This window comes from Metabacillus sp. YM-086, assembly GCF_048059995.1.
GTDB classification, from domain to species: Bacteria; Bacillota; Bacilli; order Bacillales; family Bacillaceae; genus Metabacillus; species Metabacillus litoralis_B.
Genome location: NZ_JBLUOI010000032.1, coordinates 1 through 55,674, shown reverse-complemented (window position 1 = coordinate 55,674; position 55,674 = coordinate 1). Strand labels below are relative to the sequence as shown.

Sequence of the window (55,674 nt, the reverse complement as noted above, 5' to 3'; positions counted from 1 at the left end):
CAAAAAATTTACAACGCTATGTTAGACCTTTCTGATAAGGGAGAGCCGGTTGACCTTGTAACAATCACTGCAGCGCTAGCAGATGTGAATTTACTAGAAGAAGTAGGAGGAGTTTCTTATCTTAGTGATTTAGCAAACTCAGTTCCAACCGCTGCAAACATTGAATATTACGCTAAGATCGTAGAAGAAAAATCAATCCTTAGAAGATTAATTCGTACAGCTACAACCATCGCACAAGATGGATATAGTAGAGAAGATGAGGTTGAGGTTCTCCTAGGTGAGGCAGAGAAAACAATTATGGAAGTTGCACAGCGGAAAAATGCTGGTGCCTTCCAAAATATAAAAGATGTTCTTGTACAAACATATGATAATATCGAAACCTTACACGATCGTAAAGGTGATGTAACAGGAATTCCAACTGGATTTATTGAGTTAGATAAAATGACAGCTGGGTTTCAACGAAACGATTTAATTATCGTTGCGGCCCGTCCATCTGTAGGTAAAACAGCATTTGCCTTAAACATTGCACAAAACGTTGCAACCAAAACAGAAGAAAATGTTGCGATTTTTAGTCTTGAGATGGGTGCGGATCAGCTGGTCATGAGGATGCTCTGTGCTGAGGGAAACATTGATGCACAAAGGCTAAGAACTGGTTCTTTAACACCAGAAGACTGGGGTAAGCTAACTATGGCAATGGGTAGCTTGTCAGACTCCGGAATCTATATTGATGACACTCCTGGTATTCGTGTCGGTGACATCCGCGCTAAGTGCCGTCGCCTAAAGCAAGAAAGTGGGCTAGGCATGGTTCTTATTGACTATCTTCAATTAATTCAAGGTAATGGTCGAACAGATAACCGTCAACAAGAGGTATCTGAAATCTCTCGTACACTTAAGGAACTAGCTCGTGAATTGAAGGTTCCTGTTATTGCACTTTCTCAGCTATCTCGTGGTGTTGAGCAGAGACAAGATAAACGACCGATGATGTCTGATATTCGTGAATCAGGAAGTATCGAGCAGGATGCCGATATCGTTGCCTTCTTATATCGTGATGATTACTATGATAAGGAATCTGAAAACAAAAACATCATCGAAATTATTATTGCAAAGCAACGTAACGGTCCGGTTGGGACAGTTTCATTAGCTTTCGTAAAAGAATATAATAAGTTCGTCAATCTTGAGCGGCGTTTTGATGACGGTGCAGCATAGTGAGGAAGATCGTAGAAAATACGGTCTTCTTTTTTTATGTAAGAAAAAATGCTGGCCAGCAAAGTTTTTCTAGTAACATTATTCCTATTTAATTGGAAACACTAAAAATAAAACGATGACTAAACGAAATCTAGCTTTTCTTTTATAAAATGTGATTTAATTACGAACGAATATGACATATGTTTTATAAATGTTCGTATTTACATTGACTTTGTAAAATTCGACTGTTAAAATAAACATGGTTTGAATAGTGCGAAATTAGTGGAGGTGCACGGAATGTCTTCAGTAGTAGTTGTTGGAACTCAATGGGGAGATGAGGGGAAAGGTAAGATTACAGATTTCCTTTCTGAAAATGCAGAGGTGATTGCTCGTTATCAAGGTGGTAATAATGCTGGTCACACAATTAAATTTGGTGGAGAAACGTATAAGCTACACCTAATTCCATCGGGGATTTTTTATAAAGATAAAATTTGTGTAATTGGAAACGGAATGGTTGTCGATCCAAAAGCACTTGTACAAGAACTTGCTTACTTACATGAGCGTGGAATTACAACAGATAACTTACGTATTAGCAACCGTGCACATGTTATTCTTCCATATCACTTGAAACTAGATGAGGTAGAGGAAGAGCGTAAAGGTGCTAATAAAATTGGTACAACGAAAAAAGGTATCGGACCTGCTTACATGGATAAAGCTGCACGTGTAGGAATTCGTATATCTGATCTACTTGAGCGTGATACGTTCGAAGAAAAATTATCTCGTGCGTTACAAGAAAAAAATCGTCTATTAGAAAAATTCTATGAAGTAGAAGGCTTCACAGTAGAAGAAATTCTTGATGAGTACTATGAGTACGGACAACAAATTAAACAATATGTTGTTGATACTTCTGTTGTTTTAAATGATGCTCTAGATGAAGGACGCCGTGTACTATTCGAAGGTGCACAAGGTGTTATGCTTGATATTGACCAAGGTACATACCCATTCGTAACATCTTCTAACCCAGTAGCGGGTGGTGTTACAATTGGTTCTGGTGTAGGTCCAACAAAAATTAACCATGTTGTTGGTGTATCAAAAGCATATACAACTCGTGTAGGCGATGGCCCGTTTCCAACGGAATTACATGACGAAATTGGTAACCAAATTCGTGAGGTTGGTCGTGAATATGGAACAACAACTGGACGTCCACGTCGTGTAGGTTGGTTTGATAGTGTTGTTGTTCGTCATGCAAGAAGAGTAAGTGGATTAACAGATCTTTCTTTAAACTCAATTGACGTATTAACAGGCATCGAAACATTAAAAATCTGTGTTGCTTATAAGTACAAAGGGGAAACGATTAATGAATACCCAGCAAGCTTAAAAGTACTTGCAGAGTGTGAGCCAGTTTATGAAGAACTACCAGGTTGGACGGAAGATATCACTGGTGTACGTAATCTAAGTGAACTGCCAGCAAATGCAAGACACTACATTGAGCGCATTTCACAGCTAACAGGTATTCCATTATCCATTTTCTCAGTAGGACCAGATCGTTCACAAACAAACGTTATCCGTAGCGTATATAGCTAATGACTAAGGGAAAGAGGAGGAATTCACAGCAGTTCCTTCTCTTTTTTTATCGTCTATTTTTGAGCTGTAAAAAATAAAAATATTTTTTTAAAAAATATATTGCTATATTATAAAAGTATGTGTTAAGATAGATCCTGTCCTGTTAGAACAAATTGTTTTTTAGAGAGATAACTTCTCATCATCATAAGATGAGCCATTAGCTCAGTTGGTAGAGCATCTGACTTTTAATCAGAGGGTCGAAGGTTCGAGTCCTTCATGGCTCACCATTGTTATTATGACAATGGCCCATTGGTCAAGCGGTTAAGACACCGCCCTTTCACGGCGGTAACACGGGTTCGAATCCCGTATGGGTCACTTTATCTTTTAATCTATTATATACTTGTATGGTCCGGTAGTTCAGTTGGTTAGAATGCCTGCCTGTCACGCAGGAGGTCGCGGGTTCGAGTCCCGTCCGGACCGCCATACATATACAATAATGAAAGTAGAAATACTTTCTTTTTATATATACATATTAAAAGTGTAAGGCCCATTAGCAATGCATCAAAATTATAGGGCTCGGTAGCTCAGTTGGTAGAGCAATGGACTGAAAATCCATGTGTCGGCGGTTCGATTCCGTCCCGAGCCACTTAAAAAAGCATGAATCATATTTGATTCATGCTTTTTGTTTTTTCTAAGAAAGTTAGACAGTTACTAATCTGAAAATATGGTGAATGCAAGAATAATTGATGAAGTTACAAAATAACATCTATAGTTGTAAGATAAATTGAATAAGCTGCAAAAATAAAATATAACTTACAAATAAACTGAAAGCAGCTGCAAAAATCTGTTATTTCTCTGAACTATTTATACTTAGCTCTTACTCCTTTAGTATCTCATCCAGTAGAAAAGGAGCAGTCATTATAAAATGGACCAGGGCTTATAAAAACAATCTTAATTAACGCCAAAAAACCTATGTATAAAACGTATATTATAAGGTGACGAGCATTCTATAGTAAATTTTACTCTATATTACGACTATATAACTAAATGATACAGTAGTATTACAATTTCATGACTGAATCAAAAGTCATATTTTTTTGTGTTAGAGTAATAGAGTGTATTATTACGTGAAATTTGCCGACATGTTTTTGTCTGCCAGTTTCATTTGTAAGAGGCTTCCTGAGTTTCTTAGAAAAGATTTAGGAGGAAATTCCATTGTTTAAGCGCTTTAATAGTTTAGGAGAAAAACAATTACATAACCATGTTTCTTTTAGCAAGAAGATGACAATGGGAATTGCATTAGCTGCAACAATTACTTTTGGAACGCATAGTGTAAGTGCACAAGCTGAAAACTCATTATCTACCGTATATCATGTTTACCTTGATGGTCAGTATATGGGGACAGTAGATAACCAAAATGTAATTGAACAAGTTGCTACAATAAAAATCAGTAATGTAAAAGAAATATATAAAGATCTTAATTTAACAATTGAAGAATTAGAGATTATACCAGAAAAAATGTTCAGACCGGTTTATGATAACAATGAAACAGTTCGTTCTTTAGAAGAAGACCTAGATGTTGTAGTGGAATCTACTGCACTAAAGGTGAATGAAAAAGAAGTTGCTTACTTTAAAAGTAAAGCGGAGGCTGAGGCAGTTCTAAAGCAATATAAGCTTCAATATGTTTCTGAAGATGTATTAAAGGAAATAGAGAAGAAAATTGCTACTAATCAAGTACCAGCTACTCTTAGAGAGGGACAATCTAGAATAGTGGATGTAACCTTCTCAGAAGATGTTTTGCTGGAAACGAAAAAAGTATCTCCAGATAAAATCATTAGCTCTGAGCAAGGGTTAAACCTATTAGAAAAGGGATCTCCTGAAGATAAACAGTATGTGGTACAGGAAAATGATGTACTTGGAAATATTGCGGAGGCTCATGACTTAACTCTTGATGAATTATTAAGTTTAAACCCCGATCTTAAGGAAGACTCTGTTATTCAATCTGGTGATTTGCTTAACGTAACCGTATTAAAGCCATATGTTACAGTAAATATAAAAGAAGAATCATTCATAAAAGAGACTATTGCATTTGAAACTGAAATAAGTGAAGATGCAAATTTACCTAAAGGGGAAGAGGAAGTATCTCAAAAGGGTCAGAATGGTGAAAAATTAGTAAACTATGTAACTTATAAAGAAAATGGCACCGAAGTAAAACGTGAAACGGTAAAGGAAGAAGTAGTAAAGGAACCTGTTAAAGAAATCATTATCAAAGGTACGAAGGTAATTCCATCAAGAGGTACTGGTGATCTGGCTTGGCCGGCGGTTGGAGGCTATATCTCTAGTGGTCTAGGACAGCGCTGGGGTAAACTACATAAAGGAATTGATATAGCAAGACCTAGTGATCGTACAATAAAGGCTGCAGATAATGGTAAAGTCATTTCTGCTGGATCTGATGGTGGGTATGGAAATAAGGTTGTTATTGACCATAACAACGGTATAACAACACTTTATGCTCATTTAGATTCAATTTCTGTCTCAGTTGGTCAGGTTGTCTCTCAGGGTCAAAAAATCGGTGTAATGGGGACAACAGGGAATTCTACAGGAGTTCATCTGCATTTTGAAGTGTATGAAAATGGCAGCTTGAAAAATCCTGTTGATTTTTTAAAATAATGAAAGAAGGGTCTGACACATTTTAGGGAGTCAGTCCTTTTTTTCGTTCTACTACTCTTTACCACTAGAAGTGATGATCTAAACACTTTTATGTATACTATCACAAAGTATAAAATTTTAAGGATGATAGTATAAGAAAAGCTAAGGCTTTCGCCATTAGAGCTTGGCGATAAGCCAAGTTTTTCTAATGAAAATGTTCATGAAGACCCTGAAAAAGATGAATCTCTTCTTTGAAAGTGGTACATTAAACATAAGCATGAACTTGTCATACTAGAACGACGCTAAAGTTTTTTTGATGTGATGATAGTGTAGTTTGGAAAGAAAGAAAACACGAAAATGACTTCACAAAAACAAGTTAGCAGAGCCAAAATTAAAGGGGCGAGAATATGGAAAAAAAGATATTAGTTGTTGATGATGAAAAACCAATTGCAGATATATTACAGTTTAATTTGAAAAAAGAAGGATACACAGTCTACTGTGCCTATGATGGTAACCAGGCCTTAGAAATGGTAGAGGAAATTAATCCGGACCTTCTTTTGCTAGACATTATGCTTCCTAACAAAGATGGAATGGAAGTGTGCCGAGAAGTTAGAAAGAAATATGAAATGCCGATTATTATGTTAACAGCAAAGGACTCAGAAATAGATAAAGTACTTGGGCTTGAATTGGGTGCTGATGACTACGTAACAAAGCCATTTAGTACAAGAGAATTACTAGCACGTGTAAAAGCTAACCTTCGACGACAACAGGCGAATGATACAGCTGAAACAAAAGGATCTAACAATGAAATTTCAATCGGGTCACTAGTTATTCATCCTGACGCTTACGTGGTTTCAAAACGTGGAGAAACAATTGAGCTTACACATCGTGAATTTGAGCTTCTTCACTATCTAGCTCAACATATTGGTCAAGTGATGACTAGGGAACACTTGTTACAAACAGTTTGGGGCTATGATTATTTTGGTGATGTCAGAACAGTTGATGTAACAGTTCGACGTTTACGTGAAAAAATTGAAGATAACCCAAGTCACCCTACATGGATTGTAACTAGACGTGGAGTAGGCTACTATCTAAAACAATCAGAACAGGAATAATCATATGAAAAGGGTTAGGTTCTTTCAATCCATCCATTTTAAGTTTGTTACGGTATATGTGCTGCTTATTATGATGGCAATGCAGATTATTGGAATTTATTTTGTTAAGGAATTGGAATCCTCACTAAAAGCAAACTTTGAGGCTTCCTTAACAAATCGCTTAAGCTTACTAGTTTATAATATTGAACAAGAAATGTCCCGAGATCCTAAGGAATATTCTGATGGAAAGACCTTAACGAGCGAAATTACTAAGATTCTAGAGGACTTTCTCACAGACGAAATTATTGAAGTACGTGTTATTGATATGAGTAAAACAGTCATTGCAACATCTGATATTAATAAGGACGTAGTTGGGAAGAAATCAATTGAGGAAACTGTTCACCGTGCCTTATTAGGTTTGGATTATAGTGGTGTATTTATTTATGAAACAGAACGTGTGCGTGTTATGACCGTTCCTGTTAATCAAAATAACCAAACAATCGGTGCTGTGTATGTAATGGCATCAATGGAAGAAGTTTTTTCTCAGATGAGAATTATCAATAAAATCTTAGCTACTGGAACCATTCTTTCATTGGCAATTACTGCTGCTTTAGGGATATTCCTAGCAAGAACAATCACTAGACCAATGACAGATATGAGAAAGCAAGCCATTGAGCTAGCAAATGGTAACTTCTCACGAAAGGTTCGAGTGTATGGTGAAGATGAAATTGGTCAGTTGGCTATCACCTTCAATTATTTAACGGAAAAACTGGAAGATGCACAGGCTATGACAGAGGGAGAACGTAAGAAGCTTGCGTCTGTTATTGCCCATATGACTGATGGGGTTATTGCAACAAATCGCGAAGGAAAAGTCATTCTTATTAACAATCCAGCAATAGATATGCTGAATGTTTCACGTGGAACGGTGAATAACACAAATATCACAGAGCTTTTAGGAATAAGTGAAGAATATACATTTGAAAGTTTATTAGAAGAACAAGAATCACTTATTCTTGAATCTGGTACGAATGAAAATCCTTTTATCCTTCGTGTTAGTTTTTCAGTGATTCAGAAGGAACGAGGAAAGAATGAGGGACTTATTGCTGTTCTTTATGACATTACAGAGCAGGAAAAAATAGAGCAAGAACGAAGAGAGTTTGTTGCTAATGTATCACATGAGTTACGGACACCATTGACAACGATGAGGAGCTATTTAGAAGCATTAGCAGATGGTGCTTGGAAGGATGATGAACTTGCACCGCAATTCCTGAATGTCACACAAACAGAGACAGAACGAATGATACGGTTAGTGAATGATTTGCTACAATTATCAAAGCTTGATCGTACTGATTATAAGTTAAACAAAGATTGGATTAATTTTACTGACTTCTTTCAAAAGATCATTGATCGTTTTGAAATGACGAAGTCGCAGCATGTAGCATTTTTTAGAAATATACCAAACGATCCCCTTTATGTTGATATTGACACAGATAAAATTACACAGGTGCTAGATAACATTATTTCTAATGCACTTAAATATTCACCAGAGGGTGGAAAGGTCATTTTTACAGTAGATGTATTACCTGCTGAGTTGCAAATTCGGATAAAAGATGAAGGGGTAGGAATACCTCAAGAAAGTGTAAATAAAATCTTTGATCGCTTTTATCGAGTGGATAAGGCCCGAACTCGTAAATTAGGTGGAACAGGTTTAGGACTAGCCATTGCGAAGGAAATGGTCCAAGCACATGGAGGAGATATTTGGGCTCAAAGTAGGGAAGGAGCGGGAACAACTGTATTCTTTACCTTACCATATGACCCGGAACAAGAGGATGAGTGGGAATGAATAAAGAGTCAATAAAAAGTGCCACTTTAACCGTACTGGTGATCATTAGTCTGTTTTTTACATGGAATATGTGGAATCTTCAGCCTTCATATGAAGAGTTTCAAAATAATTCATTCTTTGAAAGTGTTCCAATTGGTCCTGAGAGGAGAACTCCTTATCAAGTAATTAGGCCAAGACAATTATATATTCATACGCCTGAGGCTCACTTTAGTACATTGGATGATCAGTATTTAGATGGACTTTGGACTGAAATGCAGGACTGGAATTATAGTTTAGGAAACAACAAGAACATTGCTCAAACATATACAGAGGAAAATTTTAATAATTGGATTCATAGTAAAGCAGAGGCTAAAATAGAACTTAGGTTCCTCGACGGAATACCTTTGGAAACAATGAAATCGATGTTTGAATGGGATACAGAAACAAATGACTCAATTCATTTTGATCGTATTTATTTAAATGTACCTAATGAAAAAGAAGCTCAAAAGGTATACTTTGTGTCAACGGAAAATCTTAAAATTGTTGAAACCTCTGTTAATTTACCAGATGCAAATCAGTTTGTTTCAACTATTTATAATAAAAAAAGTGAGTTTTCCTCTTACTTTGCTTTTGAGACAGATATAGGAAATGAAATTATGCTTCCTGACAATATAATAGAACTGGATAGCTATCAATATTTAACAGATGAAATAAATGATGAAAGGTTTAAGGATGCTTTATTCAGCAATCCTCGGCTTGTTAAGCAGGATGTGAATTTTTCTAGTAATCGGTACACTGATAGTAAAAGAGAACTAAATATTTTTCCAAATGAGCATTTGGTTAGATTTGTGAATCCGACACTAACGGAATCAAGTGTATTGGAGGAGGATCTTCTTTTAGAGCAGAGTATTAATTATTTAAATGATCATGGTGGCTGGACAGATGATTATCTTTTATTTAATATAGACAAGCCTAACCAGCAGGTCCGATATGTTATGTCGATTGGATCTATTCCTATCTTAACATCCACAGAGGAGTATTTTGGACCTACCATGATTTCGCAGCGTTGGGGACAAAATGAAATCGCTATTTATGAACGTCCTTCGTATCAGTTAATGACACAGATATCGAGCAGCAATCCTATTAGTCTTATTTCAGGAAAAGAAGTAGCTGAGATTCTGAAGGCTGATCAGTCAATCGATAAATCAAAGATTGAAAATATCTATATTGCGTATGAATTAGGTGGCTCTACAGATCAAAAATATGTAAAACTAACACCTTCATGGTGCATTGAGATGAAAGATGGCACACTGATGAAATTAAAGGCGAATCAAGGGAGGGATAAAGGTGGATTGGAGTAAAACAAAAACCATTTTTATCCTTGCATTTCTAATCTTAGATATCTACTTAGCGATTGAGTTCTTTGAACTAAGAGATAAATCGGATTATGCGGTTATGCAAGAAGCAACCTTGGAGGAAAAGCTAGCAGCTGAGGATATTAAGTATGGTGATTTACCTGAAGATATCGGAAAGGGCTTCTATATAACGGCAAAAAGTAAGGATTTCAACCTTGAGGAAGTTAGTAAGCTTAATGATAAAGGACAATCATTAGTTGTAACAAATACAAATATTGAAGAAGAATCCTTTCGTTCATTAAAAATGAAGCTAACCAAACCATTTCCGTTGCCTGATGTTAATTTAGAAAGTAAAGTGAATCAATTTTTAAAAGACAATGTTATTTCAGGTGAACTTTATCATTATTGGTATACAGATGAGGAATCTAACTCTATAATATGTATTCAGAAATATAAAAATCGCAATATCTTTCAATCAAAACTTGATCATATCGGTATGGTGATTCTTCAGTTAGATGAGGATAATCAAATTTATGGATATGAGCAATCAATGCTTGAGGGAATTAAGGAAGTAGAGGAGCAAGAATCAACGATCACAGCCTTAAAAGCAATCGAAGCTCTATATAATAAAAACTACCTTCCAGAGAATAGTCAAATTGTTACCATGCAGTATGGCTATTACACACATATTCCACTTTCGAATCAACAAATCTTGGCGCCTACCTGGCATATTATCATAGAAACAAAAGATAAAGAGAGACAAGATTTTTATGTGAATGCCTTAGAGGGCGATGTTTTACAGTTAGCAGATTAGGGAAAAGAGGAGTGACATAATATGAGCTTGCAGTTTAGTGTACTTGCAAGCGGAAGTACGGGGAATGCCATTTATGTGGAGGCGAAAGATCAAGCATTTTTAGTTGATGCCGGCTTAAGTGGTAAACAGATGACTAATTTATTTGACCAAATTGGACGAGATATTCAAAAGCTTTCAGGAATTTTGGTCACACATGAACATAGCGATCATATAAAAGGATTAGGGGTTTTAGCAAGAAAGCATAAATTACCTATCTATGCGAACGAAAAAACCTGGCAGGCTATGAATGGATTAGTTGGAGAAATTGCAACAGAGCAAAAGTTTGTTTTTCCTACAGGATCTGTTAAATCCTTCGGTGCGTTAGATATAGAATCATTTGGAGTTTCACATGATGCAGCAGAGCCTATGTTTTTTGTGTTTCATCATCAAGGAAAAAAACTAGCTCTTATTACAGACACAGGCTATGTTAGTGATAGAATGAAAGGCACGATTAAAAATGCCGATGCCTTTGTGTTTGAAAGCAATCATGATGTTTCTATGCTTCAAATGGGACACTATCCATGGAGTATCAAACGTCGTATCTTAAGTGATGTTGGACATGTTTCTAATGAAGATGCAGCAATCGCAATGATGGATGTGATTGGAGATGCAACAAAACGAATCTATTTGGCCCATCTTAGTAAAGATAATAATATGAAGGATTTAGCCAGAATGTCTGTTGAGCAAACACTTGCCAGCAAAGGGTTTATAACAGGCGAAAGTTTTGAGTTATATGATACAGACCCATCAACCCCGACTTCGCTTGTAGCCATTTAAAATGAGCTAAAAATGGCATGACCAACAGTGAAGATTAACAGGTTAAATTAATAAAATGAAAAAACAGAAAATCGTCATCATCTTGGTTAATTTTCATTGTATAGGAGAATAATGTTGATTAGGTAAACACTATTCATAGCATGTGAAAGGAATGGTGAACATTATGGGCTATTATGATCAAGATTATGAAAATTATGATGCCAAAAGGCAAAAGGGAAACCGTGGAGGCTGGTTTTTAGCTGGACTGGTAGGAGCCATTTTAGGAGGACTACTAGTGTTCTTTGCTTTACCAGCACTATCAAATTTCGTGCCTTATGAAATGAACCTTGGAGAAGAAGCTACAGACCAACAAGGACAAACAGTTGAAGATACAGGACCCGTTAAAAATGTATCAGTAGATGTAAATTCAGCCATTACTGATATTGTTGATGAGGTATCAGATGCTGTAGTCGGTGTTGTTAACCTTCAAGAAGCAGGGTTTTGGAGTGAAACCGGTGAAGCAGGTACCGGCTCAGGAGTCATTTATAAAAAAGAAGGTAAAGATGCTTTTGTCGTAACAAATCACCATGTTATCGAGGGCGCATCACAAGTAGAGATCAGTTTAAGTGACGGGACAAGAGTTCCTGCTGAAATACTAGGCAGTGATGTGTTAACAGATCTTGCTGTTTTAAGAGTTGATGCTAATAAAATTACGAAGGTAGCTCAATTTGGTGATTCAGATGCAGTCAAACCAGGTGAACCTGTCATTGCAATTGGTAATCCACTTGGCTTGCAATTTTCAGGCTCAGTTACACAAGGAATTATTTCAGGAACAGAAAGAGCGATTCCTATTGATGAGAACGGTGACGGACAAGTAGATTGGAATGCGGAAGTCTTACAAACAGATGCAGCAATCAACCCTGGGAACAGTGGTGGAGCACTTATTAATTTAGACGGTAAGGTTATTGGAATTAATTCAATGAAAATAGCCCAAGCAGCTGTTGAGGGAATAGGATTATCTATTCCTGCAAACCATGCAATACCTATTATAGAAGACTTAGAAAAGTATAGTGAAGTAAGACGTCCTTATATGGGAATCGGCATGAGAACGTTAAATGAAGTGTCCTCTTATCATAAAGAACAAACATTAAAACTACCTCAAGATATAAACGAAGGTGTTATTGTCATGAGTGTTGTCCCAGTCTCACCAGCAGCACAAGCAGGATTACAAGAGTTTGATGTGATCACACAGTTTGCGGGTGAAAATATAAAGGATATCATAGACTTAAGAAAAATCCTTTATAATCAAGAAGTTGGCGATACCATTGAGTTAACATTTTATCGAAATGGCGAGAAGATGTCTGGTAAAATGAAGTTAGGAGAAGAAGACATGTTAGGGGGCTGATTTCAGCTCTCTTTTTTTGACTAAAAGGACCTGTGGAAAACTAAGATTTGTAATTTGGGTTAAAATAAAAATAGAATATCCACATGTGGATAAGGAGGAAACGATCATGTATTGCTGTGAAGACCATATTGAATTAGCGATAGATATGTATGTAGATGAAAAAGAAACAGCGCCAGAAATAGAAAAAATTGAGCAAGGTGGAAAGTTATCCACAACATGCCAACTTTGCGAAAAGCAGGCTCTATATATAGTCGGAGAGTAATTTTGTTAACAAATGTGGATAAAATCTCTATTTTGTGGATAACTTCTGTGGATAATGAAAGTGTTGAAATGGGGAAAAGATATGAACATCTCAATCATTACAATTGGTAAGTTAAAAGAAAAATACCTAAAGCAAGGAATCGATGAATATCTAAAACGATTATCATCATATGCAAAAATCGAGATCATCGAACTAGCCGATGAAAAAGCTCCAGAAAATCTAAGTGAAGTTGAAGTGGAGCAAGTAAAAGAAAAAGAGGGAGAAAGAATTCTAAGCAAAATTAGCGATGACACACACGTCATTGCTCTAGCCATCGAAGGAAAAATGAAATCCTCAGAGCAACTTGCAAAAGACTTAGATCAGCTCGCTACATATGGAAAGAGTAAGGTGGCATTTGTTATTGGAGGGTCACTGGGGTTAAGTAATACTGTGATGAAGAGAGCGAATGATAGCCTTTCTTTTTCCAAGATGACGTTTCCGCATCAGTTGATGAGGTTGATTTTAGTGGAGCAGGTTTATCGGGCGTTTCGGATTAATAGGGGTGAACCGTACCACAAATAGAGGCAAAAAAAGTTGTAAATAAGGTGGTAATTTATCATTTGAATCTGGTAATTCACCCGCTTCTTGGTAAAGTAAATGAATAAGCGTAAACGTATTTGATATATTAACTTCAGTAAAATCAAATTCCAATGTAATCTTATCAATGGAGCGGGAGCGAACTTTTAAATTTTTGACAGAGATATTATTTAGTAGCAGTTGAAAGAGATGCTTTTGCTTATCTCTGGTAGCATGCTGTAACACCTCCATATATTTTTCTAGTAACATTCTTATCAGATCAGGTGAAATAACTTTTGAATCGGATGAACTTAGGTGGATGCTAAGTTCATTTCTTTTGTGTTCTAATACCGCTTTTTCTGTTGCAATTTTTTGTAGACGTTCTTGAAGAATTGCAACGGGAAAGAGATTTTTTTCAAATGCTTCCATATATCTCTCCTGCATAGCATTTACTTCAATTAATTTCTGTTCTAAGACTTCAATTTCGTTTTTAGTTTCTATGGTTGCTTTAACGGTTTGCTTATTTAAAGCTTCAAGTGTTTTAGTGAATAGCTTTGTATCACTTAAAAAGTCAGCTAGTCGAATAATTACCATTTCTTCGGCATCGTAAGCTCTAATTGAATTTGATTTACATGCTGAAGATCCTTTATTATGGAAATTTCCGCATACATAGTAGCGATGTTTATGTTTTGATCCGTCTTTTCTAGTAGAAGTGGTTATTGATGGAACCATACCTTGGCCACAATCGGGACACCTAAGAATTCTCTTATTGTCAGCTACAAAAAATTCACTTCAACTCTTGTATAGGACGTAAGTAATAGACTTTTCCAAGTAATATAGTTTTGGTAAACAAGGTTGAACAATAAACTATATTACTTGAGATATTTTTTTGAGGAGAAGCGTTCTTTGAAATAGTTTACTTATTGTTTTTGATATTTCCAGTACATAAGCAATATTTTTAAAATAAAGGTGTAGTTTTGAAACGATATGAAAATTCAAAGTTAAAAGTAATATATGGAGTGTGGAATTAAATTTAAGGGATTACAAATTGAAGGAATGGAAATCTTATATAGCATAGATATAAGTACTCAGAGAAAACAAATATTTTATTAAGACATACTCTATAATGAAATTAACTGACAAGTGTCTATTTTAGTCTTCTTAAAGTTCAAAGACAAAGGTTTAGCAATATTCAAAGAGATTTTGAACTTGAATTTTTGATATAAGTACTCTTAATGGTATCTCTTGATAGTTACTATTAAAAGTTACCAATCAGATATCTAATAACTAATATCTAATGAAAAAGTGTCTAACCCTTGATAGAAAAGGGATTGTAATAGTAACGAATAAAAGTCCCTATTATTCTAAGAGCATCGCAAACCAACAGAATAATTCTCGGGAAGGGGCCGAATAAGTTCAGCAAAAAGCAGATATATAGAGCAGATTACTATCATAAGGAAGTATGCAAGTTTTTATGCAAAAAACTTACATCTATAAATCTCAATACTTGGTATATAAGGTATAATATTACTATTAATTATAGAAAAGGAGAGTATTGAATTTATGTCAATATTAGATCATGTGGATAATGTATTGAAAAAAGCTGGCTTAAAACTAGATAGAGCTAATGTAGATAGAGTGAAACCATCAAGAGAAGGATACATCGAGTACGATCATTTTCCTATTATTAAGTCCGACAGAACGAAGGTAGGGTATTTTGTTCTCGATACTTACGAAAAATCCGTTTCAACAACAACCTTATCTAATGCAACTCAGGCCGAGCATGCAGTAATAAAACAGGCTGAACAATTAGTTGAAGATCTAATTTCGGAAATCGGTGAATAGGAGATATTTATGGTTAAATTTAGAAAAACAATCACTATTTTTTGTTTGTCACAGGAATTTTACATTGTATAAACACAAAGTATAGTATCCTTCAGACAGCAGATAATGAATAATATGCTTTGTTGTTCTATAGGGGTCTTTTATCTATTTAATGTGAAGATGTATAGATTGATTTGTAAGGTAAAGGAAGGAAGTAGGATTATGCATAGACCATTTATACGTACTACACACTATCCAGCTCAAAGAACAGTTGTACATTTGGAAGTAGCATCTGAGGCATCTGAGAATAATTACAAATGTACATGTAAAAAGGATTTGGAAATGGTTCAAGATTATACTTTTGTTTGTAGAAATTGTAGGGAAGAATTTATGGGACCATTATTAACACTTCAAAATAATAGTAATTAGTCCGTCAAACTTAATGTTTTATTATTGTAGATTAGGACGGTAATTTTCACTAATACATACTAATATAGTTTGCAAGTATATAGGTAAACAGGGCATAAAAGTTCAACGTGGATCAACAACAAAACTCATTGTCTATAGTTTATAAGGAGTGATTGTTAGAAATGGGGCGAATTAGAGAAGAAGACTTTTTGTATTCTTTGATAGAGTATTTAGAAACTGAAGGAGAACATGAAATATTAAGATTGTTAGATAGATGTGAACTTTCTTTCGACTATACATCACAATTTACCAGAATTAAATGGAATCAGTGTAGCGTTTATTTACAGATAAGGATTCCCATAAATACAAAGAAAGAAATTGAAAGGAAAAAAAAGGAATTAGAAAAAGCTTGCATGGCCCTATTTCCGGATGATGATGACTACGCTTTAATGGGAATTAGCTTTGGTTTATTAATATCGAAAGCGAATGGAAATATAGAAGAAAAGCAAACGGATGAAGTTAATTTGCCTAGTAGAAATCAAGTTTATGAAAATCTAATTACTAAATTAAATAAAACAAATTTGGACTCAATAGAAAAAGATTATTTATATGAGGCATGTTTATGTGCTAGGAAAGGGTATAATTTGTCGGCATCGACAATGTTAGGTTGTGCAGCAGAACGGATGTTATTACTTTTATGTAAAGCATATTTAAAATACTTAAAAAACGGTAATGGATCAGTGAAGGAAATTAGCAATTTTGAAAATAATGTTTTAAATGCAAAAAAAGCTCATGCACGACTTGATGGATTTATTAAATCAGTAACCAATAAAGAAAAACTCTTTGAAGAACTTGGATTGGAAAATTCAAATCTACATTTTAGCTTTTTAGATATTATTCGCCAAGTTAGAAATGAGTCAGGGCATCCAACAGGTGTTAAAATAACCTCTGAGGACCTTAATACAATTTTCGGTAACTATCAGTTGCTAATAGAAAGAGTGCATCCTTTATTAACTAAACTACCTTTAATAATGCCAGAATAGATTAAGCATTAAAATGAGTCATTTTATTATTGGCTCATTTTTATTTTTTGTTGATGCATAGTACAAGGATACTGTATATGAGGAAATAAAGGACGATACAATAAAATTGGTAATCGTCCTCTCAGTTATAGGGGCGAATGATCGCTTCTTGTGCCTTACAATTCTTTTAGAAAGGGGAATTATAGGTTAATTTGCTCCTCAAATTAGATACTGGGAGGCTGTTCATGTAGTCGTAGCTTCGCCTCTCCTGCATAGACGTTTCGTTTATATACTATATCAACAAACTGGAGTTTTTATTTCGATTCTTGAACTTCTTTCATCAATTTTTCAGGTTTCCTTCTTAATCTCCATAGCTCATTTCTGTGTCTTATCTTTACACTTGCGTTATTTGATTTCATAAATTGGTTAATTTTTATGGCAGAAAAGCCTTGCATCCTTAAATACCGCTCTAACTCTCTGATTGTAGCTTGTACTTTTTCAAATACAAGACGGCTTTCAGCCTCATCTTGATTGATACCCCAATACTTATTTAAAACGCGTATAATTTCTTCATCATCAACATTTGCATCATACAGTGCTGCTATGGTATTTTTGATTCCTATTTCAATTGCATTTGAAAAGGCTGCCTCTCCAGCTTGATTTAAACTATCTCCGTATATCTCTAAAGCTAAATCTGCAACAAATTTTCCACCTGCCGCTAAATATTCCTTAACATCATCACTGCTGATTTCTGACATATCTCCGTTCCTCCAATTACATATATTCATATCTATCGTCTTGTTTCTAAGCCCAATTATAGCACTATTTTGTGTAGAATTATTTTTTCGGTACTTCATTAGTTCATGCCTTATCAAGTATTTAAATAAGCACTATTTCCCAACTTATTAAACTAAACTGCACCGTTAGATGCGGAAGCTCCAATTGTACTAAAAAGCAGTAATGTGGAATAAGAAAATTGTTATTTGCTTCATAAGGAGCAGACTAAATACTGTGCAATAAGCTCCTCATTTTTAAAGGAATGTGTAAAGGATCTTAAACCTATAATTAATAACTTTCATTGAATTATTTATAAGTATCTTTTGGTTTCCTTATTTAGCTAACTTTGTTTCTTTTATTTCATTTAGATGTTTGGGAGTTAATATGCTATATGTTTTAAGTTTGTGCTAATTGGGTGAAAATAAATAATAATCTATATAATAAAGGTGGTATAGAGGTGGAATACTCATCTTTTTATGTTTATTTTTATTACAACAAAGATAATGAACTACTGTACATTGGTAAGACAAAGGATGTAAGAGGTAGATACGATAACAGAAGGGAACACTGGAAATCAGGAATTGACAAAATTGGAGTTAGAGAGTATCCAGATGAAGCAATTATGTGTCTATTCGAAATGTTTTATATCTGTACTATGCCATCTATATATAATAAAGAGTACAAACAGCTTGGTGAAACAAAAGTACAAATTCCTGATAACTCAGAACTGCAAATTTATTCTTTGTCCCAATTTAAAAAGAAATATCCCCAACTTAAACAGTTAAATAGACCAAAAAGACATAGACGTACCGTTGAGGGGAAATTAAAAACAATTGAACATGACTTGCGCTCAGAACATTATAATGTGGTTAAACAATTGAAACAAATAGATTTATTCGAATCTAATACTTTAAATATAGATTTGGATAAAACTGTATTCAAATGGCGTAATATTTACTTCAGTTTTTCAGATTTTCTACTTAAAATAATTAGCTCTCCGGAAACCTTTAATTTAGGTACATACCAAGTTTTTAGAAATGCAATAAATAGTCCTGTGTGCAATTTTAATATAAAGATTATAATAGATTATTTTAAACAAGGAGTCTATTTCAGAAAGAATTGATAAATTTTTTACGCATTTTCTGAAAAACTACATCCCGATATGTGTTTCTCCAAGTGTTTCTCTAAATTTTTACGGTTATTTGGAAAATGGTATGGATGTAAGTGGTTCATTAAGCCTTTTATATTTTTCTGGGACGGGGCTTTGTGGTACGGTAAGAAATAAATATGATAAGATAACCAGTTTGACCATTGATTTCGATCAAAAGAGGGGAATTATTAGTGATAAAAAAACGTATTTCAAGGTTGATTTTGAACAATTTTATCAGCATTTATTTACATTAAATTGACTGTACCAATTTAGCTGTGTTTAGGTTTTGAAGTGTAACTAAAAATTAATTTGGAGATATGAATTAAATCTTAATGGAAGAGTGCCAAAATTCTTTTTATTGCTATCAAATAGAAGGTGTTGCATTAATAGAGGTTATTAAAATTGATTAAAAGTCAAAATATTTATGAGCTTTTCTAATACAAGTGATATGCCTTAAAACATTTTGTAACTAATATTGAAAGTTATCCCTCGTCTATACTGCACAGAAGAATACAGTTCATAAAATAGTGTAATACATATAGGACAGTTTATATTGTAAATCTTAAATGGGGTTAATACTCGTTTTGTAAAATAAAATTTCCCTTTAAATTAGTGGACTAGAGTATAAAAGTTATGATTATAATATATATATCCGCACTTAATAGCGGTTCAGTGGGATATAGGTACTAATCCACCCGAAATCCACATAGACAAACCCACTCGACAATTGTTGAGTGGGTTTAATATTGTAACGTTAATAAATTTAGCTCTCCAATAGAATAATCGTCTGCCAAAGATTTTTATAATGATTTAAAGTTCCTCCAAACCCTCCCCCAGATGGTTGGGGGAGAATAAGTTATTCTACAAAGATGAAAATAAATAAAAAACCCCAGAACCTTGATGTAACAAGTTTTCTGGGGTTTTTGTATTGCTCTTTAATGAGCAAATTAATTAACGAGAGGAGTGATAGATGGTTTGGTTCAGTATTTCTTCCCAGAATGGTGAATAGGCAAGACTAAAACGTACATCTCTATATTCTTCTTCAAACCTTTCAAGAAATAAAGTATTTTCTTCAAATGTGTTAATAACTTTAGATAAGTTGTCTAAAGCTTTATCCGCTCTAAAAATAGCTTGGTGGTCATAGTCTGGAACCCAACCATCATCCCATTTTATATACCCTTTATTCTCTAGTATCTTTAAGCTAGAAAGGTCTTCTTGCTCTTCTATGAAACCGCCATACCGATTGTGCTTTCTGGCATGAAACAGGATACTCGAAACGTATCTTGGTAAAGGTTTAAGTTCGTCTTTGGTTTTTTCAACAGCATCCATAAAAGTTTCCCATTCATCCAATCGTGCGAAATCAAAGGCTTTTACTTCTTCTGCATCTTTAATATTTCGTAATGCTAAGATTTCCTCTTTCGCTTTAGTTAGCTCTTCTTCTGTTTCTGAATAAGCTGCTTTATATTCTGCCAATTCTTGTTTTAATTCTTTCACTGCTTCGACTGAGAACTTTTCCCTCTGTTTCATAGTATTGATAAAGGGTGTAAGAGTAACATTATAAAAACTCTCTGCACGAGATGTAAATCTTACTATATTTACATCTCCTACCTCCTTCTTTTTCATAGCTTCAGCCAAGCGAGAAAGGTCCTTTACAGTATTTAAAGTAATTGCTTGAGCCCAAGTACGATAAGGGGTATTACTAAGTGCATGATGGTCTAAAGGTGGGATGATAACTGGAACTAGGGCTTTTTGATTTACCCATGCTGCACCTAATTCGCATAGGCAGAATTGACTCTCTAAAAAGTTGGGAGTTATTAAAGGCATTATGATTTTGGCTTCCTCCACACCTTTGCGTATCTCTTCAATCCAATTACCTCCCACTTCCAGCTCCTCATCAGATGTTAGAAAGAAATCATCCCTTGTTATATTAAATTGAGTTTGTAGCATATCCATCAAATTAATTGCTAGGTTTTCGTCTTGACTTGAGTGACTAATAAATATTTTTGACAAACTGTTTCCCCCATTTAAACAAAAAATAGCCCTTGCTGGTATTCGAAATCAGAAAGGTCTTTAATATAAAAATAATTTTATCCTCTTAGGAAAATTTATACAACTTTAGAATTATCAAAGAGTAACAAAAAATGTTTCATTGAGGGATTGTTTTATTAATACTTTGGAAAAAACTTTTGTCAAAAGAATTTTTATTAAAGTATTTGTTAAAGTGCTTTTGGGTATAATTTATTTTTTCAATAAAACGAAAAGGTCCTCTCATTTAATGATTAACTCCAAAAAATCATTTTACACAAATTTTACACAAGCCCTTCACAGCCTTGTAAAATCAGTGTTTATTAAACAATTTATATCCCGACTACCAAGTATTCAAGTGCAACATAGGCAATAAAATAGCGAACATAGTATTCATGGGAGCTAGTCTGTGACTGATAATAGATTAATTAGAAACAGCATTGGGAGGTAAATCCCAATGCTGTTTTTTGCCTCTTAAATAACCACGGTGATCAATATCGTAAGTACTCGGTAATAGGTAAAGACATTACATTAGCTGCATCAATTTTCATGCCACAATAAAGCAGTTTTAAATATTTAAAAAGTTTTATTAGTAAAACTATTTATAGATTACAAGAATGAGAAGACCTAAATTGTAGAAGGTCTTCTTTTTTATAGTTTTAAAAAGGAAGGAATTTACAGACTTTGGAACTATGTATAGAATAAAGATAAAGTATAAAAAAAGGCTGGAATAATGAGATCTCTATTATTCTTGAACTTATATTAAAGTGAAATCTAAGAAAGTTATATAAGAGGAAGTTTCAGAGAAAAATTTATTTCTTTCAATTATGAAGTCCAGTGAGTATTAATAATCGCTTTAATATGGTCTATAATCGTGCAGTAGCTTTTGAGGAGACTTTTGTAAATGCTAATGTCTATGATCGTAAGGCGATGACATTGAAACTTTTAAAGATTATAAGCTTACTATAAAATAACGATTTAGTAAGTAAAGGAAGTGATGCAAATGAGTAAAAATCTAGATGATCTACGTTCTCATATTAATGATAATTTTCGTTTCGGTAGTAAAATAGAGCATAAAATTGTTGAGCGTTGGTTTAAAGAATACACACTTGAAATTGAAGAAAAGTTTGCCGTTTATGATGAACTAGATTCTTTGCAAATAAAAATCATTGATCTTCCAAAAACTGTATTTAAGGCGAAATTATTGAAGTTGTTTAAATGTATTGAGCTAGAAAATGAAATTAACAGAAGTATTCTTATAAAATGGTTCAAACAAAATAATCTAGATGAAGGTATACAAGAGAATATTCTATGCGATCTAACGAGAAGAGGCTATATCATTATAGACGATACACCGCAAGAGAAAAATGAAATTGGTTTTGATATACCTGATGATTTATTAGAAAATGATTTAGATTCTTTATTGGATGACGACAGCTTTATTGAACATGTTGATTCACTTGAAGATGTTATTGATAAGTCATGGAATATTGAATATTTAAATCAAATACATTCAGGTGATGAATCAAAACGAAATAAGTCATTTAGCAATCTAGTTAAAGCGAATAGAAAATTAGTTTGGAAGATCGTGAAGCAGTATTCAGGCTTAGCAACAGTGGGATTCGATGTGAATGATATGTATCAAGTTGGATTTATTGGATTAATAAAGGCTGCAGAAAAATTCGATGTTTCCTTGGGTTATCAGTTTTCTACTTATGCAACTTGGTGGATAAGACAAGCGATTACTAGGGGGATAGCGGATTATTCAACATTAATACGAATTCCAGTTCATTATAGAGAAAAAATGAAGAAATTCATAAAAATCGAGAATGAATTGTGGAATGAATTGGCTAGACCTGCTACAACCATAGAGATTTCTAAGGAAATGGAAGAACCCATTAACGTTATAGAAGAATTACGCTTTTATATTTCACAAAGTAATTTAGAAAGTCTTGATCGCCTTGTTGGAAAAGATGGAAACACATCATTAGGTGAATTCGTGTTAGATGAAAATTCAAACATGCCTCATGAGGAATATTGTAAAGTTGAATTAAGAAATACAATTGGTGAGATCTTTCAATCGAATTTAACGGAGAGAGAAATGCAAGTTTTATATTATCGTTTTGGATTTAATAACGATGAAACAAAGACATTGGAGGATATTGGACAAATTTTCAATTTGACAAGAGAAAGAATTCGACAAATAGAAGTAAAAGCACTTAATAAGCTTAGAAAACCAAAAACGACTACAATATTAAAGGAGTATTTGCATGAATATTGAAAAAAGAATTGAGGAAATAGTGGTACAAAATGGACCATCTATTGTTGTTTTAAAAGGTTTTGACACAAGCGAATTAAAAAGAGAGAAAAAGTACTTTTCGTTTAGTATAGACTACTTCGATACAGTAGATTTATCGACCCTACAAGAACAAGTAATAGAAGATCTTATCCAACATCGTACTTTTACAGATGCTTATTTATGGATGACGATTGAAGAATATCAGCTATTTAAAGATCAAGAAGCTATTAATAAAATGCCCGTATTGGTAATCGAAAATAATCTGTTTGAAAAACAGTACCCATACAGAGGTTCACTGTCAAATGTTGAGAGCATTTATCATTACCTATATTATCAAGAAGATAATGAATTAGAAAATGATCAGTTAAAAATATTAGAAAACGTCTCAAAATTTTATGGACAAATTGATTATTCGAAGCACAGTGGAAATTATTATGTGACGTATCCAGAATATGATGAAAAACCAATGACTTTTAAATATTATGATGAGAATGATTATGACTTTAAATTTAGCGAAGATTACCCTACCGAAAATATTTTACAAATAGAATTATCGGATGATGAACTTCCATTTTTAGATCTTATTATGAACATTATATTAAAAGAAGATTCCAATCATGTTTTATTTGTTTTATCAGGCGCAAATGAGCTACTACCTAATAACTATTTAGCACGAATTAATATTCTCGCTAAAATTTCTGATATAAATATTTATTTTACAACTTTATCAATAAGAAGAAAGGTAATAGTGAATGAGGATGCCTATGTAAAAATATTGAATGATGTTTATGGGTACGATGATTACAAAGAAATTGAGTTTTATAAAAACATAGAGAGTCAATCTAAAGAAACGATAAATATTTCACAAGTTCAAATTATCGATGATATAGTCAATCAGGCAGAAAAAGCAATGTATGGTGAAGATTTTCGAGATATATATATAACTGCAGCAACAGGAGCAGGAAAATCAGTGATGTTCCAAATTCCGGCATTATATTTAGCGGATAAATATGCAGATGATAAGCCTTTAACTTTAGTTATATCACCATTAATTGGTCTAATGAATGATCAAGTTGATAGTATGCAAAGAAAAGGGATTAAAAATTCAGCAACAATAAATGGAAATACTCCACCTTATGAAAAAGAACGTATACTTGATGAAATTCAAAATCAGAAAGTTGATATTTTATACTTATCTCCAGAAACTCTTCAAGCTCGATCCGATATTAAAATGCTTATTGGTAATAGAAATATTGGTGTGGTGATTATTGATGAGGCTCATATTGTAACTACTTGGGGAAAATCGTTTCGCTCTGACTATTGGTATTTAGGTATTTATCTAGCAAAGTTAAGAAAGGAGTATAAATTCCCTATCGTTACTTTCACTGCAACGGCTATATACGGTGGACGAGAAGATATGTATTTAGATACGAGAAATAGTCTTAATATGATAAGTCCTATTTCATACTTCGGAAAAGTTCGTCGTGATGAGTTAATTATGGTTGTTCAAAGTAGTGAAAAAGATTTAGAGAAAGAAGGAAGGGATTATCGAAAAACGAAGCACGCGTTAGCGTTAAAACACTTAAAAAAAGCTCATAAAAACAAACAAAAATCTTTAGTTTATTTTCCAACAGTAAAATTGTTGACAGATTTCAAAACCTTTTTAACGCAAAATGCACCAGATCTTGCTGAAGCTACAGGTAAATACCATGGAGGCCTTTCAAAAGAGGAAAAAGATGAGGTTTTATATCAATATGTAAGTGGAGAATTACAATTTGTTTTAGCAACCAAAGCCTTTGGAATGGGGATCGACATTCCTGATATTACAAATGTTTATCATTATGCTCCTACTGGCAATGTCGTTGATTATATTCAAGAAATCGGAAGGGCAGCCCGAGATAAGAAAAAAGTTGCGAACGGATATGGTTTAATTGATTTTCTAAATCGTGACATGAACGAGGTTAAACAGCTATACGGTATGTCAGCTATTAGAAAGAATCAAATAATAGAGGTTATGAAAAAAGTTTTATCAGTATATAAAGAAAAGAATTATAACCGTAACTTAATTATTAGTCCAGAGGATTTTAAATATATCTTTGTTCAAAACAAACGTGATGAAGATTCATTAGACAATAAAGTGAAAACAGTTTTATTAATGATTGAAAAGGATTTTTCTTCACCAAATAAGCTAGGGTACTCGCCATTTGTCGCGAGACCAAGAAGTCTATTTGGGAACGATTTAATTTTCGTTACTCCTGAATTAGAAAGAACATTTATTCATTCAAGATTAGGAGGGTATTTTAGCAAGCTATACGAAATACAGAGTGAGAGTTATTCTGCTGTATATCAAGTGAACTTGAGTGGAATATGGGAAAAATATTATAGAAGTATGTCTTTTCCTAGTTTCAAATTTGCTTTGTATTCAGCAGAAGAAAGAGCGAAACTGAAGCATAAATCTATTTTTGAAAAGCTTATATATGTGTCAGGTGTAGAAGTAGGGTTGAATAACAATGAATCAGTTGAGTCAATTGTTTCTGAGTATAATTTAATCTTACAAGGATTTGAAACATTCGTTAATATTTATAAAATGTCTGGAAAACATTTTTCGGTAGATGATCTTGGATATCATTTTATGAAAACATTAAAAATCTCTGATAAGTTTGAAGCAATGACCTTTGCACAAACAGTTATTAATGCAGCATTTGAATACTCTAAGATCAAAGAGATTAAATTCATATCTGAACGTCCGAGCAGTGGAGATTCTAAACCGAAGTATATCATTTACAAAGATGGAGATTTATTCACGACATTCATTAAGAGAGGCTTGTTAGCAACTTTGAAGCCGAGTGATAATTTTGTTGAGCATGATCGGGATATACTTACATTTTCCATGAGGGCAAATAGTGTTGAATTAGATGCGAAGTTAGCAGCACTTGGAATTGGGGAGAGTCGAAAGTTATTAAATTATCAGGTTGTGGGTGGAAACAACCCACAAATATATTTAAGGATGAACTCAATTTATCCATTAGAAAAAGCTATTAAACAAGGTGATTTTTATCAAAATAGAATATTAAAAGATGTTCAAGATAAACATTATACAAGTGTTGAAATGTTGAAGTATCTTTTTACAAAAGAACAAGAAGGAAATTCGCCAAAAGAGAAGATTCTAAATTACTCAAAGTGGTTTTGGGATAATATAGAAGATTATTTTATGGGGATTCTACCAAGTGAAGTAAAGAACGCTTTAAGTAAACCGAAAAAATAAAGTCTATCATTTTAAAAAGCTAAGTGTCAAACCATTTTCACTTTCTAATTCAAGTGAAAATGGTCAGTCGCCCGGTACATTACACATGAAAAATGAAAAGACCTAATAATTATTGATTAGATTGTAAAGAATTATTAGGAGCAATATTTTAAATATATATTTATATGAGTATTAAGTTATAAAAAGTAGGCATTGGTATTTTACCTTACCAATGCCTTTTTTGCCTCTTAAATAACCACGGTGAACCGTACCATAAGTAAGTTAGGTTCTCTTAATGGTTTAAGGTTGTCCTTACCTGGTCTAGTGCACTGAGAAATGATCCGGATGCTCTAGAGGGGAGTTTTTTCCTAATCTTTACACCATTCAGTTTACATTTTACTAAATAGCAAAAAGGAATTTAATCAGGTTTCTCAAAAAAAGGAATTCCTTTAATAAATTTAATGATAAAACAAGGGAGGAGGGGACAAAATAGAAGAAATATATTTCAACTAAGACTTTTTATGCAAAAGTTGTCGAATAAGGGTGTAAATACTGCCCTTTTTTACTTTTTCTATTGGTACTAATTTTCCTTCAATGGTTACTGCAGGTAGTTCAGTTATTCCATATTGTACTACCTTGGATTCCATTATATCTTTGGTATAGGGGTTACTAGCATCATATACGAGTAAAGAACATCGCGAGCATGCATAATCTTTCACTTGATTTTCGAGTTCATTCGAAAAGCGCTTGCTATCTGTGAAAATTTCTATGTTTTTGCTCATCAATATCACCCTTTTTTAGTTTTTTTAATACAGGACAATCATGTTTATCCCTTGGGGAAGATTGGTTAGGACGAGAGGTTCCTAGTTCTAACAGCGATTTGAAATATTCCAATCTAGAAATTTTCTCGTTTATTTCATTAATTTTTTCTATAGAGAATGCATACATTTTATCTGCTGGAAAATAATCATCCTGTTTAATAATTGCTAAGATGTATTTGATTTCGTTTAAGGTAAAGCCAATTTCCTGAGCCCTTTTGATGAGTAATATATCATCTACAGCTGATTCTAAAAAAAGCCTATACCCTGAACGGTTCCTTTCTGGCTTGGAAAGAAGTCCTCTCTTTTCATAATATTTTATAGTTTCAATATTTACATTAGCTGCTTTGGCCACCTGGCTAATTTTTAGATATTTCAATTCTGCCATCTCCTCCCAAAATTATCATACACTCGGTACTATAGTACGGGGTCAAGGAAAAATAAGTAAAAAGTTAGGAATTTATATATTTTCTTCATGCAATCACTTAAATAAGAAATTTTTAAAGATGATAAATATATGAGGAAGTAGAACATATCCATTTTTTACAATTTTACCAAGTTTAGACACTTATATAGTACCACCGGAAATACATTGCTTAATATTTATAAAATTACTGTTCAGGTATCACGGTTTAATATTTGAAATTAATTCAACCTATACAATTTAAACGATTATCAGAATGCAAGAAAGGTTTTAGATTACTATTCTAAATAAAAAAGTACTTGTTATGTAATTTAACAAGTACTAATCATTAAGCTTTCAGGTTATCAAGGTCTATTTATTAAATGTACTATTGCCATTATTCAAGCTATCATTGAATGGACGTGAACGATTTAACCCTTTTATAATCAAGTAAATAGGGAAAATCAATTCAAAAAAACCTCCTGGAGTAAAGAGCCATATAGGAGAAAGTTCTGAGATAAGCGTTATCATTGAATATATCAATAAACAGAGATATCCTATAATCCCTAGTCCCATCATCCATTTTGGTGCTAGCCTTTTCTTCAGCAAATACCAACAATAATAGCTGCTAAATGCCCCAAGAGACAACATAGCTAGTGAAAAGCAAAGCTCCCTGAGCTTGAGGATTGGTTCAATATTGGCTTGAGATAGTAATAACACACTTATTGCTCCGACTGCTAATAAAAATCCTTCTATAAATCTTGCAAACATATACCCTTTTATAATTGTCTTATTATAAGACTTTAAAACTTTAGAACTCATCCAACCGATTATAACAACTGCAAAGCTATTAATTAATTCAAAAACAATTCCTAATCTTGTGGAACCTAGTTCTAGTTGGCCGTGTACCCCATTTTCAATCATTTGATTTCCAATTGCATAGGTGACAGTCGCTAATAAAAAACATAACCCAATAACTTTTTCATACCTTCTAAACTGTTTTTCCATGTTTTATCCATTCTCCCTTTAGTAAAATAAAAAAACGTGTTAAAATTTTCTGAATTTTAAATAGAAAGGTGATTTGCAATGAATTACATTGTATTTGGAAAATTAATTTTAGCCGAAACATTGAAAAAAATGACTGATCTAAATGATGATGATATTTCAGAATTGATTACGCAAATACCTATACAAAAATATAAAAAGGGGACAGTCCTATTAAAACAAGGTGATAAACCAGATATGAGCTATTACCTTATTAAAGGTTGTGTTCGTCAGTATGTCAGTAACGAAAACGGAAAAGAAACCACAGTTGACTTTTATATAGATGAACAAGCTATCAATATAGTCAGCTATGCTGATGAGGACGGTGACTCTATGTACAGTCTCGCATGTCTTGAAGACTGTATCATGGTATCATGTCCTGAAGTGATGACTCGTGACTTAGATAACACACAACCTGAATTCAGAGAAATGCTCAAAATATTCTTTCAAAAACAGTTCATTGACTTACAGAAAAATTACGCAAGCTTTAAGGCACAATTACCTGAAGAAAGATTTCAAGCATTGGTAAAAAAACGTCCTGAACTTCTAAAAAGAGTACCTCAAACCATTCTGTCAAGTTATTTGGATATCACCCCAGAAACCTTTAGTCGTTATAAAAAAACATTGATGTGAACTTAGAATAAAACATAAATGAACGTTTTTCCTTGATTTGAATCAAGTTTTCTAAGTTTAATAAATTCTTTAAGGTGTATCAGGTGAAATAGGATAGACTCTAGTAGATTGTTGTACTTGCACTAACTTTATAAGGGGTTAGTTGTAGCGGAATTACGAGACTTCTACCGGTTATGTTGGAGAGGTGGACTCATGAAGGTGCTTGCGTATCCACCCAGAGGAAAGCAAGTACTCATGTTGCAACGACTTGAGTTAGGAGATAATGTAAATAATAGTACTAAAAAATACTATATGCCAGCTACTAAAGCTTACTGACATATAGTATTTTTCCTTACTTAGCTGCTCTTAAAATCTGTAGTAGGGTACAACTGAGAATGATCCACCAGATTTAATAATTTCCGTTATTCTACTTCAATGACTTCAAAATATTGTTTCGAATTTGTTCATTTACATGTTTGTTCAAAGGTAAGCTAAGTATGCGATTATGATCGTTATTTAAGACATTTGTCTCTGAATCCGACCCCAGTGCCCAAACAGCTACGTACTCCTCCCGTATCTTCCTTGCAATTTCTTCTTGATTTATCTCATGTGGGCCGTACAGTTCGTAAGCTGTTAAGCGGGGCGCTTGCACTTTATTTAATAGCTTTGCTCACTTTTAACTTCTTTCCTTTGATAGTCGCATTCTCCATGGCTTGTAAAACTAGTGAGCCCTTGCCATTCAGAATATCAACATAGGACATTTGATCATGGATGGTGATAATGCCGATATCCTCTGCTGTGACTCCAGGAATTTTTGCGATTGTTCCAACAAAGTCTACAGCACGAATTTTCTTCTTCTTACCACCGTTGAAATGGAGTTTCATAATACCTTGATTGATTCGGGCTGTTTTATTATTTCTGACAACTCGTCTGCCGGTAAGTTTTTCTTCGAAAGCAGCTTTGCTATCAGCCACTTCTAGATGGCTTGGAGCTTCTGTTGTAGGTAGCTCAAAGCCGATGTATCGTTCAATGGCTTTAATGAATTTTCCTTCAAAAGGTGTCGAAAACGTAATGGCCTTTCCTTTATTTCCGGCACGACCTGTTCTTCCAGTTCGGTGTACATAGCTCTCTTTTTCCATAGGAACGTCATAGTTGATGACAAGTGTCACATTATCAATATCTATACCTCGGGCAGCGACATCAGTGGCCACGAGATAGCGGAAGTTCCCCAGTTTGAAACCTTCCATAACAGAGAAACGGTCTTCTTGTTCTAGACCCCCATGGAGTCTCTCACAGGGATATCCAGCTCTATCTAGTTCGCTATACACAGTATCAACGTGTTCTTTGGTTCGGCAGAAAATCAGGCAGCTATTTGGATTTTCCACAACCGTCACGTCTTTAAGGAGTGAGATCTTTTCTTCTTCTCTCACTTCAATTAAAGAATGTTCAATGGTATCGGCTGTCACCCTGGTCGATTCAATCTCAATCTGAACAGGATCTTTCATATATTTATAGCAAAGATTTTCAACATCTTTAGGCAGAGTTGCAGAAAAAACCATCGTTACACGGCTTAAAGGCAGCTCTTTGATAATAGCTTCCACTTGATCGATGAAACCTCTATTAAGCATCTCATCCGCTTCATCTATGATAAGATACTTTATTTGATCCAAAACTAAGGTTTCTCGGTCAATATGGTCCATGACTCGTCCAGGGGTACCCACGACTACATGAGTTTTTTGTTTTAATTCATCCTTTTGTTTCGAAAAAGGTTCTTTTCCATAAACGGCCACTGCTTTAATGCGTTTAAACCTTCCGATATTCGTCATATCTTCGCGGACTTGAACTGCAAGCTCCCTAGTTGGCGTAAGAATCAAGGCCTGTGGGTTTTTCTCTTCCCATTCAATCATATCGGAAACAGGGATACCAAAGGAGGCGGTTTTTCCACTTCCTGTTTGGGCTTTTACGACAAGATCTTGATTTTTCATTGCTAATGGTATAACTTCTCTTTGAACTTCTGTTGGAGTTTCATATTTTAACACGGTTAGTGCTCTTTTGATTTCTTCACTTACATGGTAGTCCGTAAAACTTCTTTTACTCATTTTTAAACCTCATTTTTTGGTTTTTCGTCATATGTATAGAATTCTCTTCAAGAATTATTATATGCATGATCTGAATATGGTTCATTATACTAGAAAAGTGCGGGGCAAAACGGCTTTTATTTTTAATTTTGATTCTGTTAAATTTTAATTGTTAATTTTACTAAAAGCTATTTGACTTGACTATAATCCTTGTCAAAAGAACTGCGAAGAGGTAAGTGACTATGAACAAGTCATTCGTATTTGAAAAGGAGACGAATGGATTAGTGATAGGTTTAATGAATATTACTATTGGTGAAATGCACCTGAGTATAGATCTTACTGAGATTTATTTTAGATATGAGGGCGGTGAGGGAACCGTACCACAAGTAATTTAACTTTAATCCAATACCTCTCCAAAGCTATGGGGAGGCTAAAAAGTTTACAATGAAAATTGTTTTATTGACAAATATAAAAGAAAGTGATTGACAATTTTAGGTAAACTTTTAAACTATAGTTGACTCTATCCTCAGAACTTTCTGCACTATATTTTCTCCATTCGAAATTACATTTCCCACATTTTTACTTCACCCATTTATACCTACTAATTTTTAAAAGAGTGCGTGCCATTTAAATATATAAAGGAGAGATTGTTTCGTGGCATCATAGTATGTATGCTGTTAAATGCTCATGTTGTGGACGTTCTGCATTTGAAGATTTTTATTACAAAACTTATGAGCAGTACATTTTTTGTATGAGGTGCGGATATTATTACGCCAAAACAATTGAATAAGTCGAATATAAGGAAGAGAAAATTGAATAGCGTGGAATGCCTTTACTAGAAAATAAAGATGGAAGTTGGAGGTCTTTGAAGATAAATTGAAGAAGATTTGAGGATGGAGGATTTATTGGATAGGAGGAACGATGCATTGGGATTTGAAGAAGATTATCAGGCCTTTATGAATGCTCACTTGCAAGCAAGAACCGGAGAACGATTACGGCGCTTACAAGAAGGGCACAGCCAGGCTGAAAGGTTGTTTTTGGAGCAAGTATGGTGGCCCTCATTTTACCATTTTCAATATCTCCATCCAGAATATGAGGTCAATGATTTCAAGGAAGACATTAGGTTTTTGGATTTTGCTTATATTCGTCCTGGCATCCGGATTTGTTTTGAGATTGACGGGTATGGTCCTCACTTAAAGAATATAAGCAGATGGCAATTTTCTGATAATCTAGAACGTCAAAACCAGTTGGTGATTGACGGATGGACCGTGATCCGCTTTTCTTATGACCAAGTTAAAGAGAAACCTCGACGATGCCAACAAATTATTCAGCAAGTGATTGGCCGTTGGCTAGGTGAAGAGCTGGACCAGATCTCTCTTTCCTTTGTCGAAAAGGAAGTACTTCGGTTTGCAATTCGCAAAGGAGAAGAATTATACCCAATAGAATTGCAGAAGTATTTGAAGCTAAGTGACAAGACGGTAAAAAAGGTACTTTCTCAACTAGTCGAGAAAAAGATGCTGACTCCCGCATCTGGAGTTAAGAGGGTTCGTTCTTATAGGTTAGGGAATCAGGTTAAGCACCTGATTTGATAAAAGACGGAAAAACTCCGCTTATATTGCTAACATCATTAAAAATAGCTTAAATAGACGGAAAAATTCCGATTATTAACCCGAAATATGTGAAAATGGTGGATTTTAATTTGAATAAACGGAAAATTTCCCCTTATATCCTTCGAAACGAGCCCCATGCTGCAATTAATCGGAGAATTTCCGCTTATTTTCCTTCCGTTTGTTACTCATCACAACAAAAAGGTTGCGGACATCCCACGTAAGGGACTATCCGCAACCTATAACAGAGAAACCACTCTTTAACTAAAAGTCAATTCCTTATTCGCTATATTATTCACATGATGCCTCCCAATCGGCACCACCGAAGGAGAACCCGAAACCGGATCTTCCACAACAGTACAATTCAGCCCAAAAATATCCTCAATCAATTCACTTGTAATAACCTCTTTTGGTGCACCCTCTGCAACGAGCTTGCCTTTATGAAGAGCAAAAATATGATCTGCATAACGTGCCGACAGGTTGATATCATGAAGAACCATAACAATCGTTGTTCCATATTTTTGGTTAAGGTCTGTTAGCAGGTCGAGAATTTCGACTTGATAGGTGATGTCTAAGTAGGTTGTTGGCTCATCAAGAAACAGGATGTCTGTTTGTTGTGCTAGAGCCATGGCAATCCATACACGCTGTCTTTGACCGCCTGAAAGCTCATCAATATGTCGATCTGCAAATTCAGTGATTTTCATCATTTCCATTGCTTCAGCAACAGCTTCATAATCCTTTTTTGTCCAGCCCTTTAAAAATGACTGATGTGGAAATCTACCTCTTCCAACTAGGTCTGAAACGGTTATTCCCTCAGGAACAATAGGGGATTGTGGAAGTAATCCTACTACACGGGCTAACTGTTTTGATGGAATGCTATGAATTGATTTTCCACCTAAGGTAACTTGGCCAGAAGTAGGTTTAATAAGTCTAGCCATTGTTTTAAGTAGGGTAGACTTACCACAACCATTTGCGCCGATAATAATGCTTATTTTATTGCTTGGAATGCTAATACTTACATCATGTAAAATCGTTTTATTATCGTATCCAGCAGTGATTCCTTCAGCTTGAAAAGCATGTGTCGGTTTCATTATAAATCTCCCTTTCGATTCATTCGGATAAGCAAGTAGATCAAGTATGGTGCTCCAAGTATGCCTGTAATCACACCAACAGGGTATCTAGCAACAAATGCAAATTGTCCTATAAGATCTGATGCTAAAACTAAAATGATGCCAACAAGACCTGCTGGGATCACACCTGAAAATCCAACACCAACTAGTCTTTTTGCGATAGGTCCAGAAAGGAACGCAACAAAGGCGATAGGTCCAGTTGTAGCGGTAGCTAACGAAATAATAAGCACCGAACTGATAATTAGTACAAATCGTGTCTTATTTGTATCAACTCCAAGTGAAGTAGCAGCTTGCTCCCCAAGTTCTAACATATCTAATCGTTTTCCGAACGCGATAATAATGGGGGCAAAGATAAGAACTGTGATCATAAGAGGGTACAGTTCCTCCATTTTAGCTCCATTTAGACTACCACTTAGCCATCTCATTGCAGTTGGAAGATCATGCTGTTGACCAATCAGCAATAAGTAAGATACCACAGCATTTAGCATGGCTTGAATACCAATTCCTATTAATATTAATCTACCAATTGAAAAAGAAGTACCTTTTGATAAGAGAAAAATAGCCATTACTGTAGCAAGTCCACCGATAATAGAAGCAATTGAAACAAAGGTATTACTTGCATGAAGAACGATGATACAAAAAACAGCAGCAGCACTAGAACCAGCTGTTATTCCGATCACATTAGGATTTGCTAGGGGATTACGAAGCATCGTTTGAAAAACATACCCAGCAACACCAAATGCAAATCCAGCAAAAACACCTGCAACCATTCTTGGAAAGCGTATTGTTCCCACTGCAAATGATGCACCTTTTACTTTCTCACCCAGTAGGACACTTATGACATCTGAAACAGGATAAATGGTGTTTCCTAGCATAAGCATTGTGCAGCAAAGTGCAAAGGCAATGAGTGCAAGTAAAGAAGTTACAAGGACAAAACGACGACGTCTTTTTATTCTACCTATCATAATAAGATTCATTGATTCATTCATCATAGTGCACGCATTTTCGCTTTCATAGTTATTAAGATTAAGATAGGAGCCCCAATAAATGCAGTAACAACACCAACTTCAAGCTCACCAGGACTTCCTAAAATTCGACCGAAAACATCTGATATTGTTAGGATAATAGCACCTGAAAGAGCAGACATTGGGATAACATATCGCAAATCAGGACCAATCATGAGTCGAATCACATGTGTTGCTAATAAACCAATAAAGCCAATAGGACCTGCGAGTGCTGTTGCTACACCGCACAATAGTACTCCTCCAAAGGCAGCGATAAGCCTAAGTGTTCCAGTACGTACACCTAATCCAGTAGCAGCTTCATCACCTAATGCTAATGCATTTAGTGCTGGAGCAGTAAAGATGGCTATTAGGATTCCAAAAATAAGAAAAGGAATAAAAAGAGAGATTGAGCTCCAATTTCCTGCACCGACACTACCAACCTGCCAAAATCTAAATTGATCCATAACGTTTGAGCGAGGAATCATAATGGCCATTACAAGAGAGGATAATGCAGCACTTGTAGCAGCACCTGCTAAAACGAGTTTAAGGGGCGTGGCTCCGCCACTCCCCATTGAACCAATTCCGAATACAAAAATGGCAGTTAGAATTGCTCCTGCTAATGCAAGCCAAATGTATTGACTAGCACTACTAATATTTAAAAAAGAAATTCCACAAACGACGAATAGTGCTGCCCCTGTGTTAACTCCCAGTATGCTAGGGTCTGCAATAGGATTACGAGTAACCGATTGCATAAGAGCACCAGAAACTCCTAATGCAGCACCACACATAAAACTAAATACTGTTCTAGCAATTCTTTGGCGAACAACATTGGCTCCATGCGAATCCACATCAGGATGGAATAGGCCATCAATTAGCTCATTCCATCCAACTATGCGAGATCCAAAGGCAAGAGAAGCCAATACACATATACCGAGTAAAACGATAGAAAGTATAAGTACTTTTATAAAATTTTTCGGTATAAGTAACTGCTTATTTTCTGAAACGGATGTATGATCCATTTTATTTCACTTTGCTTACAGCTTCTGAGAGTAATGTTAAATACTCATCAATTGAGTACTCAATTGAAAGCGGGCTTGGAGTACCTGCTGCTGCAAGTGGAGTGTTATCTCCAATAATCACAACAGAGCCTCTCTCTATTGCTGGGACTTTTCCAAGGATTGGATCAGCCTGTAGAGCTGCAAGTGTATTTTCATCACCATATGATACTAAAATTTCAGCATCGTTAAGCATGTCGGCATTTTCAGCACTTACTTCTATATAGAAACTATTAGGATCAGTTATTTGACTTGTAATACTTTCAGGATATTCCATTCCTAGCTCAGTAAGGAATGCACCACGTGGATCTCCTGGTGAGTAGATGTAGAACTTAGATAAATCTTCGGCACTAATACTTACAAATGCAGCCTTTTTCCCTTTAATTTCAGCATGTTCACTAGCTTTTTCTTCAATTAATTTTTCTGTGTCAGCAATAAGTTGCTTACCTTCTTTTTCCATTCCCATGCCCATAGCATTGAATGTAACTTGTTCACGCCATGAAGCTACCCAAGGGCTCGTTTGATAGGCAACAACTGGAGCAATTTCACTTAATGTATCATATTCTTCTTGAGTAATACCAGAGTATGCTGCAAGAATAACATCTGGATTAACATCTGCAATTGCTTCAAAATCTAAACCATCAGTATCTTGAAAGATAGTTGGCGTTTCTGCATTAAGTTCTTTTAACTTTTCTGAAGTCCAAGGTAACATACCGCTATCATCTTGAACACCATAGTTTGCAGCTGAGAAACCTACAGGCACAACACCAAGAGCAAGAGCAACATCATGGTTTGACCATGCAATTGTAGCAACGCGTTCAGGTTTTTCTTCAATAGTCGTTTCACCAAATGCGTGTTCAATCACGATTGGATATTCAGCTGTTGCTTCTTCGTTTTCCGTTGATTCTGTATTAGTTTCCTCATTTGATTCTGGTCCAGTATTTTCAGTTGTTTGCTCACCTGAACAACCAACTAGTACAAGCATAAGGATCGCAATTAATAATGTTGAGAGTAATGAAATATTACGTTTAGCCGTCATTTTGTAAACCCTTCCTTAATATAAGTTTATTTGATAATAATTATCATTATCACAAATATATATCCTATTTAAAAGGTTGTCAACAGTTCTTGTGTGGTGCCTGGCACTTCCCGATAAATGTCGAATCATTAAAAAAACAGGTACTGAAAAACATACCTGTCTCTTCGAGTTAATTGCAATAAAGGTTTCTAAAACCTCACAAGCACCTGAACTAAATCCTCAATACTTCCATCTCGTGGACTTCGAGTGTAAACCCATAATTCACCAGACCGAGCAGTCGGTTGCTGATTAAATGTGATTGGCATGGAGAAGGATCCATATGAAGGGGCACCTGCAGTTGTTTGGATCGGTACTTCCTGAGTGACAACTTGATCATTATCATCAACAATACGATAGAGAATGACTCCTTCAAAGGCACGGGCAAATCCTGAAAGTTGCTGACCAGCACGAATGACTGTTCCGGGTAAAGGTTGAAAAACAACAATATTCTTAGACGTTGGAAGCGGGATAATGAGTTGGTATCCCGGATAAATCACATCGGGTGAGATACCTATTCGTTGGCGATTGGCATCAAGTAATGTTGATAAAGATATTCCAAAGCGTTTGGCAATTTTGTTTAATGTATCTCCTTCTTCAACTAAATAAACAAGAGCAGGAACGCGAAGAATTTGATTTTGATAAATAACGTTAGGGTTAATAATTTGTGTATTTATCCCTTGAAGTAAATCTACATTTGTTGAATATCGTTGAGCAATGCTATTAAGTGTTTCACCAGCACTAACAATGTGATTCACCTGTCTATTACCAGGTGTTGAGATAACTAATACCTCTCCAGGAAAGATGAGATATGGATCTGTAACAGGAGGGTAGATCGCATTTGCTTCTACTAGGAGAGGAACAGTTCCTCCAATTCTCGAGGCTATGGAATACACGGTGTCTCCTTGTTTAACCGTATAAACAAGAGAAGTACCATCAACAATAGGCATAACGATCACTCCTATGAATGTTTTGCTATTCATATTTATGATATTCGTTGAATTGATGAAGGATGATCAGTAAAGAAAACTAGTAAAATAAAAGTTCTTCCTGTTACATTACAGGCCTTCGTATATTCTAAAAAATTATTACTTACCAAACCTCTTAAGTGAAAAAATTGAAAGATCAAATGTGCTTTGTCCATTTACAGCTAACTCGCTTAATACTTCTCCCAGTACACTTGCAAATTTAAAACCATGTCCAGAAAAGCCACAAGCAAAAATGATGTGATCATGCTCAGGATGGTGATCGATGATAAAATAATTGTCGCTTGAAAGTGTATATAAACACGTTTTACCTTGATTCAAGGCTCCATTTGCTTCAGGCATGTAGTTTTTAAGGAAAAACCGGAGCTCTTCTTCATCTGTATGATAATGTCCAAAATTCTGAGTATGCTTGTTTGGATCAATTGCTTGTCCACCATCTGATTTGCCAATTTTAAGACCTGTTCCAGCCATGTTTGGAAATCCGTAACACATATTTTCCTTATCCTCTATATAAAAAGACGGGAAGTTACTGATATCATAAAGGTCAGCAGGTGTGTTAAACCAGCCAAAGGCCTTACGAGTTGGCTGAATAGGAAGTACTAAATCAGGCAACAGCTTAGATGCCCATGCACCAGCAGTAACAATGACCTTTTTAGCCCAAAACACCTTATTTTCAGTTATGATTTTAACGAAAGATTTATGATCTGTTTCAATTTGCTGAACAGGAGTATTTGTCTCAAGCTGTGCTCCATGATGAATAGCGATTTCTTTGTAGGCTTGAATAGCATTTTCACTATAAATGAACCCTGATTCTGCTTCAAAGCATCCAATAAAATGTTCTGGAACAGAAAATCCCGGCCACCTTCTCTTCACCTCATTGCTAGTAAGTACCTCTAATGGCAATTCATATTTATTTGCAGCAGCAATTGTTTCCTGTAGAAATGCAGAGTCTTTTGGTCCGAGTCCTATAACACCTGTTTTCTCAAAGATCTTATAGCCAGTTTGTGCTTCTAAATCCTCCCATAATTGTTGAGCACGTTTAACTAAGCTTACATACTGTCTGCCTTCACCATAGGCATGCCGAATCATTCGAGTATCTCCATGGTGGCTTCCACGATTATGCGGCGGGTCAAAGGCATCAATTAACACAGTCTTTACTTGCTGTTGTGCTAAAAAGGCACCAGCTGCCATTCCCATCGTTCCTGCACCGATGATTGCTACGTCAAAAATGTGTTTCTTTTCCAAGCTATGTGCCTCCTATCTCTTTCATCAGTTGTAATGTTACAATGTTTAAAATAATAAAATTTAATAGATTCCTGGACTTTTAAATGGTTAAATTTATAGGAATTCTGCTAAAAATGGGATATTAATAAAAAATTGTTTGACAATAGTCTTAATATTAAATAATATCATACTATACTAAAAACTGAATATCTTATCACGAGAGACTGAGGGACAGGCCCGACGACGTCCAGCAACCATCATTTATGAAAGGTGCTAATTCCTGCAGAGTGTTTCATTCTGAGAGATAAGGTTTAGATAGAAAAAGCCTCTTTCTGATTGAAGGAGGCTTTTTTGTTTGATAAAAGAACCGAGAAGACTAAATTGCTGTATATAATAATTCGAAATTTACATAAAATTTAAAATAATCATTGCAATACCAATTCTATTCGTTATAATAGCACTATTATTCCTATGAATTTAGTGAGAATTAATATTTACATCATAATGAAAAAAGGAGTCAATGAAATGAAAAGAAAATCTCGATTACTTGTACCGATGATTGCACTATTAGGCTTAGCTGGAATAGTAAGTGGTTGTTCATCAAAAGAAACTGCAAAAGAAGAAACAGGTGATAAAGTCATTTTAGTTGGAACACAAAATGATTATCCACCTTTTGCTTTTGCTGATGAGAACAATGAACTTACTGGATATGATATTGACGTAGTGAAGGAAATTGATAAAAAGCTAGATGGTTATACGTTTGAATTTGTTGCTACACCTTGGGATAGTATGTTTCTTGCATTAGAATCAAATAAAATTCAAGCAGTTGCAGATCAAATAGCAAAAACACCAGAACGTGAAGAGAAATACTTATTTACAGATGAATCTTATTTTGCTGCAGAAACCGTCATTGTTGTGAAATCTGGTCGAACAGATATTAAGTCAATAGAAGATTTAGAGGGTAAAAAGGTCGGAGCGTTGGCTGGCGATTCTTATACGCTTTTGCTAGAAGAACATAATAAGAAAGCTGAAAATGACATTATTCTAAAATATAGCGAAAGTGGTACTCCTTCAGAGATTTTACAAGATGTACAAAATGGACGCATTGATGCCTATGTTAATGATCCAATCATGATTAATACGGTTTTGGAAAAATATGATCTTGATGTAGAGATTGTTGGACAGCCTATCGTTCAAGATGATATGGGAATTGTATTTAAAGATGAGAAGCAGGGTGAGGAATTAAAAGCACTGGTCGATCCTGTTATTAAGCAACTGAAAGAAGATGGAACGTTAGCTGAACTTTCGAAAAAGTGGACTGGTGGAGAATATATCCCTGAATAAGGTTGAAGAAGGGAATTCAAAATGGAAAATTTATTAGATATTGGTTTTTTAATAGAAAGCTTTCCTGCTATTGTTGCAAGGTTACCAATTACAATTGGCATTGCGGTAGGCTCATTAATTATAAGTTTATTTATTGGACTTGCCACAGCACTTATAAAAATCTATCAAGTTCCAGTATTAAAGGCAATTTCTTCTTTTTACGTTTCTTTTATTAGAGGTACACCATTGTTGGTGCAGATTTATCTTGTTTTTTATGGTATACCAAAAGTAATTTATTTAATTCAAACGGAATACGGTTTGCTTCAAAATTTTGATGTGAACATTATTGCTCCAGAGATTTATGCATTATTAGCCTTTTCAATTAATTTGGGTGCGTATTTGTCTGAAACGATCAGATCAGCCATTGAATCTGTTGATCGAGGTCAGTTTGAGGCGGCTAAAGCAATAGGGATGAGTTCAACCCAAATGATGCTTAAAATCATCTTCCCGCAGGCCTTAACAGTCGCAATACCTAACTTGGGAAATATGTTCATCAGTACGATTAAGGATACTTCCCTTGTTTTTATTATTGGCGTTATTGATATTATGGGACAAGCCAAAATTATGGGCTCACGCGGACTGGCCTTTTTTGAAGTGTATATAGCTGTTTCGATTATTTACTGGATTTTATGTATCGTTGTTGAGAGATTACTTGTTTTAGTAGAGAAACGTGTCCGGAGATATGAAAGAGGGATTGCCTCATGATTAAATTAGAAAATATCCATAAATACTTTGATCAGCAGCATGTGTTAAAAGGGATTGATCTTTCTATTAACAAAGGAGAAGTTGTTTCTATTTTAGGTCCAAGTGGATCAGGGAAATCAACATTATTACGCTGTATAAATTTCCTTGAAACTCCTACAAGTGGTGTTGTTGAGATTAATGATAAAAGAGTAGATGTTCAATCAGCAGGTAAGGCAGATATTTTGTCACTAAGAACTTCAACAGGAATGGTCTTTCAACAGTATAATTTATTTAAAAATTTAACTGTGCTACAAAATGTCATGATTGGCTTGACCAGTGTGAAGCGCATGAATTCAGTTGAGGCTAGTAAGGTAGGAAAAGATCTTCTTGAAAAGGTTGGCTTGAAAGATCGATTAAATCATTATCCAGCACAGCTTTCAGGAGGACAACAGCAAAGGGTTGGAATTGCTAGAGCGCTAGCATTAAATCCAGAAGTGTTATTGTTTGATGAACCAACCTCCTCTCTCGACCCAGAATTAGTTGATGAAGTTTTATCCGTGATAAAAGCTGTTGCAAATGAAGGAAATACAATGCTGATTGTGACTCATGAGCTTAATTTTGCACGTGAGATCTCTGACCGAGTTGTTTTTATGGAAGATGGAATAATTCTTGAAGAAGGAACGGCAGAACAAATTTTTAGCAATCCTAGCGTTGAAAGAACGAGGAAATTTTTAAGTAAAGTATTAAAGAAGTAATGGTTTGATTCCTTCTTGTAGCTTTACGGTAGGAAGGAAAAGGATGAAATGAACCCGATTGAACAAATTTTAAGGGATTTCCCGATGATGATACTTGATGGAGCTATGGCAACTGAGCTTGAGAATTATGGATGCAACTTAAATGATCGATTATGGTCAGCCAAAATACTATTAGAAAATCCAGAATTAATTAAGCAGGTTCATACAGATTATTTTAAAGCTGGTGCAGATTGTGCCATAACAGCAAGTTACCAAGCCACTGTTGAAGGATATAAAGAAAGAGGTTTATCCGACGAAGAGGCAATTGAGTTAATTAAAAAGTCTGTCCACCTTGCAGCAGAGGCCCGTGATGAGTTTTGGGCAGAGGTTCATCAGCCCTCAAATCGACCAAAGCCGCTAGTGGCTGCTTCTGTTGGGCCATACGGAGCGTTTCTTGCAGATGGCTCCGAATATCGGGGTGATTATCCATTAAATGAAGAAGAATTGGTCGTTTTTCATAGAGAAAGAATGAAAATCTTGGTAGAAGCGGGTGCTGATATCCTTGCTTGTGAAACGATTCCTTGTCTTTTAGAGGCAAAAGCAATCGTTAGAGTTTTAAAGGAATTTCCGGAGATCTATGCTTGGATCAGCTTTAGTGCAAAAGATGAAGTACATATTAGCAATGGAGAGAGCATCGCTGATTGTGCAAAAGAGCTAGATGGGGAAGAGCAAGTAGCTGCCATTGGGATTAATTGTTCATCTCCAAACTTCATTGAAACGTTAATTAAAGAAATAAAGGGAAAAACCTCTAAACCCATTATTGTTTACCCTAATTCAGGCGAGGAATATGATGCAACAAGTAAAACATGGGATAAACCATCTTCTACAAATCAATTTTCCTATAGTACTCAACGTTGGTTTGATGCAGGTGCAAAGATCATAGGTGGTTGCTGTAGAACGAAGCCTGAGGATATAAAGGCAATAACTGCATGGGCAAGAAAATAAATAAAGACTAAACTTAGGAGCATTAGGTTATGAAAAATCTATGCTCCTTTTTAATGAGATAAAGCTAAGATCAGAAGACGGCAATTCTATTCAGTTCAGATTTTGTAACTAAACGGTCTATAGACTACTAATACTTAATGGCAATTTAATAATGAAAGTGGTCCCTTCCCCTTCCTTAGAGGAGAACTCCATTGTTCCATTATGCTGTTCAATAATTCGATAGCACACCATAATTCCTAATCCTGTGCCCTTTTCCTTGGTAGAGTAAAAAGGTTCTCCGAGCTTATGTTGAATATGTGCGGGTATTCCTTTGCCATTGTCTATAATCTTAATAACAGCATGATTGTTTTGAGCGTACACCAGAATATCTACACTACCAGTTGATTCTATTGCTTCTATCCCATTTTTTATAAGGTTAATAAAGACTTGTTTTATTTGTTCCTCATTGCAATGGATGAAGAGGCTTGGTTCCAGATTTGTATAATCAACATGAATACCTCTCATATTAGCTTGAGATGACATCAAGGTACAGACGCTTTTAAGTAATTCACTGATATCTGATCTGATTTTTTTCTCTGAGACAGGTTTTCCAAGCACTAAAAGCTCACTAGCTATTGTTTCAATTCGATCAATTTCACTATCAAGAATCGAATAAATATCTATTTTTGAAAACCCTTCTTTTGCTAACTTTAAAAACCCTTTAATTGCAGTAAGTGGATTACGAATTTCATGTGCAATACTAGCAGCCAGCTCTCCAGCAATACCAAGCTTTTCATTTCTAATTGCTAACTTTTCACTTTCTTTTCTTTCCCTTAAATCTCTAACAATTGTTATGACTGTGTCATTTAAATAATCCTCAAATATAAAAGGAAAGGAAACAAATTCAATGTCCACGGTTAACTGATCTAATTTTATTAATTTTATTTCTGTAGGTAATGCCGTTTTCCCACTTTTTATCTTATTAAATGTATCTTTTATCAGGTTATGACTTGAAATTTCAGTGATTTCCCATATTGACTTACCAACTAACTCAATTAATTCCTGGCCCATTAGCTTTAATCCAGATTTATTAATATGCACAATAACATCCTTTGAGGTAATAAAAACAGAATCTGGCATTTCTTCAATAAAAGCCGTGAAAAGCTTTTGTATATCTTTCAGTCGTGAAATGGAACTTTCTAAATTTTCCTCCATTGCAATAGAAGGTGCTAGCTTTTCCCTCTTATAAAAACCCGAAACAGCCAACTCAGTATCTGACATAATGTATTGATGATGTCTCATAATCTCCATAAGAACTGTCGAAGATATATTAGGATCATAAGCACAGACAGTTAAACATTTTGTTTTATCAATAAAATCATCTGCAGCTCCTTCATATTTATGAAGTTTTTCCATTAAACAACATTGTCCTGGAAGCCACGTTATTTTACCCCAGACACGAATAGGCACTCCGCTATTTACAAGAGGCTCAAGCAAATCCGAAAAATTATCTAACAAGGAGTTTGCATCCATTATTTCCGAAGATTGATAGAATTCATCATTCTCTATGAAAATAATTGAATCTATTTGCTCCTGACTAAATCCTTTGTGAGATAGCTTTTGAACGATTCGTTCGAATGTTTCCCTTTGATCAATAATTACAACTGCTTGTCCAAGGGTTAATCCACTAGAAATAAAAGAAGTTACATTTTCAATGTACTTTTCAGGATCAGAGGGTAGATACAAGATATGTGTTCCATTTGTTATATTAATATTCTTCGTAAAAGCTACTTTTGGATTAAGGATATTTTCAGGATTTACAATTGCCAAAGCAATGCCCCGCTTTCTTGGGAATCTGTTGTAAGATTTTAACTAATTCTAATAGTATCATTTTAGTTTAGTTAAGTGATAGGAGCTGAAGGAAAATAACACCTTTTATTACCTTTTTTAAGTGTTGGTTTTCATAATCCATAAAAAAACTAACGAATTGATTAGATTTATCTTGATTCTAACGTTACGTAAGGTTATATGATTGATACATAAAGGTAATTGGAGGTAATTTCCATGGAGGATAAATATTCCATAGGTGAATTTTCAAAGAAAACAGCAACAACAATTCGCACGTTACACTATTATGATGAACTAGGTCTTTTAAAGCCCTCATATGTTACAGAAAAGGGAAGACGCTATTATACAAATAAAGATTTTGTTACTTTACAAAGAATTCTTACTCTCAAATTTTTAGGTTATTCTTTGGAGCAAATTAAAGAATTTTTCCAAAAAGAAACTTGGGATTTGAAGGATACTCTTTCTTTTCAAAGGAAAGAGATGATTCAAAAGAAGGAACAAATTGAAAATGTGATTAAGGCATTGGATCATGCGCTTCACATAGTAGAAGATCGTAAAGAAATTGAGCCGTCTATCTTTATTACGCTGATCAATACGATTCAAATGGAACATGAGCAGAAAGAGTGGCTAAAAGGTTATATAGATGAAGAATTAGTAAATGAAATATATAGTGTGCCTGAAAGCAAACAGTTGGAATTAGAAAAAAAGTGGGTAGAAATATCAACGGAATTAAAAAAGCTAATTAGTCTAAATCCAGAGGAGAATCAAGTTCAAGAACTGATTGGTGAAATGATGTTGCTTGTGAAAGATTTAACAGGTGATGATCTTGGGTTTGTTCAAGAGATCTCAGAGAAAGAAGTGGAAGATGATACATGGCTGTTTCATTCCCCATTTTCAGCTGAAGAGGAAGAATGGATGGCGAAGGCTTTAGATGTTTATTTAAAAAAGAAAGGTGTGAATGTAAGGAATGAAAACGGAACAAAGAAACCTTCCTAAAGCAGATCATGTTCGGACTTTTTGGCTTTTAATTAAAGAGTCAAAACCACCTGTAAAAATATTATGTGTAGCTGTTATTCTTAGTTTACTCGAGACTGGGGCTGGACTAATTGTCCCTCTATTTACAAAGTCACTGGTGGATCAGCTCTCACAATCAGCCTTAGAATTATCCGTTATCCTTTTGTTGGGTGTTGCTTTTGTTGTGCAAACTGTTTCATCAGGATTTTCCTATTATTTTATGACGTATTTAGGGGAGTCAATTGTCGCATCTATTAGAAAAAGACTTTGGCAGCATGTGCTTCATTCTCCAATTCCTTATTTTGATCAACATGAATCCGGAGATACGATGAGCAGGATTACTCAGGATACAAATACTATTAAAACGTTAATTACGCAGCATTTAATTACCTTTATTACTGGCTTAATTACGATCATTGGATCTGTTGTTATTCTTCTTATAATAGACTGGAAGATGACATTAATCATGCTCATAGCTATTCCAGTTTCTATTGCGATCATCATGCCACTTGGGCAAAAAATGTATAAAGTTTCAAAGCTAACTCAGGATGAGATGGCTGGGTTTTCTGCAAACTTAGGGAGAGTTTTATCAGACATTCGCCTAGTTAAAGCTTTCCAGGCAGAAACTACGGAGCAAACGAAGGGAAATAAACGGATCGATCATTTATTTCAATATGGCTTAAAAGAAGCACGAATTCTTGCGGTTATTACTCCTTTAATGTCTTTTACGATGATGCTTGTTCTCGTTCTATTAATTGGCTATGGCGGTGTTCGCGTCGCATCTGGAGCTTTATCAGCCGGATCTCTTGTTGCGATCATCATTTATATGTTTCAAATTGTCGTCCCCTTTAGTCAAATGGCAGGCTTTTTTACAGCCTTTCAGAAGGCGATGGGAGGAGCTGAGCGAGTTCAGCAGATTTTAGCCTCTAATAAGGAACCAAGTGCTGAACATCTTCATGTAATAAATTCTCCTCAAGATATTCAATTCAAAGAAGTAACCTTTGGATATAAAAAAGACAACTCTATCCTGAACAACATATCACTATCGATTCCTACTGGGAAAACGACAGCATTTGTTGGTCCAAGCGGAAGTGGAAAAACAACCTTATTTGCCTTACTCGAAAGATTTTATCTTCCAAACTCAGGAGAAATCTTATTTGGAAAAACAAATATAAAAGAGTTTAATTTAAAGTCATGGCGTAGTCAATTTAGCTATGTATCTCAGGAAAGCCCATTGATGTCGGGAACGATTCGAGAGAATATTATATACGGAATGGAAAGAGATGTTTCTGAGGAAGAAATGAAGGCAGCAGCAGAGCTTGCCAATGCCTCAGAATTTATTTCCCGTCTTCCAGGAGGCTTTGATACCGAGGTTGGGGAGCGGGGGATCAAGTTATCTGGTGGACAAAGACAACGAATTGCAATTGCTCGAGCTTTAATACGTGATCCAAAGATTCTTTTATTAGATGAAGCAACCTCTAACTTGGACAGTGCCTCAGAGCTCCTTGTCCAAAAAGCTCTTCAGCATTTAATGAAGGGGCGAACAACACTTGTTATTGCACATCGAATCTCAACGGTAGTAGACGCAGATCAAATCGTTGTGTTAGACGGTGGAATCATATCAGGAGTTGGCACACATCATGAGCTAGTTAAACATCATGATTTATATCGAAAACTAGCAAAGCAGCAGCTTCAGGATGGAGAAGTAGGGAACCATACGATTAAATCTTCCATTGTAACGTAATAGATGTAAAAACCGCATCATAATAAAGGGTTCTGTTTGGAATTACAAAGTAAGGATTAACATTGCTTTTCGTATAGTCATTAGCACTAGGGTTAAAAACAATTTAGCAAGTAAACAGCAAGAAAAAATGCTTGGAGACAAGCGTTTTTATACCAAGATAAGCAACCGATTAAGCAATCTTCAAATCTTCAAGAATCCCCAGGAAATAAGCTACTAATAAGCGGAGAAATTCCTCTTACTGGAGGGAATAACACGAAAAATAGGTTAAATAGGCGGAAGGATTCCGCCTATTTAATCGAAAAAGATGAAAATAGACCATTTTACCTTGCATAAACGGAGAAACTCCGTTTATATTCCCCAAACCGAGTTCCATTCTACAGTCTAAGCGGAAAAACTACGCTTATTTTAAACTATCGTTACTCAATTAAGAATAGGCAAGAATTTGATTAATTTTTAGTAAGAGCCAAACAGCCAGTGAAGTCATGGTGTTACTTTAGACCTATAATTCATTCACTTATTAAATATCTAGATTCATTATTTTTCTATAATTACTTTTACAAATCAATAACCTTATTGTGATTCTTGTAAAGGACTTTGTACGATTTCATACATTATTACAATTAAGTAAAATTTGTATCGTTTGTCAGGTAACAGTAAATATTCCCTGAAAATCTTAGAAAAGAAAATAGGTAGAATTAGTAGAATAGTATCATTGTTAGATATGTAAGCGTTTTATATACTGAGTTGTAAGTACAAATATGTAAGTCTTGGAGGTGTTGTCAGGTTAAATGGGTAGCTTAATTGGTATAACTTGTACGCATGGTTTGTGATGCGGTATATGTCTATACTAAATTTTACACTTACAAATGAATGGTAAGCTTTGTATGGATAACAAAGGAGGAGAAAAAGTGAAAGGCAATCTTAAAAGATTTTTATCTGTGTTTCTATTTTTATTATTAGTGATACCAAGTAGTACCCTCGGATATGAAAAAGAAAGCAATACAGAACCATTAGAATTTAGAAATGCTTCAGTACATGATCCGTCTATCATTAAAGATCCGAAAACGGGTACTTACTACGTGTATGGCTCACATATTGATGCAGCAAAATCAACGGATTTAATCAATTGGGATAATTTTACGAATGGATACACAACCCCTAATAATGCAGTGTATGGGGATTTGTCAGCAAATCTTGAGGAGTCATTTCAATGGGCAGGTGAAAATGATTCAGACAGCCGCGGTGGCTTTGCAGTCTGGGCGCCTGATATTTATTGGAATAAACATTATGTAAATGGAGATGGTTCAAAGGGTGCCTACATGATGTATTATAGTGTGTCTTCCACTTATATTCGATCAGCAATCGGAATAGCCGTATCAAAAGATATTGAAGGTCCATTTGAATATGTTGATACGATTATGTATTCCGGTTTTACCAATGTGGATGCTTATGATCAAAACAGTAATGTAAATAAGCATTGGGAGAATACAAATCTTTCTGATCTTATTAAAGATGGTACCATTGACGAAGTAAATCCAGATTGGTTTACAGAAACTGGTACGTACAATAATAAGCTCTATACGAATGCAATTGATGCCAATATCCTTGAAGGAGAAAATGGCAAGTTATACATGACCTACGGATCTTGGTCTGGTGGGACATTTATTTTGGAATTAGATAAAAAAACAGGCTTGCCAAAGTATCCTGGTAAGGATGGAAAAACAAAAGACGGAAGAATGATTGATCGATATTTTGGTACTAAAATAGCTTCTGGCTATGGAAGGTCTGCTGAAGGAACGTATGCTGTATATGATAAGGAAACAGGCTATTACTACTTATACATCACATATGGCGGCTTAGCGTCAGATGGCGGTTATCAAATGAGACAGTTTAGATCAAAAAATCCAGATGGACCATATGTTGATGCCAAAGGAAATCAAGCTGTTTTTTCTGAATCATTTGATCTGGGAGTAGGAAACTTCCCGGGAAATGATGATCATAAAGATATTGGAAATAAAATGATTGGAAACTTTTTATTTAAAAGAGATCTTGGTGAAGCAGGTACTGGAATCGGTACGGGTTATCTTTCTCCAGGACATAACTCTTATTTAATCGATAAAGAGTTAGGAAAAGAATTTATCGTTACTCATACTCGCTTCCCGCAACAAGGGGAAATGCATGAGGTTCGTGTACATCAAACATTCAAAAATAAAGATAAATGGCCAGTGCCAACACCTTATCGCTATGCTGGAGAAACAATTGAAAAGGTTACTAGACAAGATGTAATTGGTGACTATAAATATATTAATCATGGAAAAGAAATCACTAGTGAATTAACTGAGTCAAGCTGGATTAAATTGAACAAAAATGGCAAGATCACTGGTGCTGTAACAGGAAAATGGAAGCTATATGGTAAGTACAGAGCAGAATTAAAGATCGATGGAGAAGGTACGTATGATGGCGTATTTATCCGTCAATATGATCCTACTTCACAAAGCTGGGTAATGACATTTAGTGCAATGTCTGATGAAGGAGTTGTGATTTGGGGAAGTTATTCCGAGGCTTCTACAGATGAAGAATTAGTTGAAGCGATCAAACAAGAATTAAGCACAAGTTTGCCTACAACAGTTATCAGCAACTTATCACTAGCAACAGAAGCAACAAGAGGAGCAAAAATCACTTGGGAATCGTCTAATCCTGAGGTGATCTCTGCAGATGGAGTCGTAACACGTCCAAGCTCTGATTCTGAAGATGCAATTGTAGATTTAACTGCGACTATCGAATCTGGTGATGCTACAGATACTTTAACGATCTCTGTTACAGTTCTTGCAGAAGAAGAAGGTGGCTTATCCGGTTATTACAATTTTAATGATAATTTGAATGATCAAACAGTTAATAACCGAGATGCATCTATTACTGGAAATCGATTAGATAATCGTGGCGGACAAATTACTTATGCAGAGGGTGTTGCGGGTAAAGCTGCAAAATTTGATGGAAACTCCGGCCTGCGCTTAGGTGATGGGTTAATTACAGGTGATACTTATTCTGTATCCTTGTGGTTAAAGCCTGAGCAAATTACTGAGTTTACGACTTCTTTCTTTGGAGCGGAAACATCAAATAATTGGATTAGTGTTGTTCCAAAAACAAGTTGGGGTAATACAATGGTTTGGGCACACAACGGTGATCAATGGTATGATGCCCCAACAGATACAACCATTCCAGTAGGCGAGTGGAGTCACCTTGCTTTTACTGTTAATGAAGGAAATGCTGTACTTTATATCAATGGAGAAGCAAAATTCTCCGGAGGAAATTTCCCAAATGTATTTAATTCAATAGACGCAGTATTTGGTTTAGGTGTTAACTATTGGGATACTCCTTTTAAAGGGCTCATGGATGAAGTTCGAGTTTATGATGGATTGGCAATTACAGTGGATGAGGTACAATCACTTTATCAAAATCCGGATGGGGTAGTAACTGAATAGAAGCGGAAAAGTAAAAGGAGACTGTAGATAAACTCGAATAATAAACGAGCTTGTCTACAGTCTTTTTAATTTGGCTTGAGGTGAAAAGAGGCTGTTGATTTCCGTTCACAGACATCTTTTCTTGTACTGCCCAATCATAATTCTATGATGATCAACCATAGACTCTTTTCGTTGGGGAGTCTATAATGACTGTTATTCAAGTCTGACAATTGAACTAAGTAATCTCTATATTTTTAATAAATCCATTTTCAATAGAAGTAAGGAGATATCTTATAACAGATTTAGGGGAGATAGCAAATGAATAAAATCTTAAAGTGGTTTGTGGAACCTTACTCCACTACTCTTGTTGAAATGGACTATCTAGCGAATTTGAAAAAAAATACAGTGGAAAGAAAGGAAAGGACGAGAATTCGTGAACTACAAGCCTTTAATGTGATGTTTCTAATGTTAGTTTCGGTATTACTCTTACTTTCTATCTTTCATCTTTTTCTCATATTTTTTTCAGGGTGGTATGCATTTGCACCACTGTTTGTTTCTGTCATTATGATTACACTGGCAAAAATTGTTCAAAAAAAGCGCTATTTTAAACGAAGAGATGCTTATATTAAAAATGATCCGGGCTTGATTAAGAATGATTAACAGAAAATAGCATGATTTGAAATAAATTATGAACAATGGTGTTAAAATAATGGTAGGATTTAAGGATATAGAAAAGGAGGTCATGTAAGTGATCAAAATATCGATTCCATCACCTGATGTTACAATTACGAAACAGGAAAATCCAGAGTTAAGTAATATTTATGGATTTACTGATTTTCACCTTATTACCAGAGATAAAGGTGGAATTTTTATGTTTTACAACGATGATAAGGAATTATTATTCGTAGGTAAAGCTAGGAAGTTACGACAAAGAATTAAAAAACATTTCGAAGATAATGTTTCTCCTATTAAATCACATAGAGAAGAAGTAACGAAGATTAGTGTTTGTTTGGTCGAAGACCCAGTACATAGAGAAATATATGAAACCTATATTATTAATGAACTTAAGGCGAAGTATAACGTAGATAAAGTTTTCTATCGCTAAAAACAAAAAGCCCCTCTTTAACAATTTAACGGGGTTCGGTTTTGGATAAATTAGAAATCACGGGTTATTCGCACTTAAATTAACTGATCATTTGATTAGCGAAAATGCTTGGAACATTGTGTCTCCAAGCATTTTTTACATGATCTTGAACACATAGTTGTGTTTTTTACTAAATTTGAAAAAAATAAACGTAAAAATTACGCTTAAATTGAGGAATACTAACATTCCCTACGAAATAAGGGGAATTTTTCCGTTTATATGAACCAAAACTTTAGATTTAGCCATATATAGAGAATTTTACCGGAATAAATTCGCTTATATCGGCTTCTTAAGTACCAATGATATACCTTAACCGGAATTTCTCCGCCTATCAATTTCTATACCTCCACGACACAAATTAATTTTTTATATACTTATGATCTCTTAGAGGGTTTTTTGTTAAAAAAAGTCGCTTTGCATGATGAATATATGCAAAGCGACTTGAATTAATTTCTAATCAAATAATCAAATGCACCTAAAGCTGCAGTAGCTCCAGATCCCATTGAGATAATGATCTGATTATACGCACTATCCGTACAATCTCCAGCAGCAAACAAACCAGGAACGGTTGTTTCGCCATGCTTATTAACGATGATCTCACCCATGCGATTACGTTCAACGACTCCGTCTAACCAGTCAGTGTTTGGAACAAGACCGATTTGAACGAATACACCTTGTAATTCAACGTGTTTTTCTTCATTGGTATCACGTTCAATATATGTAATACCATTAACACTATCTGTACCAGTGATTTCCTTCGTTTGAACATTTTTCAGTACTGTTACGTTTGGAAGACTGTTCAGGCGATTTTGTAGCACCTCGTCAGCCTTTAGTTCTGGATTAAACTCTAGTACAGTAACATGCTTAACAATACCTGCTAAGTCAATTGCTGCCTCGATACCAGAATTACCACCGCCAATAACAGCTACATGTTTTCCTTCAAACAATGGACCATCACAGTGAGGGCAATAAGCTACACCTTTGTTTTTAAATTCTTGCTCACCAGGTACGCCTACATTACGCCAGCGTGCACCTGTTGATACAATCACACTTTTACTTTTTAGAATAGCGCCATTTTCAAGCTCAAGCTCGAAAAGATCTTTCTTTTCAATGCTTTTAGCGCGTTGAAGATTCATGATATCAACACCATACTCTTTAACATGCTCTTCAAGACTTGCCGCTAGCTTAGGACCTTCAGTGCTTTTTACACTAATAAAGTTCTCAATGCTCATTGTATCAAGAACCTGGCCGCCAAAGCGCTCCGCAACGATACCTGTACGAATACCTTTACGAGCTGCGTAGATTGCCGCACTTGAACCAGCAGGGCCGCCTCCAACAACTAAAACATCATAAGGTTCTTTGTTTTCAAACTCGGAAGCATCAGGGCCTGTACCGATCTTAGCAAGAATCTCCTCAATCGTCATACGACCGCCGCTTAAGAATTCTGCGTTTAGGTAAACGGCAGGAACAGCCATAACGTTTTTACGTTCAACTTCTTCCTTGTAAACTGCACCATCAATCATTGTGTGAGTGATATTAGGATTTAAAACACTCATGATATTTAGAGCTTGTACAACATCAGGACAGTTGTGACAGCTTAAGCTTACGTATGTTTCAAAGTGATGTTCACCAGTAATGCCTTTAATTTGGTCAATCACGCTTTGGTCAACCTTAGGCGCTCTTCCACTAACCTGTAAAAGAGCCAACACTAAAGAAGTGAATTCATGTCCTAAAGGAATACCAGCGAAAGTAACACCAGTATCTTCACCAACACGATTCACACTAAAGCTTGGCGTTCTTGGTAAATCAGCTTTTTCAACAGTAATTTTAGATGACATGGAAGCTAGCTCATTCACTAGCTCCATCATGTCACCTGAAACATTATCATCACCAGCACTAACTTTTAGCACAATATCACTTTCTAGTAGTTGAAGATATTGCTCTAACTGTGCTTTAATCTCTGCATCAAGTACCATTTATTGCACTCCTTACAGCTTTCCAACAAGGTCAAGGCTTGGCTTAAGTGTTTCAGAACCTTCTTGCCATTTCGCTGGGCAAACTTCGCCTGGGTTGTTACGAACATATTGTGCAGCTTTTACTTTGTTGATTAACGTGCTTGCGTCACGACCAATTCCACCTGCATTGATTTCAACAGTTTGGATTACGCCGTCTGGATCAATGATAAAAGTACCACGATCAGCAAGACCTTCTTCTTCGTTTAATACTTCGAATCCACGAGAGATTACTTGAGATGGATCACCGATCATCGCATATTTGATTTTACCGATTTTTTCTGAACTGTCATGCCAGCCTTTGTGAGTGAAGTGAGTATCAGTAGATACAGAGTATACTTCAACACCAAGTGCTTTTAAGTTATCATATTCGTTTTGTAGATCTTCAAGCTCAGTTGGGCATACGAATGTGAAATCTGCTGGGTAGAAGCAGAAGATGCTCCATTGACCTTTTAAATCTTCGTTTGTTACATCGATGAATTCACCATCTTTGAATGCTTTTGCTGCGAAAGGTTTTACTTCAGTACCAATTAATGACATATTATTTTCCTCCTATGTAGTTGAGATAATAGATAACTTAAATATACTATCTATAATCTCTCTAATTTTAAATAAATTATCAAATAAAATTCATTATACGTCAAGGGTAACAGATTGATAATTTATTTAAAAGTGTATTTATAAATTAATAGTATTTTAATTCACCTATATTTTAACTAGTTGTAAAGATATGCTGTAGCTAGCCATTAAGCATTATTTCCATTATTAGAATAAAGTATAATCACCTTTTCTCATTTGAAAGTAACAATTGATACTAGTCTATATTCTATTGAAACTTTTTTTCCATTTTCTACGTATGAAATAGAAACAGAGAAAACTGGGGGAATGAACATGTTCTCAGATATAAATGAGCAACTAATCAAGATTAATGGTGACCTTAGGAAAAAACAAAAATATAAAGTCCAGATTGAGGATTTTCAAAAAGAATTAGAAGCAGTTGAAGGGAAAATCTCTCAATTAAACGATCAATTAAAATCTGATCAAGAAGATGTTAATAAGCTAGAACGAATGAGTTTAACAAACTTATTTGCAACATTATCTGGTACAAAGGATGAGAAACTTTCAAAGGAAAACAAGGAGCTACTAGCTACAAAACATAGGCTAGGTGAGGTATTAAAAACTAAATCGGATATTGATGAATCAATCAATGAAATAAGGAATAAGCTACAACCTCTATCAAATGTGGAGGATGATTACCAGAAACTTTTATTACAAAAAGAAGCTTTAATAAAGAGCAGCGATTCAGCACATGCTGATAAGGTTTTGGAGCTGAGTGAACAGGAAGGAAGTCTTAGAGCTTATATTGATGAGTTAAATGAAGC

Annotated in this window: 46 protein-coding genes, 4 tRNA genes, 1 pseudogene and 1 riboswitch; of the genes and pseudogenes, 35 read left to right on the top strand and 16 right to left on the bottom strand. The window is 35.0% G+C overall.

Translation table 11 applies throughout. The features are described 5' to 3' along the window. The 15 genes from dnaB to rlmH form a co-directional block, all read left to right on the top strand. On the top strand, window positions 1-1,206 hold a 1,206-nt coding region (gene dnaB, locus ACEWK1_RS14885; RefSeq protein ID WP_416636449.1), incomplete at its 5' end, for a replicative DNA helicase. A 276-nt stretch (window positions 1,207-1,482) separates the two neighbouring features. Continuing rightward, on the top strand, window positions 1,483-2,769 hold the full coding sequence (locus tag ACEWK1_RS14880) for an adenylosuccinate synthase (protein WP_121664072.1): 1,287 nt from the start codon (window positions 1,483-1,485) through the stop codon (window positions 2,767-2,769). A gap of 190 nt (window positions 2,770-2,959) precedes the next feature. Beyond that, window positions 2,960-3,035 (top strand) — tRNA-Lys (locus ACEWK1_RS14875). 16 nt (window positions 3,036-3,051) lie between these two features. Then, window positions 3,052-3,123: transfer RNA gene (locus tag ACEWK1_RS14870), tRNA-Glu, on the top strand. Between the two features lie 31 nt (window positions 3,124-3,154). Continuing rightward, window positions 3,155-3,231: transfer RNA gene (locus ACEWK1_RS14865), tRNA-Asp, on the top strand. Between the two features lie 90 nt (window positions 3,232-3,321). Next, window positions 3,322-3,394 (top strand) — tRNA-Phe (locus tag ACEWK1_RS14860). Window positions 3,395-3,963: 569 nt separating this feature from the next. Then, complete coding sequence (locus ACEWK1_RS14855; protein ID WP_232273734.1) at window positions 3,964-5,418, top strand: M23 family metallopeptidase; 1,455 nt, start codon at window positions 3,964-3,966, stop codon at window positions 5,416-5,418. 386 nt (window positions 5,419-5,804) lie between these two features. Continuing rightward, window positions 5,805-6,512: a response regulator YycF gene (yycF, locus tag ACEWK1_RS14850; protein WP_098799519.1), complete on the top strand. Its 708-nt coding sequence runs from the start codon at window positions 5,805-5,807 to the stop codon at window positions 6,510-6,512. A 4-nt stretch (window positions 6,513-6,516) separates the two neighbouring features. Beyond that, complete coding sequence (gene walK, locus ACEWK1_RS14845) at window positions 6,517-8,334, top strand: cell wall metabolism sensor histidine kinase WalK (protein ID WP_121664070.1); 1,818 nt, start codon at window positions 6,517-6,519, stop codon at window positions 8,332-8,334. Next, a complete protein-coding gene (locus ACEWK1_RS14840; RefSeq protein WP_212135205.1) occupies window positions 8,331-9,674 on the top strand; it encodes a YycH family regulatory protein in 1,344 nt (447 codons plus the stop codon). The genes walK and ACEWK1_RS14840 overlap by 4 nt, the downstream gene beginning before the upstream one ends. After that, on the top strand, window positions 9,661-10,482 hold the full coding sequence (locus ACEWK1_RS14835) for a two-component system regulatory protein YycI (RefSeq protein WP_212135207.1): 822 nt from the start codon (window positions 9,661-9,663) through the stop codon (window positions 10,480-10,482). The genes ACEWK1_RS14840 and ACEWK1_RS14835 overlap by 14 nt, the downstream gene beginning before the upstream one ends. Window positions 10,483-10,503: 21 nt before the next feature. After that, window positions 10,504-11,298: an MBL fold metallo-hydrolase gene (locus ACEWK1_RS14830; protein ID WP_212135209.1), complete on the top strand. Its 795-nt coding sequence runs from the start codon at window positions 10,504-10,506 to the stop codon at window positions 11,296-11,298. Between the two features lie 163 nt (window positions 11,299-11,461). Continuing rightward, a complete protein-coding gene (locus tag ACEWK1_RS14825) occupies window positions 11,462-12,682 on the top strand; it encodes a S1C family serine protease (protein ID WP_212135211.1) in 1,221 nt (406 codons plus the stop codon). 106 nt (window positions 12,683-12,788) lie between these two features. Further along, on the top strand, window positions 12,789-12,944 hold the full coding sequence (locus ACEWK1_RS14820; protein ID WP_212135213.1) for a CxxH/CxxC protein: 156 nt from the start codon (window positions 12,789-12,791) through the stop codon (window positions 12,942-12,944). A gap of 81 nt (window positions 12,945-13,025) precedes the next feature. After that, the gene (rlmH, locus tag ACEWK1_RS14815) at window positions 13,026-13,505 is read left to right on the top strand and encodes a 23S rRNA (pseudouridine(1915)-N(3))-methyltransferase RlmH (protein ID WP_212135215.1); all 480 of its coding nucleotides are present in this window, start codon (window positions 13,026-13,028) and stop codon (window positions 13,503-13,505) included. On the opposite strand, the gene ACEWK1_RS14810 is transcribed toward rlmH, so the two are convergent. Beyond that, on the bottom strand, window positions 13,446-14,261 hold the full coding sequence (locus ACEWK1_RS14810; RefSeq protein WP_269671142.1) for a zinc ribbon domain-containing protein: 816 nt from the start codon (window positions 14,259-14,261) through the stop codon (window positions 13,446-13,448). The genes rlmH and ACEWK1_RS14810 overlap by 60 nt on opposite strands. 801 nt (window positions 14,262-15,062) lie before the next feature. Here ACEWK1_RS14810 and ACEWK1_RS14805 point away from each other — a divergent pair. The 3 genes from ACEWK1_RS14805 to ACEWK1_RS14795 all read left to right on the top strand — a co-directional run bounded on the left by ACEWK1_RS14805 (window position 15,063) and on the right by ACEWK1_RS14795 (window position 16,774). Further along, window positions 15,063-15,344, top strand: coding sequence for a hypothetical protein (locus ACEWK1_RS14805; RefSeq protein ID WP_212135219.1), 282 nt, complete (start codon window positions 15,063-15,065; stop codon window positions 15,342-15,344). Between the two features lie 201 nt (window positions 15,345-15,545). After that, window positions 15,546-15,752, top strand: coding sequence for a hypothetical protein (locus ACEWK1_RS14800; RefSeq protein WP_212135221.1), 207 nt, complete (start codon window positions 15,546-15,548; stop codon window positions 15,750-15,752). Window positions 15,753-15,913: 161 nt separating this feature from the next. Continuing rightward, complete coding sequence (locus ACEWK1_RS14795; RefSeq protein WP_212135223.1) at window positions 15,914-16,774, top strand: hypothetical protein; 861 nt, start codon at window positions 15,914-15,916, stop codon at window positions 16,772-16,774. A 293-nt stretch (window positions 16,775-17,067) separates the two neighbouring features. Here the strand turns inward: ACEWK1_RS14795 and ACEWK1_RS14790 are convergent, their stop codons facing one another. Then, window positions 17,068-17,511 (bottom strand): hypothetical protein, encoded by a 444-nt coding sequence (locus ACEWK1_RS14790; RefSeq protein WP_212135225.1) that lies wholly within the window; start codon window positions 17,509-17,511, stop codon window positions 17,068-17,070. A 476-nt stretch (window positions 17,512-17,987) separates the two neighbouring features. Between ACEWK1_RS14790 and ACEWK1_RS14785 the strand changes: the two genes are divergently transcribed. After that, window positions 17,988-18,653: a GIY-YIG nuclease family protein gene (locus ACEWK1_RS14785; RefSeq protein ID WP_212135227.1), complete on the top strand. Its 666-nt coding sequence runs from the start codon at window positions 17,988-17,990 to the stop codon at window positions 18,651-18,653. A gap of 978 nt (window positions 18,654-19,631) precedes the next feature. Here ACEWK1_RS14785 and ACEWK1_RS14780 read toward each other — a convergent pair. Then, window positions 19,632-20,690: a toll/interleukin-1 receptor domain-containing protein gene (locus ACEWK1_RS14780; protein WP_212135229.1), complete on the bottom strand. Its 1,059-nt coding sequence runs from the start codon at window positions 20,688-20,690 to the stop codon at window positions 19,632-19,634. Window positions 20,691-21,708: 1,018 nt separating this feature from the next. On the opposite strand from ACEWK1_RS14780, the gene ACEWK1_RS14775 reads away from it, so the two are divergent. Together ACEWK1_RS14775 and ACEWK1_RS14770 are read left to right on the top strand one after the other, a co-directional pair. Next, window positions 21,709-22,986, top strand: a complete 1,278-nt coding sequence (locus tag ACEWK1_RS14775) for a sigma-70 family RNA polymerase sigma factor (RefSeq protein WP_212135231.1) — start codon at window positions 21,709-21,711, stop codon at window positions 22,984-22,986. Beyond that, on the top strand, window positions 22,976-26,269 hold the full coding sequence (locus ACEWK1_RS14770) for a DEAD/DEAH box helicase (RefSeq protein ID WP_212135232.1): 3,294 nt from the start codon (window positions 22,976-22,978) through the stop codon (window positions 26,267-26,269). The genes ACEWK1_RS14775 and ACEWK1_RS14770 overlap by 11 nt, the downstream gene beginning before the upstream one ends. Before the next feature lie 488 nt (window positions 26,270-26,757). On the opposite strand, the gene ACEWK1_RS14765 is transcribed toward ACEWK1_RS14770, so the two are convergent. From ACEWK1_RS14765 to ACEWK1_RS14755, 3 genes are all read right to left on the bottom strand, one after another. Continuing rightward, window positions 26,758-27,030: a hypothetical protein gene (locus ACEWK1_RS14765; protein ID WP_121664062.1), complete on the bottom strand. Its 273-nt coding sequence runs from the start codon at window positions 27,028-27,030 to the stop codon at window positions 26,758-26,760. Beyond that, complete coding sequence (locus tag ACEWK1_RS14760; RefSeq protein WP_212135233.1) at window positions 26,999-27,454, bottom strand: MerR family transcriptional regulator; 456 nt, start codon at window positions 27,452-27,454, stop codon at window positions 26,999-27,001. Before ACEWK1_RS14760 ends, ACEWK1_RS14765 begins: the two co-directional genes overlap by 32 nt. A gap of 387 nt (window positions 27,455-27,841) precedes the next feature. Beyond that, window positions 27,842-28,477 (bottom strand): DUF4386 domain-containing protein, encoded by a 636-nt coding sequence (locus ACEWK1_RS14755; protein WP_416636448.1) that lies wholly within the window; start codon window positions 28,475-28,477, stop codon window positions 27,842-27,844. Between the two features lie 78 nt (window positions 28,478-28,555). Here ACEWK1_RS14755 and ACEWK1_RS14750 point away from each other — a divergent pair, with 78 nt between their 5' ends. Together ACEWK1_RS14750 and ACEWK1_RS14745 are read left to right on the top strand one after the other, a co-directional pair. Continuing rightward, window positions 28,556-29,146, top strand: a complete 591-nt coding sequence (locus ACEWK1_RS14750) for a Crp/Fnr family transcriptional regulator (RefSeq protein ID WP_416636447.1) — start codon at window positions 28,556-28,558, stop codon at window positions 29,144-29,146. Window positions 29,147-29,338: 192 nt separating this feature from the next. Further along, window positions 29,339-29,461 (top strand): hypothetical protein, encoded by a 123-nt coding sequence (locus tag ACEWK1_RS14745; RefSeq protein WP_416636446.1) that lies wholly within the window; start codon window positions 29,339-29,341, stop codon window positions 29,459-29,461. A gap of 317 nt (window positions 29,462-29,778) precedes the next feature. Here the strand turns inward: ACEWK1_RS14745 and ACEWK1_RS14740 are convergent, their stop codons facing one another. Beyond that, window positions 29,779-31,224, bottom strand: a complete 1,446-nt coding sequence (locus tag ACEWK1_RS14740) for a DEAD/DEAH box helicase (protein WP_416636445.1) — start codon at window positions 31,222-31,224, stop codon at window positions 29,779-29,781. A gap of 221 nt (window positions 31,225-31,445) precedes the next feature. On the opposite strand from ACEWK1_RS14740, the gene ACEWK1_RS14735 reads away from it, so the two are divergent. Both ACEWK1_RS14735 and ACEWK1_RS14730 read left to right on the top strand, forming a co-directional pair. Then, window positions 31,446-31,598, top strand: a complete 153-nt coding sequence (locus tag ACEWK1_RS14735; RefSeq protein ID WP_162987519.1) for a hypothetical protein — start codon at window positions 31,446-31,448, stop codon at window positions 31,596-31,598. Between the two features lie 531 nt (window positions 31,599-32,129). Continuing rightward, window positions 32,130-32,792, top strand: coding sequence for a DNA-binding response regulator (locus ACEWK1_RS14730; protein WP_121664057.1), 663 nt, complete (start codon window positions 32,130-32,132; stop codon window positions 32,790-32,792). Window positions 32,793-33,070: 278 nt separating this feature from the next. Here the strand turns inward: ACEWK1_RS14730 and ACEWK1_RS14725 are convergent, their stop codons facing one another. The 6 genes from ACEWK1_RS14725 to solA all read right to left on the bottom strand — a co-directional run bounded on the left by ACEWK1_RS14725 (window position 33,071) and on the right by solA (window position 39,305). Beyond that, entirely contained in the window at window positions 33,071-33,901 is an 831-nt protein-coding gene (locus tag ACEWK1_RS14725) for an ABC transporter ATP-binding protein (RefSeq protein WP_212135237.1), read from the bottom strand. After that, window positions 33,901-34,932, bottom strand: a complete 1,032-nt coding sequence (locus ACEWK1_RS14720) for a FecCD family ABC transporter permease (RefSeq protein ID WP_212135239.1) — start codon at window positions 34,930-34,932, stop codon at window positions 33,901-33,903. Before ACEWK1_RS14720 ends, ACEWK1_RS14725 begins: the two co-directional genes overlap by 1 nt. Further along, a complete protein-coding gene (locus ACEWK1_RS14715) occupies window positions 34,929-35,963 on the bottom strand; it encodes a FecCD family ABC transporter permease (RefSeq protein ID WP_251397097.1) in 1,035 nt (344 codons plus the stop codon). Before ACEWK1_RS14715 ends, ACEWK1_RS14720 begins: the two co-directional genes overlap by 4 nt. 1 nt (window position 35,964) lies before the next feature. Next, complete coding sequence (locus ACEWK1_RS14710) at window positions 35,965-37,038, bottom strand: iron-siderophore ABC transporter substrate-binding protein (protein ID WP_416636444.1); 1,074 nt, start codon at window positions 37,036-37,038, stop codon at window positions 35,965-35,967. Between the two features lie 188 nt (window positions 37,039-37,226). Beyond that, window positions 37,227-38,024 (bottom strand): LysM peptidoglycan-binding domain-containing protein, encoded by a 798-nt coding sequence (locus ACEWK1_RS14705; RefSeq protein ID WP_416636443.1) that lies wholly within the window; start codon window positions 38,022-38,024, stop codon window positions 37,227-37,229. Window positions 38,025-38,162: 138 nt separating this feature from the next. After that, window positions 38,163-39,305, bottom strand: coding sequence for an N-methyl-L-tryptophan oxidase (gene solA, locus ACEWK1_RS14700; protein WP_416636442.1), 1,143 nt, complete (start codon window positions 39,303-39,305; stop codon window positions 38,163-38,165). 187 nt (window positions 39,306-39,492) lie between these two features. After that, window positions 39,493-39,595, top strand: a riboswitch (SAM riboswitch). 214 nt (window positions 39,596-39,809) lie between these two features. On the opposite strand from solA, the gene ACEWK1_RS14695 reads away from it, so the two are divergent. From ACEWK1_RS14695 to mmuM, 4 genes are read left to right on the top strand one after another with little or no spacing between them, the layout of a single operon-like run. Beyond that, window positions 39,810-40,628, top strand: coding sequence for a transporter substrate-binding domain-containing protein (locus ACEWK1_RS14695; protein WP_121664050.1), 819 nt, complete (start codon window positions 39,810-39,812; stop codon window positions 40,626-40,628). Window positions 40,629-40,649: 21 nt separating this feature from the next. Continuing rightward, entirely contained in the window at window positions 40,650-41,372 is a 723-nt protein-coding gene (locus tag ACEWK1_RS14690) for an amino acid ABC transporter permease (RefSeq protein ID WP_416636441.1), read from the top strand. Then, window positions 41,369-42,106: an amino acid ABC transporter ATP-binding protein gene (locus ACEWK1_RS14685; RefSeq protein WP_121664048.1), complete on the top strand. Its 738-nt coding sequence runs from the start codon at window positions 41,369-41,371 to the stop codon at window positions 42,104-42,106. Before ACEWK1_RS14690 ends, ACEWK1_RS14685 begins: the two co-directional genes overlap by 4 nt. Window positions 42,107-42,154: 48 nt before the next feature. Beyond that, window positions 42,155-43,090: a homocysteine S-methyltransferase gene (gene mmuM, locus ACEWK1_RS14680; RefSeq protein WP_121664047.1), complete on the top strand. Its 936-nt coding sequence runs from the start codon at window positions 42,155-42,157 to the stop codon at window positions 43,088-43,090. 117 nt (window positions 43,091-43,207) lie between these two features. Here the strand turns inward: mmuM and ACEWK1_RS14675 are convergent, their stop codons facing one another. After that, entirely contained in the window at window positions 43,208-44,899 is a 1,692-nt protein-coding gene (locus ACEWK1_RS14675) for an ATP-binding protein (RefSeq protein ID WP_416636440.1), read from the bottom strand. Between the two features lie 234 nt (window positions 44,900-45,133). Between ACEWK1_RS14675 and ACEWK1_RS14670 the strand changes: the two genes are divergently transcribed. The 5 genes from ACEWK1_RS14670 (at window position 45,134) to ACEWK1_RS14650 (ending at window position 52,241) form a co-directional block, all read left to right on the top strand. After that, window positions 45,134-45,913, top strand: a complete 780-nt coding sequence (locus ACEWK1_RS14670) for a MerR family transcriptional regulator (protein WP_416636439.1) — start codon at window positions 45,134-45,136, stop codon at window positions 45,911-45,913. Next, window positions 45,885-47,675: an ABC transporter ATP-binding protein gene (locus tag ACEWK1_RS14665; RefSeq protein ID WP_416636438.1), complete on the top strand. Its 1,791-nt coding sequence runs from the start codon at window positions 45,885-45,887 to the stop codon at window positions 47,673-47,675. The genes ACEWK1_RS14670 and ACEWK1_RS14665 overlap by 29 nt, the downstream gene beginning before the upstream one ends. Window positions 47,676-48,583: 908 nt before the next feature. Further along, window positions 48,584-51,157, top strand: a complete 2,574-nt coding sequence (locus ACEWK1_RS14660) for a lipocalin-like domain-containing protein (RefSeq protein ID WP_416636437.1) — start codon at window positions 48,584-48,586, stop codon at window positions 51,155-51,157. 297 nt (window positions 51,158-51,454) lie between these two features. After that, the gene (locus tag ACEWK1_RS14655; RefSeq protein ID WP_251397076.1) at window positions 51,455-51,796 is read left to right on the top strand and encodes a hypothetical protein; all 342 of its coding nucleotides are present in this window, start codon (window positions 51,455-51,457) and stop codon (window positions 51,794-51,796) included. A gap of 88 nt (window positions 51,797-51,884) precedes the next feature. Further along, window positions 51,885-52,241, top strand: coding sequence for a nucleotide excision repair endonuclease (locus ACEWK1_RS14650; RefSeq protein WP_251397073.1), 357 nt, complete (start codon window positions 51,885-51,887; stop codon window positions 52,239-52,241). A gap of 485 nt (window positions 52,242-52,726) precedes the next feature. On the opposite strand, the gene ahpF is transcribed toward ACEWK1_RS14650, so the two are convergent. Further along, a complete protein-coding gene (gene ahpF, locus ACEWK1_RS14645) occupies window positions 52,727-54,256 on the bottom strand; it encodes an alkyl hydroperoxide reductase subunit F (protein ID WP_212135265.1) in 1,530 nt (509 codons plus the stop codon). Window positions 54,257-54,268: 12 nt separating this feature from the next. Then, window positions 54,269-54,832: an alkyl hydroperoxide reductase subunit C gene (ahpC, locus tag ACEWK1_RS14640; protein ID WP_121664039.1), complete on the bottom strand. Its 564-nt coding sequence runs from the start codon at window positions 54,830-54,832 to the stop codon at window positions 54,269-54,271. A 351-nt stretch (window positions 54,833-55,183) separates the two neighbouring features. Between ahpC and ACEWK1_RS14635 the strand changes: the two are divergent. Then, window positions 55,184-55,674, top strand: a pseudogene (locus ACEWK1_RS14635) (hypothetical protein); the annotation flags it as partial.

Excerpts from the sequence above, each read along its gene's own strand:
- ACEWK1_RS14760 (WP_212135233.1), bottom strand. The coding sequence starts at position 27,454 with ATGGCAGAATTGAAATATCTAAAAATTAGCCAGGTGGCCAAAGCAGCT.
- mmuM (WP_121664047.1), top strand. The coding sequence starts at position 42,155 with ATGAACCCGATTGAACAAATTTTAAGGGATTTCCCGATGATGATACTT.
- ACEWK1_RS14790 (WP_212135225.1), bottom strand. The coding sequence starts at position 17,511 with ATGTCAGAAATCAGCAGTGATGATGTTAAGGAATATTTAGCGGCAGGT.
- ahpF (WP_212135265.1), bottom strand. The coding sequence starts at position 54,256 with ATGGTACTTGATGCAGAGATTAAAGCACAGTTAGAGCAATATCTTCAA.
- ACEWK1_RS14840 (WP_212135205.1), top strand. The coding sequence starts at position 8,331 with ATGAATAAAGAGTCAATAAAAAGTGCCACTTTAACCGTACTGGTGATC.
- ACEWK1_RS14830 (WP_212135209.1), top strand. The coding sequence starts at position 10,504 with ATGAGCTTGCAGTTTAGTGTACTTGCAAGCGGAAGTACGGGGAATGCC.
- ACEWK1_RS14720 (WP_212135239.1), bottom strand. The coding sequence starts at position 34,932 with ATGATGAATGAATCAATGAATCTTATTATGATAGGTAGAATAAAAAGA.
- ACEWK1_RS14670 (WP_416636439.1), top strand. The coding sequence starts at position 45,134 with ATGGAGGATAAATATTCCATAGGTGAATTTTCAAAGAAAACAGCAACA.
- ACEWK1_RS14750 (WP_416636447.1), top strand. The coding sequence starts at position 28,556 with ATGAATTACATTGTATTTGGAAAATTAATTTTAGCCGAAACATTGAAA.
- rlmH (WP_212135215.1), top strand. The coding sequence starts at position 13,026 with ATGAACATCTCAATCATTACAATTGGTAAGTTAAAAGAAAAATACCTA.
- ACEWK1_RS14765 (WP_121664062.1), bottom strand. The coding sequence starts at position 27,030 with ATGAGCAAAAACATAGAAATTTTCACAGATAGCAAGCGCTTTTCGAAT.
- ACEWK1_RS14755 (WP_416636448.1), bottom strand. The coding sequence starts at position 28,477 with ATGGAAAAACAGTTTAGAAGGTATGAAAAAGTTATTGGGTTATGTTTT.
- ACEWK1_RS14655 (WP_251397076.1), top strand. The coding sequence starts at position 51,455 with ATGAATAAAATCTTAAAGTGGTTTGTGGAACCTTACTCCACTACTCTT.
- ACEWK1_RS14805 (WP_212135219.1), top strand. The coding sequence starts at position 15,063 with ATGTCAATATTAGATCATGTGGATAATGTATTGAAAAAAGCTGGCTTA.
- ACEWK1_RS14880 (WP_121664072.1), top strand. The coding sequence starts at position 1,483 with ATGTCTTCAGTAGTAGTTGTTGGAACTCAATGGGGAGATGAGGGGAAA.
- ACEWK1_RS14695 (WP_121664050.1), top strand. The coding sequence starts at position 39,810 with ATGAAAAGAAAATCTCGATTACTTGTACCGATGATTGCACTATTAGGC.
- walK (WP_121664070.1), top strand. The coding sequence starts at position 6,517 with ATGAAAAGGGTTAGGTTCTTTCAATCCATCCATTTTAAGTTTGTTACG.
- ACEWK1_RS14745 (WP_416636446.1), top strand. The coding sequence starts at position 29,339 with ATGAAGGTGCTTGCGTATCCACCCAGAGGAAAGCAAGTACTCATGTTG.
- ACEWK1_RS14685 (WP_121664048.1), top strand. The coding sequence starts at position 41,369 with ATGATTAAATTAGAAAATATCCATAAATACTTTGATCAGCAGCATGTG.
- ACEWK1_RS14690 (WP_416636441.1), top strand. The coding sequence starts at position 40,650 with ATGGAAAATTTATTAGATATTGGTTTTTTAATAGAAAGCTTTCCTGCT.
- ACEWK1_RS14740 (WP_416636445.1), bottom strand. The coding sequence starts at position 31,224 with ATGAGTAAAAGAAGTTTTACGGACTACCATGTAAGTGAAGAAATCAAA.
- ACEWK1_RS14715 (WP_251397097.1), bottom strand. The coding sequence starts at position 35,963 with ATGGATCATACATCCGTTTCAGAAAATAAGCAGTTACTTATACCGAAA.
- ACEWK1_RS14795 (WP_212135223.1), top strand. The coding sequence starts at position 15,914 with ATGGGGCGAATTAGAGAAGAAGACTTTTTGTATTCTTTGATAGAGTAT.
- ACEWK1_RS14665 (WP_416636438.1), top strand. The coding sequence starts at position 45,885 with ATGAAAACGGAACAAAGAAACCTTCCTAAAGCAGATCATGTTCGGACT.
- ACEWK1_RS14800 (WP_212135221.1), top strand. The coding sequence starts at position 15,546 with ATGCATAGACCATTTATACGTACTACACACTATCCAGCTCAAAGAACA.
- yycF (WP_098799519.1), top strand. The coding sequence starts at position 5,805 with ATGGAAAAAAAGATATTAGTTGTTGATGATGAAAAACCAATTGCAGAT.
- ACEWK1_RS14710 (WP_416636444.1), bottom strand. The coding sequence starts at position 37,038 with ATGACGGCTAAACGTAATATTTCATTACTCTCAACATTATTAATTGCG.
- ACEWK1_RS14735 (WP_162987519.1), top strand. The coding sequence starts at position 31,446 with ATGAACAAGTCATTCGTATTTGAAAAGGAGACGAATGGATTAGTGATA.
- ACEWK1_RS14820 (WP_212135213.1), top strand. The coding sequence starts at position 12,789 with ATGTATTGCTGTGAAGACCATATTGAATTAGCGATAGATATGTATGTA.
- ACEWK1_RS14770 (WP_212135232.1), top strand. The coding sequence starts at position 22,976 with ATGAATATTGAAAAAAGAATTGAGGAAATAGTGGTACAAAATGGACCA.
- ACEWK1_RS14775 (WP_212135231.1), top strand. The coding sequence starts at position 21,709 with ATGAGTAAAAATCTAGATGATCTACGTTCTCATATTAATGATAATTTT.
- ACEWK1_RS14725 (WP_212135237.1), bottom strand. The coding sequence starts at position 33,901 with ATGAAACCGACACATGCTTTTCAAGCTGAAGGAATCACTGCTGGATAC.
- ACEWK1_RS14705 (WP_416636443.1), bottom strand. The coding sequence starts at position 38,024 with ATGCCTATTGTTGATGGTACTTCTCTTGTTTATACGGTTAAACAAGGA.
- ahpC (WP_121664039.1), bottom strand. The coding sequence starts at position 54,832 with ATGTCATTAATTGGTACTGAAGTAAAACCTTTCGCAGCAAAAGCATTC.
- ACEWK1_RS14825 (WP_212135211.1), top strand. The coding sequence starts at position 11,462 with ATGGGCTATTATGATCAAGATTATGAAAATTATGATGCCAAAAGGCAA.